General features: G+C 32.0%; 64 protein-coding genes and 1 tRNA gene (2 of these 65 cut by a window edge). 37 read left to right on the top strand and 28 right to left on the bottom strand.

What is annotated here, in order from left to right; translation table 11 throughout:
- The 4 genes from PUD86_05320 to PUD86_05305 form a co-directional block, all read right to left on the bottom strand.
- Positions 1–204 carry the 5' end (the start) of a hypothetical protein gene (locus PUD86_05320; protein MDD6776692.1) on the bottom strand. It extends 366 nt beyond the left edge of the window, so only the first 204 of its 570 coding nucleotides appear in the window; the start codon lies at positions 202–204; its stop codon lies off the left edge, out of view.
- A gap of 102 nt (positions 205–306) precedes the next feature.
- A complete protein-coding gene (locus PUD86_05315) occupies positions 307–975 on the bottom strand; it encodes a hypothetical protein (protein ID MDD6776691.1) in 669 nt (222 codons plus the stop codon).
- Positions 869–1,609 carry a hypothetical protein gene (locus tag PUD86_05310; protein MDD6776690.1) on the bottom strand — a complete coding sequence of 247 codons (741 nt, stop codon included), beginning with the start codon at positions 1,607–1,609 and terminating at the stop codon, positions 869–871. The genes PUD86_05315 and PUD86_05310 overlap by 107 nt, the downstream gene beginning before the upstream one ends.
- A gap of 209 nt (positions 1,610–1,818) precedes the next feature.
- On the bottom strand, positions 1,819–2,268 hold the full coding sequence (locus PUD86_05305) for a hypothetical protein (GenBank protein ID MDD6776689.1): 450 nt from the start codon (positions 2,266–2,268) through the stop codon (positions 1,819–1,821).
- Positions 2,269–2,939: 671 nt separating this feature from the next.
- On the opposite strand from PUD86_05305, the gene PUD86_05300 reads away from it, so the two are divergent.
- Positions 2,940–3,878 (top strand): hypothetical protein, encoded by a 939-nt coding sequence (locus PUD86_05300; protein ID MDD6776688.1) that lies wholly within the window; start codon positions 2,940–2,942, stop codon positions 3,876–3,878.
- Positions 3,879–3,990: 112 nt separating this feature from the next.
- Here PUD86_05300 and PUD86_05295 read toward each other — a convergent pair whose 3' ends face one another.
- The gene (locus tag PUD86_05295) at positions 3,991–4,179 is read right to left on the bottom strand and encodes a tautomerase family protein (GenBank protein ID MDD6776687.1); all 189 of its coding nucleotides are present in this window, start codon (positions 4,177–4,179) and stop codon (positions 3,991–3,993) included.
- A 65-nt stretch (positions 4,180–4,244) separates the two neighbouring features.
- On the opposite strand from PUD86_05295, the gene PUD86_05290 reads away from it, so the two are divergent.
- Together PUD86_05290 and PUD86_05285 are read left to right on the top strand one after the other, a co-directional pair.
- Positions 4,245–4,703, top strand: a complete 459-nt coding sequence (locus tag PUD86_05290) for a deoxyuridine 5'-triphosphate nucleotidohydrolase (protein MDD6776686.1) — start codon at positions 4,245–4,247, stop codon at positions 4,701–4,703.
- Positions 4,700–6,232 carry a thiamine pyrophosphate-binding protein gene (locus PUD86_05285; protein ID MDD6776685.1) on the top strand — a complete coding sequence of 511 codons (1,533 nt, stop codon included), beginning with the start codon at positions 4,700–4,702 and terminating at the stop codon, positions 6,230–6,232. Before PUD86_05290 ends, PUD86_05285 begins: the two co-directional genes overlap by 4 nt.
- Here the strand turns inward: PUD86_05285 and PUD86_05280 are convergent, their stop codons facing one another.
- The 5 genes from PUD86_05280 to PUD86_05260 all read right to left on the bottom strand — a co-directional run bounded on the left by PUD86_05280 (position 6,233) and on the right by PUD86_05260 (position 10,575).
- On the bottom strand, positions 6,233–7,669 hold the full coding sequence (locus PUD86_05280) for an AAA family ATPase (protein MDD6776684.1): 1,437 nt from the start codon (positions 7,667–7,669) through the stop codon (positions 6,233–6,235).
- A gap of 307 nt (positions 7,670–7,976) precedes the next feature.
- Positions 7,977–8,213 carry a hypothetical protein gene (locus tag PUD86_05275; GenBank protein MDD6776683.1) on the bottom strand — a complete coding sequence of 79 codons (237 nt, stop codon included), beginning with the start codon at positions 8,211–8,213 and terminating at the stop codon, positions 7,977–7,979.
- Entirely contained in the window at positions 8,210–8,800 is a 591-nt protein-coding gene (locus tag PUD86_05270; GenBank protein ID MDD6776682.1) for a DUF2953 domain-containing protein, read from the bottom strand. Before PUD86_05270 ends, PUD86_05275 begins: the two co-directional genes overlap by 4 nt.
- Positions 8,801–8,827: 27 nt before the next feature.
- Complete coding sequence (locus PUD86_05265) at positions 8,828–9,241, bottom strand: spore germination protein GerW family protein (protein MDD6776681.1); 414 nt, start codon at positions 9,239–9,241, stop codon at positions 8,828–8,830.
- A 191-nt stretch (positions 9,242–9,432) separates the two neighbouring features.
- Positions 9,433–10,575 (bottom strand): alanine--glyoxylate aminotransferase family protein, encoded by a 1,143-nt coding sequence (locus PUD86_05260; GenBank protein ID MDD6776680.1) that lies wholly within the window; start codon positions 10,573–10,575, stop codon positions 9,433–9,435.
- Positions 10,576–10,683: 108 nt separating this feature from the next.
- On the opposite strand from PUD86_05260, the gene PUD86_05255 reads away from it, so the two are divergent.
- Genes PUD86_05255 through PUD86_05240 form a run of 4 tightly spaced genes read left to right on the top strand, consistent with a single transcriptional unit; the run spans position 10,684 to position 13,927 of the window.
- Complete coding sequence (locus PUD86_05255) at positions 10,684–11,358, top strand: DUF6198 family protein (protein MDD6776679.1); 675 nt, start codon at positions 10,684–10,686, stop codon at positions 11,356–11,358.
- Positions 11,359–11,365: 7 nt separating this feature from the next.
- Positions 11,366–12,016: a DUF6198 family protein gene (locus tag PUD86_05250; protein MDD6776678.1), complete on the top strand. Its 651-nt coding sequence runs from the start codon at positions 11,366–11,368 to the stop codon at positions 12,014–12,016.
- A gap of 48 nt (positions 12,017–12,064) precedes the next feature.
- On the top strand, positions 12,065–12,784 hold the full coding sequence (locus tag PUD86_05245; protein ID MDD6776677.1) for a DUF115 domain-containing protein: 720 nt from the start codon (positions 12,065–12,067) through the stop codon (positions 12,782–12,784).
- Between the two features lie 33 nt (positions 12,785–12,817).
- Positions 12,818–13,927: an ORC1-type DNA replication protein gene (locus PUD86_05240; GenBank protein MDD6776676.1), complete on the top strand. Its 1,110-nt coding sequence runs from the start codon at positions 12,818–12,820 to the stop codon at positions 13,925–13,927.
- Between the two features lie 108 nt (positions 13,928–14,035).
- Here the strand turns inward: PUD86_05240 and PUD86_05235 are convergent, their stop codons facing one another.
- Positions 14,036–14,215 (bottom strand): hypothetical protein, encoded by a 180-nt coding sequence (locus tag PUD86_05235; GenBank protein ID MDD6776675.1) that lies wholly within the window; start codon positions 14,213–14,215, stop codon positions 14,036–14,038.
- Positions 14,216–14,303: 88 nt separating this feature from the next.
- Between PUD86_05235 and PUD86_05230 the strand changes: the two genes are divergently transcribed.
- The 18 genes from PUD86_05230 to PUD86_05145 all read left to right on the top strand — a co-directional run bounded on the left by PUD86_05230 (position 14,304) and on the right by PUD86_05145 (position 30,423).
- Entirely contained in the window at positions 14,304–14,717 is a 414-nt protein-coding gene (locus PUD86_05230; GenBank protein ID MDD6776674.1) for an archease, read from the top strand.
- A gap of 33 nt (positions 14,718–14,750) precedes the next feature.
- The gene (locus tag PUD86_05225; protein MDD6776673.1) at positions 14,751–15,071 is read left to right on the top strand and encodes a hypothetical protein; all 321 of its coding nucleotides are present in this window, start codon (positions 14,751–14,753) and stop codon (positions 15,069–15,071) included.
- Between the two features lie 83 nt (positions 15,072–15,154).
- Complete coding sequence (locus PUD86_05220; protein ID MDD6776672.1) at positions 15,155–16,603, top strand: RtcB family protein; 1,449 nt, start codon at positions 15,155–15,157, stop codon at positions 16,601–16,603.
- Between the two features lie 4 nt (positions 16,604–16,607).
- Positions 16,608–17,366 (top strand): S-methyl-5'-thioadenosine phosphorylase, encoded by a 759-nt coding sequence (mtnP, locus tag PUD86_05215; protein ID MDD6776671.1) that lies wholly within the window; start codon positions 16,608–16,610, stop codon positions 17,364–17,366.
- Positions 17,367–17,376: 10 nt separating this feature from the next.
- Positions 17,377–17,700, top strand: coding sequence for a NifB/NifX family molybdenum-iron cluster-binding protein (locus PUD86_05210; protein MDD6776670.1), 324 nt, complete (start codon positions 17,377–17,379; stop codon positions 17,698–17,700).
- A gap of 127 nt (positions 17,701–17,827) precedes the next feature.
- Positions 17,828–18,571, top strand: coding sequence for a hypothetical protein (locus PUD86_05205; protein ID MDD6776669.1), 744 nt, complete (start codon positions 17,828–17,830; stop codon positions 18,569–18,571).
- A gap of 317 nt (positions 18,572–18,888) precedes the next feature.
- Positions 18,889–19,470: a 30S ribosomal protein S3ae gene (locus PUD86_05200; protein MDD6776668.1), complete on the top strand. Its 582-nt coding sequence runs from the start codon at positions 18,889–18,891 to the stop codon at positions 19,468–19,470.
- A 101-nt stretch (positions 19,471–19,571) separates the two neighbouring features.
- On the top strand, positions 19,572–20,267 hold the full coding sequence (locus tag PUD86_05195) for a TIGR00297 family protein (protein MDD6776667.1): 696 nt from the start codon (positions 19,572–19,574) through the stop codon (positions 20,265–20,267).
- Between the two features lie 70 nt (positions 20,268–20,337).
- Complete coding sequence (locus PUD86_05190) at positions 20,338–21,576, top strand: 2,3-bisphosphoglycerate-independent phosphoglycerate mutase (protein ID MDD6776666.1); 1,239 nt, start codon at positions 20,338–20,340, stop codon at positions 21,574–21,576.
- 8 nt (positions 21,577–21,584) lie between these two features.
- Positions 21,585–22,922 (top strand): phosphoglucosamine mutase, encoded by a 1,338-nt coding sequence (gene glmM, locus PUD86_05185; GenBank protein ID MDD6776665.1) that lies wholly within the window; start codon positions 21,585–21,587, stop codon positions 22,920–22,922.
- Between the two features lie 136 nt (positions 22,923–23,058).
- Positions 23,059–24,342, top strand: a complete 1,284-nt coding sequence (locus tag PUD86_05180) for a sugar phosphate nucleotidyltransferase (protein MDD6776664.1) — start codon at positions 23,059–23,061, stop codon at positions 24,340–24,342.
- A 9-nt stretch (positions 24,343–24,351) separates the two neighbouring features.
- Positions 24,352–24,834, top strand: coding sequence for a gamma carbonic anhydrase family protein (locus PUD86_05175; protein MDD6776663.1), 483 nt, complete (start codon positions 24,352–24,354; stop codon positions 24,832–24,834).
- Positions 24,835–24,837: 3 nt separating this feature from the next.
- Positions 24,838–25,938, top strand: coding sequence for a histidinol-phosphate transaminase (gene hisC, locus PUD86_05170; protein ID MDD6776662.1), 1,101 nt, complete (start codon positions 24,838–24,840; stop codon positions 25,936–25,938).
- Positions 25,938–26,645 carry an anaerobic ribonucleoside-triphosphate reductase activating protein gene (locus PUD86_05165; GenBank protein MDD6776661.1) on the top strand — a complete coding sequence of 236 codons (708 nt, stop codon included), beginning with the start codon at positions 25,938–25,940 and terminating at the stop codon, positions 26,643–26,645. Before hisC ends, PUD86_05165 begins: the two co-directional genes overlap by 1 nt.
- An 8-nt stretch (positions 26,646–26,653) precedes the next feature.
- Positions 26,654–27,790 carry a tetratricopeptide repeat protein gene (locus PUD86_05160; protein MDD6776660.1) on the top strand — a complete coding sequence of 379 codons (1,137 nt, stop codon included), beginning with the start codon at positions 26,654–26,656 and terminating at the stop codon, positions 27,788–27,790.
- Positions 27,791–28,312: 522 nt separating this feature from the next.
- Positions 28,313–28,627: a hypothetical protein gene (locus PUD86_05155; protein ID MDD6776659.1), complete on the top strand. Its 315-nt coding sequence runs from the start codon at positions 28,313–28,315 to the stop codon at positions 28,625–28,627.
- A gap of 147 nt (positions 28,628–28,774) precedes the next feature.
- Positions 28,775–29,389, top strand: a complete 615-nt coding sequence (locus PUD86_05150) for a TetR/AcrR family transcriptional regulator (protein MDD6776658.1) — start codon at positions 28,775–28,777, stop codon at positions 29,387–29,389.
- Entirely contained in the window at positions 29,389–30,423 is a 1,035-nt protein-coding gene (locus PUD86_05145) for a DUF116 domain-containing protein (GenBank protein MDD6776657.1), read from the top strand. Before PUD86_05150 ends, PUD86_05145 begins: the two co-directional genes overlap by 1 nt.
- Here PUD86_05145 and glmM (PUD86_05140) read toward each other — a convergent pair.
- Together glmM (PUD86_05140) and PUD86_05135 are read right to left on the bottom strand one after the other, a co-directional pair.
- Positions 30,420–31,784 (bottom strand): phosphoglucosamine mutase, encoded by a 1,365-nt coding sequence (gene glmM / locus PUD86_05140; protein ID MDD6776656.1) that lies wholly within the window; start codon positions 31,782–31,784, stop codon positions 30,420–30,422. The genes PUD86_05145 and glmM (PUD86_05140) overlap by 4 nt on opposite strands.
- 62 nt (positions 31,785–31,846) lie before the next feature.
- Positions 31,847–32,245 carry an exodeoxyribonuclease VII large subunit gene (locus PUD86_05135; GenBank protein MDD6776655.1) on the bottom strand — a complete coding sequence of 133 codons (399 nt, stop codon included), beginning with the start codon at positions 32,243–32,245 and terminating at the stop codon, positions 31,847–31,849.
- A gap of 87 nt (positions 32,246–32,332) precedes the next feature.
- Between PUD86_05135 and PUD86_05130 the strand changes: the two genes are divergently transcribed.
- Complete coding sequence (locus PUD86_05130) at positions 32,333–32,965, top strand: queuosine precursor transporter (GenBank protein ID MDD6776654.1); 633 nt, start codon at positions 32,333–32,335, stop codon at positions 32,963–32,965.
- On the opposite strand, the gene PUD86_05125 is transcribed toward PUD86_05130, so the two are convergent.
- On the bottom strand, positions 32,962–34,620 hold the full coding sequence (locus PUD86_05125; GenBank protein MDD6776653.1) for an ATP-dependent DNA ligase: 1,659 nt from the start codon (positions 34,618–34,620) through the stop codon (positions 32,962–32,964). The genes PUD86_05130 and PUD86_05125 overlap by 4 nt on opposite strands.
- The gene (thiC, locus tag PUD86_05120; protein MDD6776652.1) at positions 34,620–35,894 is read right to left on the bottom strand and encodes a phosphomethylpyrimidine synthase; all 1,275 of its coding nucleotides are present in this window, start codon (positions 35,892–35,894) and stop codon (positions 34,620–34,622) included. Before thiC ends, PUD86_05125 begins: the two co-directional genes overlap by 1 nt.
- Positions 35,895–35,978: 84 nt before the next feature.
- Between thiC and PUD86_05115 the strand changes: the two genes are divergently transcribed.
- Positions 35,979–36,650 carry a 3'-5' exonuclease gene (locus PUD86_05115; GenBank protein MDD6776651.1) on the top strand — a complete coding sequence of 224 codons (672 nt, stop codon included), beginning with the start codon at positions 35,979–35,981 and terminating at the stop codon, positions 36,648–36,650.
- Here PUD86_05115 and PUD86_05110 read toward each other — a convergent pair.
- The 3 genes from PUD86_05110 to PUD86_05100 all read right to left on the bottom strand — a co-directional run bounded on the left by PUD86_05110 (position 36,647) and on the right by PUD86_05100 (position 41,445).
- On the bottom strand, positions 36,647–37,480 hold the full coding sequence (locus tag PUD86_05110) for a DUF2099 family protein (GenBank protein ID MDD6776650.1): 834 nt from the start codon (positions 37,478–37,480) through the stop codon (positions 36,647–36,649). The genes PUD86_05115 and PUD86_05110 overlap by 4 nt on opposite strands.
- 150 nt (positions 37,481–37,630) lie before the next feature.
- Positions 37,631–39,832, bottom strand: coding sequence for a CDC48 family AAA ATPase (locus PUD86_05105; protein ID MDD6776649.1), 2,202 nt, complete (start codon positions 39,830–39,832; stop codon positions 37,631–37,633).
- 311 nt (positions 39,833–40,143) lie between these two features.
- Complete coding sequence (locus PUD86_05100) at positions 40,144–41,445, bottom strand: prephenate dehydrogenase (protein MDD6776648.1); 1,302 nt, start codon at positions 41,443–41,445, stop codon at positions 40,144–40,146.
- A gap of 67 nt (positions 41,446–41,512) precedes the next feature.
- On the opposite strand from PUD86_05100, the gene PUD86_05095 reads away from it, so the two are divergent.
- The 3 genes from PUD86_05095 to PUD86_05085 all read left to right on the top strand — a co-directional run bounded on the left by PUD86_05095 (position 41,513) and on the right by PUD86_05085 (position 44,640).
- A complete protein-coding gene (locus PUD86_05095) occupies positions 41,513–42,574 on the top strand; it encodes an mRNA surveillance protein pelota (GenBank protein MDD6776647.1) in 1,062 nt (353 codons plus the stop codon).
- Positions 42,575–42,637: 63 nt separating this feature from the next.
- Positions 42,638–43,597, top strand: coding sequence for a cell wall biosynthesis protein (locus PUD86_05090; GenBank protein MDD6776646.1), 960 nt, complete (start codon positions 42,638–42,640; stop codon positions 43,595–43,597).
- Positions 43,594–44,640 (top strand): glycosyltransferase, encoded by a 1,047-nt coding sequence (locus PUD86_05085; protein ID MDD6776645.1) that lies wholly within the window; start codon positions 43,594–43,596, stop codon positions 44,638–44,640. The genes PUD86_05090 and PUD86_05085 overlap by 4 nt, the downstream gene beginning before the upstream one ends.
- Positions 44,641–44,645: 5 nt before the next feature.
- Here the strand turns inward: PUD86_05085 and PUD86_05080 are convergent, their stop codons facing one another.
- Complete coding sequence (locus tag PUD86_05080) at positions 44,646–45,950, bottom strand: FAD-dependent oxidoreductase (GenBank protein MDD6776644.1); 1,305 nt, start codon at positions 45,948–45,950, stop codon at positions 44,646–44,648.
- Between the two features lie 76 nt (positions 45,951–46,026).
- On the opposite strand from PUD86_05080, the gene PUD86_05075 reads away from it, so the two are divergent.
- Positions 46,027–46,302 carry a HypC/HybG/HupF family hydrogenase formation chaperone gene (locus tag PUD86_05075; GenBank protein ID MDD6776643.1) on the top strand — a complete coding sequence of 92 codons (276 nt, stop codon included), beginning with the start codon at positions 46,027–46,029 and terminating at the stop codon, positions 46,300–46,302.
- On the opposite strand, the gene PUD86_05070 is transcribed toward PUD86_05075, so the two are convergent.
- From PUD86_05070 to PUD86_05030, 9 genes are all read right to left on the bottom strand, one after another.
- A complete protein-coding gene (locus PUD86_05070) occupies positions 46,296–46,799 on the bottom strand; it encodes an amino acid-binding protein (GenBank protein ID MDD6776642.1) in 504 nt (167 codons plus the stop codon). The genes PUD86_05075 and PUD86_05070 overlap by 7 nt on opposite strands.
- Before the next feature lie 153 nt (positions 46,800–46,952).
- Positions 46,953–47,027: transfer RNA gene (locus tag PUD86_05065), tRNA-Ile, on the bottom strand.
- Positions 47,028–47,130: 103 nt separating this feature from the next.
- Entirely contained in the window at positions 47,131–47,415 is a 285-nt protein-coding gene (locus PUD86_05060; GenBank protein ID MDD6776641.1) for an iron-sulfur cluster assembly protein, read from the bottom strand.
- A gap of 92 nt (positions 47,416–47,507) precedes the next feature.
- A complete protein-coding gene (locus PUD86_05055; protein ID MDD6776640.1) occupies positions 47,508–48,416 on the bottom strand; it encodes a DUF5591 domain-containing protein in 909 nt (302 codons plus the stop codon).
- A 1-nt stretch (position 48,417) separates the two neighbouring features.
- Positions 48,418–48,909, bottom strand: a complete 492-nt coding sequence (locus tag PUD86_05050; GenBank protein ID MDD6776639.1) for a TIGR00295 family protein — start codon at positions 48,907–48,909, stop codon at positions 48,418–48,420.
- Positions 48,910–48,914: 5 nt separating this feature from the next.
- Positions 48,915–49,472, bottom strand: a complete 558-nt coding sequence (gene tfe / locus PUD86_05045) for a transcription factor E (protein ID MDD6776638.1) — start codon at positions 49,470–49,472, stop codon at positions 48,915–48,917.
- A gap of 254 nt (positions 49,473–49,726) precedes the next feature.
- Positions 49,727–50,926 carry a DegT/DnrJ/EryC1/StrS family aminotransferase gene (locus tag PUD86_05040; protein ID MDD6776637.1) on the bottom strand — a complete coding sequence of 400 codons (1,200 nt, stop codon included), beginning with the start codon at positions 50,924–50,926 and terminating at the stop codon, positions 49,727–49,729.
- Positions 50,927–50,931: 5 nt separating this feature from the next.
- Positions 50,932–52,818 (bottom strand): nucleoside-diphosphate sugar epimerase/dehydratase, encoded by a 1,887-nt coding sequence (locus PUD86_05035; GenBank protein ID MDD6776636.1) that lies wholly within the window; start codon positions 52,816–52,818, stop codon positions 50,932–50,934.
- A 120-nt stretch (positions 52,819–52,938) separates the two neighbouring features.
- Entirely contained in the window at positions 52,939–53,799 is an 861-nt protein-coding gene (locus PUD86_05030) for a coenzyme F420-0:L-glutamate ligase (protein ID MDD6776635.1), read from the bottom strand.
- A gap of 76 nt (positions 53,800–53,875) precedes the next feature.
- Here PUD86_05030 and PUD86_05025 point away from each other — a divergent pair, with 76 nt between their 5' ends.
- The 6 genes from PUD86_05025 to PUD86_05000 all read left to right on the top strand — a co-directional run.
- Positions 53,876–54,445 carry a pyruvate kinase alpha/beta domain-containing protein gene (locus PUD86_05025; GenBank protein ID MDD6776634.1) on the top strand — a complete coding sequence of 190 codons (570 nt, stop codon included), beginning with the start codon at positions 53,876–53,878 and terminating at the stop codon, positions 54,443–54,445.
- A 123-nt stretch (positions 54,446–54,568) separates the two neighbouring features.
- Entirely contained in the window at positions 54,569–55,705 is a 1,137-nt protein-coding gene (gene ftsZ / locus PUD86_05020; protein MDD6776633.1) for a cell division protein FtsZ, read from the top strand.
- A gap of 117 nt (positions 55,706–55,822) precedes the next feature.
- Positions 55,823–56,002, top strand: coding sequence for a protein translocase SEC61 complex subunit gamma (locus tag PUD86_05015; protein ID MDD6776632.1), 180 nt, complete (start codon positions 55,823–55,825; stop codon positions 56,000–56,002).
- A 243-nt stretch (positions 56,003–56,245) separates the two neighbouring features.
- Entirely contained in the window at positions 56,246–56,716 is a 471-nt protein-coding gene (locus tag PUD86_05010) for a transcription elongation factor Spt5 (protein MDD6776631.1), read from the top strand.
- Positions 56,716–57,198, top strand: coding sequence for a 50S ribosomal protein L11 (locus tag PUD86_05005; protein MDD6776630.1), 483 nt, complete (start codon positions 56,716–56,718; stop codon positions 57,196–57,198). Before PUD86_05010 ends, PUD86_05005 begins: the two co-directional genes overlap by 1 nt.
- 177 nt (positions 57,199–57,375) lie before the next feature.
- Positions 57,376–57,671: the beginning of a 50S ribosomal protein L1 gene (locus PUD86_05000; protein MDD6776629.1), read on the top strand. It continues 343 nt past the right edge of the window; the window shows 296 of its 639 coding nt (coding positions 1–296); it begins with the start codon at positions 57,376–57,378; its stop codon lies beyond the right edge, outside the window.

Genomic DNA, 57,671 nt, shown 5'->3' with positions numbered 1-57,671 from the left:
AGCTAAGGCCTCATCTATGGTATTGCCTTTATAGTTGAAGGTTTTGATAAAGAACTTCATTGTGGTATCGTTATAGTCAGGAAGCTTTGACATCCTATATACAATAGCTGGAAGTCTTTTGTTGGCGGTAATGTAGGCTTCAGTTCTTATGGCCATGTCAATGTATTCTGCTTTATCTATCTGAAGGCCGTTTTTTAATGTCACATCATTATGTAATTCTATTAGTATATTTATATAAACCAGCATATAAAGTTTAGGTATTCCTAAATAATAAAAAAAGAAGAAAAAAATAAAGATGAAATATCTTTATTTGTTAATTATTGGTGATGATGCGTTTGGTGATGAAACTGTCATGTTGTTGTATTCATCTATTGTTTTTGCATAGTTTGTGTCTTTGTGATCTTCATTGAATTTGAAATAATGGTGTTCGTATAATAAGTGACTGGACCAGTTTGGGTTTTCAGTTCCGTAGTAGTTTTGACTTATTTTGTCGAATTCACCGTATGTGTAGACGATTAATCCTTCATTTCCTCTTTCTGCAGTATTTTTCTCGAAGATATTGTGGATTAAATCAACATGTGAATTGGTATTATCTAAGTAAATTGCTCCTCCATTTAATTTTGCAGTGTTGTTTATGAATTTTGAGTTTTTGATGGTGGATTTTCCTTCGTTTTTGATGAATATTGCTCCTCCGTAGCTTTCTGCATAATTGTTTTCAAATGTACTATTGTTACAATCAATGTTCAAACAAAATATTGCTCCTCCATTCTCATATGGTTCTAATGCTCCTCCAAAATGATCTGCTTTGTTATTTTTAAATATTGAAGATTCAACAATTAGTTTTCCGTTTGCATTGATTGCTCCTCCATTAAATGGGGATGTGTTGTTTATGAATTTTGAGTTTTTGATGGTGGATACTTCTTTGTCGTTGATATAGATTGCTTCTGCGTACTTTTTTTGCTTTGTTGTTTTCAAATGTGCAGTTATTGCAGGTTATTGTTCCACAGTATATTGCTCCTCCTTGTGAAGTAGATGGGGACCATGAGTTATTTGCTTGATTGTTTTTAAATAGGGAGTTGTATACTTCAATGTTCTTTTTACTATATATTGCTCCTCCGTTGTAGTCATCTGCTTTGTTGTTTGTGAATTTTGAGTTTTTGATGGTGGATTTTCCTTTGTTATTGATGTAGATTGCTCCTCCATAGTCATAAGCATGGTTGTTATCAAAAATACATTTGTCACAGTCTATGTTTGTACAGTAGATTGCTCCTGCGTAACATTGGCTAATAGCGCCTGCAGCTTCATTAATTATGAATATGGATGAGGTTGCTGTGACTTTTGCATCAGCATATATTGCTCCTCCATCAGTTTTTGCTTTGTTTTTTGTGAAGTTACAGTTACTTACTCTTAAGTCTCCATTTGAGTAGATTGCACCACCATTGTTGTCTTTTGCCTGGTTATTTGTAAACTGTGTGTTTTTGATTGTGGATTCTGATTTAGTTTTGATGTAGATTGCTCCTCCGTAATCATCAGCATAGTTATTTTCAAAAATACATTTGTTACCTTCCATAGTTAAACAGAAGACTGCTCCTCCCCAGCATGAGTTAATCTTTGCTCCTGTTGCACCATTGTTAAGGAATAAATCTGAATCTGCGATGATTTTTCCCCAATATGCTGCTCCTCCATCAATTTCTGCTGTATTTTTAATAAATTTACAATGGCTAGCGTGGATTACATATAAGTCTCCATCAACTTTCTGGTAGAGTGCTCCTCCATTGTCATTTGCATGGTTGTTTTCAAAATAACATCTTAAACAATCTATATTGGGCTGTAAATTGCTCCACCATTTTTTGCTTGGTTATTTGTGAAGTGTGAATCTGAGATTTCGCCTTGTCCTCCGTCAATGTAGACTGCTCCTCCATCATCTCCTGCTTTGTTGTTTTTGAATCTTGAGTTTTGGACATGTGCTCCATATCCTCCATTAATTGCTCCTCCTAGGTTTGAAGCATAGTTGTTTTCAAATGTACAATTATTACAATATACGTCTACACATGATATTGCTCCTCCACTTAGTTCTGCATTGTTTCTTATGAATTTTGAATTTCTGATTTCTGTTTTGTCTCCGTCGTGGATGTAGATTGCTCCTGCGTCGTCATTTGAATAGTTGTCTTCAAAAGTACAGTTGTTACATTTTAAGTTAGTACAGTATATTGCACCACCATATTGGTCTCTTCCCCATGTTCCTGATGCACGATTGTTTTTAAACATTGAGTCAGATATGTCGAGGTTACCATTATAATTAAATATTGCTCCTCCTCTATCAGATGCTTTATTGTTGGTGAACTCACATTTTTTGACGGTTAAATATTTATCAGCGTAGATTGCTGCTCCTTCGTCACAGTCCCCATTTATTAGTTTTAAATTTTGGATAGTAACATAATTTGCAGGTATGTAAAATATTCTATAGTCTTCGTCCCAGTCAATTGTGTGTCCCTGTCCGTCGATGGTAATTTTGTTGGTTTTGATATTTAGTGTGTCTTTGAGTTTAATATTAGATCCAAGTTTGATTGTGTCTCCTTCTTTACTTGTCTCTATTGCTTTTTTAAACTCTTCGTATGTTTTGTAGCCATCGTTATTTTCACTTTGACTTGTTTTTTCAAGATTTATGGTGATGTCATCAGTTTTTATATTGTCTGTGTGGTCGTTTGTCTTTATTGTAGTATTGTCTGCTGGAGATACTGCAGATAATGATATAATAAAAATAGAATTAGTCCTATAAAAATTATTTTCTTCATATGCTACCCATTATTTTTTTAAAATTTAGTTATACCTAAATTAAATCTATTTATTAATTATGTTTTTCATACATATAAAGTTTATGTATGCCTAAATTTTTATTCTTACAAAGCATTTATTAGTTTTCAAAACAAACTCTTTTTATGAGTCGAAAGTATCTAAGGGAAAACAAAAATTCTTTTAACATTGTCAAAAGTTCCAAGATTTATGCTAAAATAACTGCTTTTGAGGATGCTACTTTTATTCGTGATTTGCTTGTTGATAATGATTGGGATTTAGATAAAATACCTTCTGTTGTTATAAAAGATGAAGATTACTTGGTTTTAGCTGTAATTGATGAAAAACTCCATCTTCTTGAGAAATTTGATACAAAACCTGATGATTCAACAATTGATAACTTAATCAAACAGTTTAGGAGAAATCCAAACAATTCAAAGTATGGTCTTAACATTACAAGAGTTTTTGACACATTTATAATCAAAAAACAGATTTTTGGAGATGAATATATCTTCGGATACTATGATAATCTTGAGGATGCTCAGTTTGTTCGAAACTTCCTTTTAGATAATGACTGGAATGTTAATTCATTTGAAGAAATTGAATTTGACGATGAAATGAACACCTACAGAGTTATTAGTGTAATTGATGACAGAGTTTATGTTTTAGATAATTTCAACAACAAAAGTGAAATAAATCTTGAAAATGTCTATGAAGAATTCTTGGCTAAAATATCCAAGCACAAATATGGTCTTGCATCTCATGACTATCTTGAGGAGCTTAAAGACAAAATTCCTGATTTGGAAGAAAAATTCCAGGTTAAAACAAAAGATGAAAACTGGAGTTTTGATAACGTACGTGAAAATGAAAATGTCTTAAATCAAATAATTTTTAATCTAACACCGTTCCAGCAGGCAGTATTTGATGCAATTGGCGAAAATACTTCATATGAAGAGATTAAAAAGTCATTAATAAGATACAACTCCAAAAACTTCGATAAAAAGATTTCAAAAAACATTGAAGAGCTAATAAACCTTGATCTTATTAAAAAAACAGACGACACTTATTCAAAAACAAATTTATAAATATGATACAAAATTAATATTAAATTGTATTTAAGAAATTAAATACGTAGTTCTTTTTTGGTTTGAACTATAAAAGGGGAGTTTTGTTCATTCTCCCCTTTTTTTATGATTCTTATTTTTTATCGCTTAACAATTCTCCTGCAACACCAATGTCTTCAAATTCAAAACCTTGAACCAAAACAGTTATTGCATCAATTGGTAAGTCATATGCTTCAGCTACAACTTCAGATACTTTTTTAACCATTTCTCTTTTCTTTTCAGTACTAATTGAATTATTTCCTGCAATATTAATTACTGGCATTTTATCACCTGTTTAAACTATATTAAGTATCGAATATAAATAAATTATTAAATGGATTTGATATGATGCTTGGTGAAAAAGAACTTGTAAAACTGTTTCCGGACTTTGCTGACTTGGTACAGCCATCTGGAATTGATTTGGAACTCGATAAAATTTATACTCAGGAAAGTGAAGGCTCTTTAATTGATAATGAAAAAAATCTGCCTGAAATTAAGCCGATGGAAGGTGATGTTTACACCCTAAAACCACATACTGCATATCTTGCAAGTATTAAAAGGAAAATCAAAATTCCAAAAGGATACACAATGCTTTATCTTCCAAGATCAACACTTTTAAGGTCTTTTGTTTCAGTTCAAACTGCTGTGGGGGACCCTGGATTTTACGGAACACTTATGTTTATGATTTATAACCATGGGGATTTTGAATACAAAATAAAATCTGGAGACAGAATAGCTCAGGCAGTTGTATTTCCGGTTGAAGGCTCAGGAGAGTATAATGGTTCATATCAGGAGCTGGAAGAGTGAATGTAGCTGATAAAATCGTTGAAATTCTTGAAAGTGAGGGAATTAATCATGTTTTTGGAATTCCTGGCGAACAGATAATGCCTTTATACAAATCACTTTCCACTTCAAATATTGAACATATCCTAACAAGACATGAACAGTCAGCAGCACACGCAGCAGACGGATATTGCAGATCAAGTGGTAAAATTGGTGTTTGTATTGCAACAGCTTCTCCCGGAGCCTTAAACTTTACAATGGCACTAGCTACCGCATTTAAAGATAATGTTCCAATACTTGTTTTAACAGGAGATAATGATTTAAAATATCGTGGATCTGACCATTTTCAATCAACTCCGCAGGTTGAAATATTTAAAAATATCACAAGAGCATCATACAATCCGCTAAATGGAACAGAAGCAATGTATGTTTTAAGAGCAGCTATTTATGAGCTTAAAACAATGCCTAAAGGACCAATTCACATTAACTTATCAAAAGATGTTCTCATGCAGGAGGATTTCGATGACTTTGAGCTTTGCTATTTATGTGAAGATGACTTATCAAACATCTCAAAGGCTCAGGAATTAATTAACAAGGCACAAAAACCATTATTTATCGTAGGTGCAGGTGCAATTTCTCAAAAGGAAAACCTTGAAAAAATAGCTAAAACATACAAAATCCCTGTTACAACCACATATCATGCAAAAGGAATTATTTCAGAGGCTGATGATATTAATCTGGGGCTTGTGGGAATTCGCTCAACACCTCGTGCAAAATACGCATATGAAAATGCAGACTGTGTAATTGCACTTGGAATAAAAGCATCAGAAAGAACATTACCTCAAGTTTGTGATAATTTAATCCATGTAAACATAAATAAAGATGTTTTAATTGGTGATTATCCAATTCATGGTAAAGTTGAAGATTTCTTAGGTGAAATAAACTTTAAACAAGCGGACTGGTTAGATGAAATTTTAGAAATTAACAATAAAATTGAAATTGAAGGGTTAAACAAAGATTTAAAACCTCAGGCAGCTATTAAAAGAATTTTGGATAAATTTGAAAACAATATTATTGCTTCTGATGCAGGTTCACATACTACATGGACAACTCTTCTTAAAAAATCCCTAAAACCTTCTCAGCTATTGTTTTCAGGAGCAATGGCACCAATGGGATATGGTATTCCTGCAGCTATTGGAGCAAGCATTGCAACAGATGAAAAAGTCATTGTTATAAATGGAGATGGGGATTTCCAGATGAATCTCCAGGAATTGGCAACTATTCGTCAAAACAACTTGGATATTATCATTTTCATACTAAATAACTCAGAATATGGAATTATAAGACAATGGGAAGAATCAATGTATGATATGGATGCTTATCAGGTCAAATTGCAAAATCCTGACTTTACAAAACTAGCTTCAAGTTATAATATTGATTCTATAAGAGTAGATAACTTAAAAGACTTGGAATTTGTCTTAGAAAAAGAATTAAAAGGACCTCTTGTAGTTGAAGTTGTAGTTGAAAGTGAAGATATTCCACTTCCAAAATAGTTACATAAATGAAAATATTTCTATAGGTAGATAAATGACATTATCTTCCTTTACTATTTTTCTTGTAGTATTTGAGATAATTACACCATAAGGAGCTTTGTATTTTTTCATTGTAGTTTTTACCTGACTTTTATTCTTTTTTCCCCAGCTAACTTCAATTGGAACTGGAGTTTCTAATCCTTTCTGAACTAAAAAATCAACATTCTTTTTATTTGCATCATAATAAGTATTATACATTGTCTCGCTTCTGTTTTTAAGATTAAAAAAGCTTGATGCAACGTAATTTTCAAATAATTTTCCCATATATGCTTCTTTTGCTTCAAGATTTGCATTACCAAGGTTTGTTGACAGGATATGTTTTAGACTTGATGTTGCAAAATAATATTTAAATGGTTTTGTTGTTCTTTTAGCAGAGGATGTAAACGGTTCAATATGGAAAATTAGCTGTGTTTTTTCAAGCAGTTCCAAAATTTTGTTTATTGTCATTTTATTTGAGTCAAGATGATTTGCCATTGATCCTTTTGAGATTTCTCCAGGGTTTTGAAGAGCAAAGAAGTATAATAACTGGGATGCAAGATATGTGGTTTGTCCGTTTATCCCTTTAAGATTGTCAATATCTGTTGTTATTACCTTATTTATCATATCAATGACTGTTTTTATTGTTTCATTTGTATTTTGATTAAAGGATGATGGAAATCCTCCATATTGCATAAAACATTCCAATTCTTTTGGATTGTAATTTTTAAAAGAAGAATAAATGTTTAGAATTTCAATATCCAAATTTCTTTCAGGAAGTTTACCTGTAAAAATCAAATCAATAATTTCTTTTGAAATAGTATTTTTAAAGTAATCATATTTTAATTTAAGGTGTTGTGAGTAAGTCAATGGACAAACAGGCATTTTTAACATTCTTCTTGCTGAATCTGCATTGTATTCTAATTCCAGTGCTGATGAACCACTAAAAATCATAAATATGTTTTTTGATGTGTCATAAAGGATTTTACCAACAATTGACCAGTCCTTGTCATGTTGTGCTTCATCAATTAGAAGAAATATTTTTTTATCTATGCTTTCTACTGTAGCATTATGGAAAATGTCCAGATAGCTATTTATTCCATCCATGATTGAGCTATTGGACATTCTTTTTAGATTATCTCCGGTTATGTATAAAATATCAGTTGGACTAACCTGTTTTTCTTTTGTTAAATATTCATAAAGTTGAATTAGGATTGTGGTTTTTCCAACCCCTCTTATTCCCGGCAGGAGAAAATATCTGTTGTTGGTGTCCTCATCTAGAAAGGTGTTTATGTATTTAATCATTTCATAATAGTCTGCTCTGTGCTGGAATGTTTTGTTGTTGTGTTTTAAATCATCACTGAATTTGGTGGGTCTTATTAGAACTTGGTTTTGTATGTGTGTTTCTAAAGGGGAGTTCATTTTTTTCACCTGTTATTTATTCATATATAAGGAATAGTAAATTTATTTTTATTAGTTATTTATAAAGACTAGTAAATTTATGTTTATTAGTTATTTATAAAGACTAGTAAATTTATGTTTATTAGTTATTTATAAAGACTAGTAAATATAGTTTTAATAGTTATTTATAAAGACTAGTAAATTTATTTTTATTAGTTAAAAATATATTACAAAATTATTCTATCGATATCGAAGTTTAATTTGGTAATATCAAGAAAAAGTAGTGTTTTATAATATTTAAAAGTTTAGATGGTTTTTAATTCAATTTTTAAAGCTCAACATAACTTTTTACAATGCCTTCAACATTTACATCGTCGTCTAATGGTGCGAAATAGTATTCGTCATTTTCAGTGTAGATAATTCCTTTTGGTGTAATTGATGCAGAACCTATCTGATCGTTAATTTCAAGAATTTCTGTTTTAAATACGAATGTAAATCCGCAAACTTCACGAAATTCATATTCGTTAATTTCGTTTATTTTAAACTCTGAAATTAATTTTTTCATTTTATCGCACCCTTAATCAATGTTCTTACTTCTTTTTTAAGGACTAGTCTTATGACTGGGGGAATTAATTTTAGGATATTTATCTCAAGTTCATTGTCCCCATTTCCATCAAGAATGCTTCCATTAAATGATGGTTGTGCACTTAATTTTGCATTTTTATGTGATGAATTTACAATAATCATTAATGACCAAATGTATCCAATATATTTTGCAGTATCTACGTAGGAGTACATACCAAAAATTAGATGGTTTTCAAGTTTCTCGACTCTGATACATTTCATAGCTGATATTAAAAATGTCTTAAAATGACCAAAACAAGGTTTAGCTAATTTAAATAGCTCTTTTTTATCATCTTTTTTATCTTCTCCGGATTCTTCCTCTTCTTTTGGTTCTTCTTCGTCTTTTTTATCTTCTTTTTTAGCAGGTTGTGAGGATAGGAAATCTTTTGAGAAGACTTTGATTTTTCTTAAAATAGATATTTGTAAACATCCTTCAAGCTCAGGGCCTTTTTTATCATAAATAAGTGATATTTTAACACCAAAATAAAGTAAAATAATAATAAAAAGGATGATTATTGAGATAATCATCAGGAGGATGTTTAACATGTTCTATTCCTATTCTACTTTGACTTCAGTGGTTTCAAATTCAGGTTCAATGTATTCTGATTCGTCAATTTCGTCGTCATCTTTTTTTATGTGATTTTTGACTAAGTCGCTGATTAATAAACTTAAATCGGAAATTGCTTTGTTGGTTTGATTTCCTTTGCTTAAGTTAAGTACACGAACACCTTCGGAGTCGCTTCCTTTTTTAGGAACTACTACCATGGAAATAGGTTCTACTCCAGCACCAGCACCTGCTGCGCCGCCTTTGTCTTCTCCTAAGATGTTTTCTCCAACACCAAATCCAACACCCATTCTCATTACAGGAATTAAGAGTTTGTCTTCGGTTTCGATAGCTTTTCCAATAACGTTGTCTACACTGATAAGTTTACGTAATTCTTCGACAGTTACTTTGATATTTTCAGACATATTTTTCACATCCTTTATTATAGTTTCATTTGTTGTTTTTATTTAAAATATTTTTACTAATTTCAAGACATGTGTTTCAAGTGTAACTTTTCACTTATAACTTATTCTCCAAGAGGTGTATTTCAAGTGTAAAGTTAATGTAAAAAATATTTTACTATGATTTAAGTTCAAAAAAAAATAGGAAAACAGAATCATAAGTATGATTCTGCGATGGATGCTACACCAGCACCAGCATCTTCAATTACACCTAAACCTTTTAAGGTCATACCAATAGCAGCAAATGCTTGGGTTAATTCTTTGTAGGAAATGTTTCCCATGTGTCCAATTCTGAAGATGTTTCCTTTTAAGTGGTCTTGTCCACCAGCTAATTCTACACCATATTTGTCACGGGTAGTTCCTCTGAATTGATCATCAGTAATTCCTTCAGGCATTTTTACTGCGGTTACGGTTGCAGATGAAACAGCTTCATCAGCGAATAATTCTAAACCTAATGCTTTAACAGCTGCTACACTAGCTTCAGCAGCTTTGTGGTGACGTGCAACTCTTTCTTTGAGTCCTTCTTCTTTAATCATGTTTAAAGCTTCATTCATAGCATAAGTTAATGATACTGCAGGAGTGTACGGAGTTTGTGGTGGTACTTTGTCACCACTTTTTCTTGCAGCTTTCATATCTAAATAGAATGTAGGGGAGTCGATTTTGTCTGCAGCTGCCCATGCGTCATCACTTAATGTAATAGCTGCCATTCCAGGTGGTGCAGCGATACATTTTTGGGAACCGGTCACACAAACATCAATTCCGAATTTTTCAACATCTACGTAGTCTCCTCCAAGGGAAGATACGGTATCTACGATGTATAATGCATCGTAATTTTTCATTACTTTACCAATTTCCTCAATAGGTGCAGCTACTCCAGTAGAAGTTTCGTTGTGGATAACAGATACTGCTTTAATATCTTCATCTGCTTCTAAAGCTTCTTTGATTGCTTCAGGAGTTACAGCGGTACCCCATTCTACTGCTAATTCTTGGGTATCAATTCCATGAGTATTTGCGATTTTCATGAAACGTTCACCGAACTTTCCACCCACGACGTTGAGCATTTTTTCTCCAGGAGCAACGGTATTACTAATACCTGCTTCCATAGCTGCAGTTCCAGATCCTGTTAATAAGTAAGCATCATTAGAGGTTTGGAAAACATCGGCCATTAATTGGTTGGTTTCTGCTAAAATTTCTCCATATTTAGCTCCTCTATGGTTAACAACAGCTTTAGACATTGCAGCAAGCACTCTAGGATGTACTGTTGTTGGACCTGGAAGCATTAATAAAGTTTCATTCATTAAGTTTTCCTCCATCATAAAATATAATTTTTATATAGCTTATTGAAAGCTAATTAAATTTTTAATTTTCATTGTTTTTAAATATTTGGTAGTACATATAGTATTATAATGAATTTTTTTAACCAAAATGAAATTGAATACAAACTAATAATTAAATATGTAGTTGGACTATTTATTATGAACATTGGTATAGCTTTTTCAATTAAATCTAATTTAGGTTCAACACCTGTTGTTAGTGTACCTTATGCGATAAGTCTTATAACTGGTATTGACATTGGAATTTGTAATACTTTATTTCAATGCTTTTTGGTTTTAATTGAATTTATGCTTTTAAGAAGTGCTTTTCATCCAAAACATTTCCTTCAGGTGTTTGTCGGAATGCTATTTGGAGCATTTACTTCTATTTCAATGATTATATTAAGTATCATACCTCAAGCTAGTGTTTTGTGGGTTCAGATACTCTTTTTGATTTTAGGTATCCTATTTTTGGCATTCGGATTATTTTTGTATGTTCCAACAAATGTGGTTCCTGTTGCAGTTGACGGTTTAACACAGGCAGTGTCAATTACCACCAATCAGTCATTTACAAAAATAAAGGTAATTATGGATATTTCCTGGATTGTTATTTCATGGATTTTATCATTTGTTTTCCTTGGACACTTTGATGGAAGTGCAGGTATTGGAACAATAATTGCTGCTATGTCAATTGGAACAACCGTAAAACTAATGAATATGATTTATGCAAGATTTAGTGGTCAGGAAGCAGATTTAAAGAAAATGTAGTGATGATATGATAAAAAGAATATTGGCCTTTGTTTGTGGTTTGTTTTTAATGGCAATGGGAGTTGCTTTTTCAATTGTATCTCTTCTTGGAACAACTCCTATTAGTTCCATTTCATATTCCCTTGCCTTAATTACAAACATTGACATCGGAATTACTACATTTCTTTTTAACGCATCACTGATTGTAATTCAGTTTATTATTTTAAAATCAAAATTTCACAAAAAAAGACTGCTTCAGTTTATAAACTGTGTATTATTCGGGTATTTTACAGATGTAGCTCTTCACATTGTCTCATTTATACCATTTGACGCATCACTGTGGATGTGTGGGTTATTTTTAGTTATCAATATCTTTTTAACAGCATTTGGAATATTTGTCTACATGCCTGCAAATATTGCACCGCTTCCTGGAGAAGGATGTGTTGAAGCAATTGCAATTACTACCGGATGGAGATTTTCATCAATTAAAATAGCATTTGATGCTACAATGGTAGTTTTATCATTAATATTGTGTGGATTGTTTTATACAAATATTCTTGGAGCAGTTAATATTGGAACATTCATATCAGCATTTTTCGTCGGATTTACTTTAAGACAAATAAATAATTTATACGAATACTTGACTGGAAACAAGGTTAATGTTGTAAATAATCAATAAATTATATTAAAATTAAAAGCTAATAAATTATGTTAGTGAGGTTTAAATATGGAATTTGGGCTTTGGGAAAAATATTATGAAGAAATACTCGATGATTTTGGATTTTCAAGAAGTGGGGACGAAGAATCAGCAAAACTTCTCGATGAAATTTTATCAACACATGGATGTCTTACATTAGATGAGTTATCACAAATTGTAGGTTTTTCAGATAAATTCATCGTATTTGGAGCAGGACCATCTCTAAAAGAACATATTTTAATTCTAAAAGAAAACTATGACTTAAAAGATTACGTTTTAGTCTCAGCAGACGGAGCAACAACTGCTATGATCGAAGAAAAATTAGTTCCAGATATAGTTTGCACTGATTTAGATGGAAACCTTGATGATATTCTTCTTGCAAACATCAGAGGAGCAAATATTGCAATCCATGCTCACGGAGATAATATGGACAAAATAGCTACTCTTCCTTCATATTTCGACAGTGTAATTGGAACAACACAGTCTCAGCCTGTTGGAAACTTATACAACTTCGGAGGATTTACCGATGGTGACAGAGCACTATTTTTATGTGTAGCTCTTGGAGCATCCCAAATTACTCTTGCAGGAATGGACTTTGGAGATATGGTTACCAAATACTCAAGACCTAATCTTGAAGAAGATGTCGAAGAGGCTGATGAGTTTAAACGTAAAAAATTAATGTATGCTGAGAAATTCACAAATTGGATAGCTGAAAACGAATCTGTTGATGTAGTCAACTTGTTAGAATAATAATAAATAATACTTAAAATAAAATTAGATAATATGGGAATTGAAGATATTTTAATGTATGATGAAAGTTTATTTCAAAATATAAACGCTTTTGATCCGGATTATATGCCTCAAAACTATAATTTCAGAGATACACAAATGGAGGCAATGGCAATTTCAATAAGACCTGCAATGATTGGAGGTCAGCCATCAAATGCTATAGTTCTAGGATCACCTGCAACAGGAAAAACAACAGCAATAAGAAAAGTATTTGAACTTGTTGAAAAGAACACAGAAAAAGTTGTTTGTGTTTATATTAACTGTCAACTCCACACAACTCGTTTTGGAATATTTTCACAAATCTATAAGAAAATGTTTGGACATGTTCCACCTGAAACCGGAGTTCCATTTTCAAGAATATATGATCAAATCATGCAAAATCTTCAAAAAAACAATAAATCTCTTGTTATAGCATTAGATGATGTTAATTATTTATTCCAGTCAAAAACAGCAAACAAAGTATTCTATGATATGCTCAGAGCTTATGAAGAATATCCTGGAGTTAAAACAGCTATTTTTGCAATATTGTCTGATTTGGAATTTAAATATGCATTTGATAAAAATGTAAATTCTGTATTTATTCCACAAGAAATTCACTTCCCACTTTATTCATACTCAGAAATTGAAGATATTTTAAGAGACAGAGCAAAAGCAGGTTTCTTCCCAGGAGTACTTCCTGATGATATTTTAGAACAAATCGCAATGTATACTCATGAAAATGGTGATTTGAGAGTTGGAATTAACCTTTTAAAATCCTGCGGTAACTTTGCAGAAGCAAATGCAAGCCGTGAAATAACCCAGGAACATTTTGACCAAGCTATTGAATCATTAGTTTCAATTAATGTTGCTGAAACTTTGCATGCTCTAAACGATTCTGAAAAAGAATTATTAAAAATAATTGTTGAGTGGGATGGTGTTTGCAGGGCTGGTGAATTGGCTGAAATGTATAAGCAAAAAACAAATTCCAGTTATGCATCTTTCAATCGTCTTTTGGACAAATTAGAATTTGTCAGATTGGTTGATACCAAATTTACAGGAAAAGGGGTTAGAGGAAATTCTAGAGAAATTATATTGCGTTTTAACCCCGAGGAATATACTATCTAAATTTTTCCTGTATGAAATTAGTTTCTGTTAACATTAGATTATTGCATGGTAGGCCAGTATAATCTAATGTGCAGCTAGGGTTTGGTATTAAAATTAGGGAAAATCCATTTATAACAAGTATGGATTTTGAGCTGCAACAACAGAAATAACAGATAAAAGTAATGCTGCTATTACTACAAGCACTACCATGCAAGATTGAACGTCAATGTTTTTATAGTTGATTTCTTCTTTCAAACTACTTTTTTTCCTTAAATCTACTTGAATTGTGGTGTCATTATTTTCGAACATGTTAATCACTATATTTAAGATTGTTAAATAACTAATATAAAAAAAGAGTAAGAGAGCATTTGAAAAGTAATATTTTTGAGGTAAAATCATGGAAAAATTCGAATATTTTGAAGTAACTGCTGACATTGGCTTTAAAGCATATGGAAAAGATTTAAACGAAGCTTTTGAAAATGCAGGATTAGCTATTTTTAATATAATATCTGATACTAATGATATTGAACCAACAAAAGAAATATCATTTGAAATAGCCTCAGAAGATAATGTATCTATGTTATATGATTATCTTGAAGAACTTCTATTTTATCATGAAATTGAATTTATGTTATTTAGTGAATTTAGTGTTGAAATTGGTGATAACTTCTCTTTAAAAGCTACAATAAAAGGAGAAGAAATTAACTGGGATAAACACACAAGAAACTCAGAAATAAAAGCAATAACCTTCCATAAGATGGAAGTTTCAGATTCAACACCAGCAAAACTCCGGGCTATTGTTGACTTATAATACTATAAATAATATGAAAATATATTATCTATTATGAAAAGGACTAGGATTGTATCAAGAAATTTTGAAATGGTGCTTGGTATTGTAGGATCGGTTATAGGATTATTTTCCGGTTCCATGTTATTATTTTTAGGAGCACTTGGCAATATTCCAACTCCGTTTTTAGGATTTGTAGCTATTGCTGCTTCATTTTTAGGAATTATATCCAGTTTCTATGTTAAAAAGAATAATGAAACTGCAGGTATTGGATTTATAATTGCAACAATGTTTGTAATTGTAGGTTCAGAATACATTAATGTAATAAGTGCAATCTTTTTACTTGTTGCAGGAATTTCTTCATTATTTAGAAAATAATTAATTTACTTTTTTTAAATTTAAGCAAACTTTATTTATAATATTGTAAACAAACATTAAAACATAATAATTTTGTGATTTTTATGAGTATTAAAGATGAAATTAAAAAAGTTAGAGACAATGTTTATGAGATTCCAGGATCTTTTAATAAAAAAATGAGAGCTTCTGGAAGATTTTATATTGCTGATGAATACTTCGATGAACTTGAAGATGGAGCTATTGAACAAATCGTTAATGTAGCTTGTCTTCCTGGAGTTCAAAGATATTCTATTGGGCTTCCTGATATCCACTTTGGTTACGGATTTCCAATTGGTGGTGTAGCAGCATTTTCCTTAAGAAATGGTATTGTATCACCTGGTGGAGTAGGATTTGACATTAACTGTGGAGTTAGATTAATCAAATCCAATTTAAAAGTTGAAGATATCGAGGACAGCTTAGATGAGCTTACAGAAAAATTATTCAAAAACATTCCTTCTGGTGTTGGAAGTAAAGGTAAAATAAGACTAGAAGAAGACGAAATCAACGATGTACTTGACTATGGTGCACAATGGGCTGTTGATAATGGATATGGGTGGCCTGAAGATTTGGATGTTTTAGAAGAAAACGGAAGAATGGTTGATGCAAACTCAAGCATTGTATCTGAAAAAGCTAAAAAAAGAGGAATTCCACAATTAGGTTCTCTTGGTTCAGGTAACCACTTCTTAGAAGTCCAAGTTGTTGATGAAATCTACAATGAAGAAGTAGCAAAAGTCTTTGGCCTTGAAAAAGGAATGATTGTAGTTATGATTCACTCAGGTTCCAGAGGATGCGGTCACCAAGTATGTTCTGACTACTTAAGAGTGATGGATAAAGCTTATAAAAAATACAAAGTTAATATTGATGACAGACAATTAGCATGCGCACCACTTGACTCAAAAGAAGCACAAGATTATATCCAAGCTATGGCTGCGGCAGCTAATTATGCATGGGCAAACAGACAAATGATGACTCACTGGGTTCGTGAAACCTTTGAAGAAGTCTTAGGAAAATCCGCAAAAGATATGGAAATGGATATTGTCTACGATGTTGCTCATAACATTGCAAAAATGGAAACTCATAAAGTCTACAACCGTGAAGAAGAAGTATTAGTCCACAGAAAAGGTGCAACCCGTGCATTCGGACCTGGAAGAGAAGAAGTTCCTGAAAAATATAGAGCTGTCGGTCAGCCAGTATTAATCCCTGGAACAATGGGAACTGCATCATACGTTTTATGCGGAACAGATGTAGCAATGGAAGAAACATTCGGTTCAACCGCTCACGGTGCTGGAAGAGTTCTCTCAAGATCCAAAGCTAAAAAAGACTATGATCCTGATGAAATTACTGACGATTTAGCAGCAAAAGGTATCAAAATCAAAGCTACCAGTAAAACTGTAATTGCAGAAGAAGCTCCTGGTGCTTATAAAGATGTTGACAGCGTAGTTAGAGTATCTGACGAAACTGGTATTGCTAAACTCGTAGCTAAAGTTAAACCACTTTCAGTCTGCAAAGGATGATTATATGATTGGAATTATCGGTGGTAGTGGAGTATACGAAATTACCCAAAAAGCAGATTCATGTGTTGAAAAAATAGTTGAAACTGATTATGGGCAAGTAACAGTCTCTATTTTGGAAATATTTTCCAAAACTGTTGCTTTTATTCCTCGCCATGCAGCAGGTCACTCAATCCCACCACACAAAATCAATTACAGAGCAAACATTGATGCTTTAAAAAATGTGGGTGTTACTCAAATAATAGCTACTAACTCTGTTGGATCAATGAATACTGATATGGGTCCTGGAACCTTTGTAATTCCTGATGACTTTTTAGATTTCTCACAAAACAGAGCAAAAACCTTCTATGAAGACAAAGTAGTTCACATTGATGTTACCGAACCATATTGTCCAACATTAAGAGATATTTTGGCAAAATCCGGTGATGTAATTTTAGGTGGAACCTACGTATGTACAGAAGGACCACGTTTTGAAACTCCGGCTGAAATTAAAATGTTTAAAATGCTTGGAGGAGATTTAGTGGGAATGACTGGAGTTCCTGAAGTTAGCCTTGCTCGTGAAAGAGGAATCTGCTATAACTCAATTTGTATAGTATCCAATTATGCTGCAGGTATTTCTGATGACATATTAACCATCGATGAAGTATTTGAAATGGTTAGTCAAAAAGAATCAGAATTACTTGAATTGATTTATAACTTTATTAAAAATGCTGAAGACGCACCTGAGTGTGCATGTCGCCACGCATTAGATGGTGCTGAAGTATAGAGGTTAAATTATGCGATTAGCAGTTGTATCTTCTGATGGTGTAAATGTTGATTTACATCTTGGAAAAGCAAAATCTGTCTGCATATATGATTATGTGGACGATAATGTTAAATTCGTTGAAAAAAGAGATATTGAAATCGATGATAACTCAAAACATCAGGGAAATATAGTTATTAAAGCTTGCAGTGACTGTGATGTTTTGATTTCTGTTCAATATGGATTTAAAACCAAGGTTTTAGCTAACGAAGTTGGTATAAAACTTGTAATGGATGAAGGTACAATTGATGAAGTATTGCAAAGATACATTGATCATTATAACTTCATGCATAACTAATTTTCTCTTTTTTTATTTTAAAACAATTTTTTTAATTGATTACAATTCTTTTATTTTAAAAACTAAGTATTTTAAGTACTTTAATTAATAAAATAACTTCATAATATTTACTTAACTAGTGATGGGTATGTATAGGGAGTTAAAAGATGATGTTGATATTTTAAGAGAGGTTGCTCGAAAAAATATTAAAGGATTTTCTCAATTAATTGGTATGGGTAGTGAAGTTAAGGGATTGTATTCTAAACAATTTCAAGATGATGTGATTTATCTTTTAGATGATGGTACTCTATTGAATATTGAATTTCAAACATCAGTTCCTGAAAAAAGTACTATGAATATGATTAAATATTATTCGGCTGCACTACAGTATAATACAAACAAAACTGTGAAATCTTTGATTGTATACTCTGGAATGGATTTGTCTAGAGAACATATTGACAATTTAATGCAATCAACTGACTTTTTTCCAAAATGGTTTTTGTTTAAACAACATGATGCAGATAAAATTTTAAGTAATATTTATAATAAAATAGAAAATAATATTGGGATTAATTCATTGGATTGTTGTAATCTATCTTTAATTTTGTTGTTTGGAAGTAATCGTCGTCATTTTGATGTTATTAGTGATGCTTTTGATATTGTATTTGGTATAAACTCAATTTCGTTCGAACAAAAAGAAAATATTACAAATATTCAATATATGTTTGCAGATAAATTTTTACCCAAAAATGAAAGAGAAAAAATAGGAATTAAACATGGTAAGGCTAAAGCTACTCGTAAAATAGCTAAAAATCTTTTGGATGGTGGGTATTCAATTGAGGAGATTAGCAAAGTAACTGGCTTGTCTATCGATGAAATAAATAATTTATAATATTATTTATTTTTAATTTTTATAAAAAATTTAACTTATTTTTACAATTTCAAAAATCTTTATATATTATGAAAAAAATAACTAATAACAACCTTTATGGGCGGATTTTATAAATTAAAACTTAATTAACTGTATTCTCTTAAATTAAGCAGAGAATATATCATAATAGTCGAATTAATGATTGTAAATGTATAATTATTGGAAACCTATTTTACAATTTAGTTTAAGTGTTAAACTTAATTTAAAGACTATTCATAAAATTTTAATGGCGTAACGCTAAATTACTATATAATATATAATTAAAAACGGTCGATATAATGGCAAAAGCAAAAGCAAGACGTAGAGTACGTGATACATGGAAAGAAAAATCCTGGTATACTATTAAAACCCCAGTGAACTTTGAAGATAAAGAAATCGGAGAAACTCCAGCAAAAGATCCAGAACTTCTCATTGGTAGAGGAGTAGAAGTTACTATGAGAGAATTAACCGGAGACTTCTCAAAACAATACATCAAACTCAGATTTGAAATTGATAACGTTGCAGGTGAAGTTGCAAACACTAAATTCACCGGACACAAAACCACTACTGATTACGTAAGAAGTATGATTAGAAGAGGAACTTCCAGAATCGATGCTTCTACCATCGCAACTACTAAAGATGGACGTAAAGTAAAACTTCAAGTTCTCGCTGTAACTGTAAGAAGAGCTAAATCTTCCCAACAAAGATACATGAGAAAAGTTATCGAAGATTTACTCGTTGAAGCAGCAGCTGAAAAATCTTTCGATGATTTAATAAAAAGTGTTGTAACCGGTAAATTAGCTTCTGAAATTTATCACAACGCTAAAAAAATCTACCCACTTAAAAGAGTGGAAATTATCAAAAGTAAAGTAATCAAATAGGATTACTTTTCATTTCTCTTTTTTTATTTTAACTAATTTTTTTCATTAAATTTAAGTAACCTATTTATAGAATTTTAAACAATACATATTATTGTGATAAAATGGATGGGTTAATGATTAACTGGGCATATGTAATACTTCTATTTGTTTTAGGTTTCATTACATACAATAGACAATCATTGGATTTATTTGGTTCTCTTGTAATGGTCCTTATGGGCATTGTGATTATTTTTTCAGCAGGAGCCAACTGGTTGTTGTTAATTGTTATATTTCTCGTCATGTCTTTGGTTGCTACTAAATTCTCTAGAAAATATAAATTATCTTTAGGAGAATTTGAAGGAAGAAGGACTTCTAAAAATGTTATTTCCAATGGTGTTGTGGCTTGTTTTATGGCAGCATTTGGAGGCTTTTACTCTCCTTTGGTAGGGGGATTTATTGGAGCTATTTCAACAGCAACTACAGATACCTTAGCTTCTGAAATAGGTGTTTTAGATGCTCATCCTCGCTTAATTACTACCTTACAAAAAGTAGATCCTGGAACAAATGGTGCAGTTTCAGTTTTAGGTACCGTATCAGGTATGGCTGGTGCAGTTGTTATTGGTATTGCAGCTTATTTCTTAGGTATAGTTCCAAATCCGGTTTCATCAATCGTTGTTGCTTTAGTTTCCGGAACTATTGGTTGTTTTGGTGACAGTATTTTAGGTGCTCTTTTTGAAAATAGGGGCTGGATTACAAATGAGCATGTTAACTTACTTGCAACAATCTTTGGAGCTATTGTTGGAATTTTATTAATTTAACTTTTTTTTAAATAATTATTTAACTTATTAAAAATAAAAATTACTATAGTATGAATTATAGGTGATATTTATGAAAGGACTTATTTTAATCATGGATGGTATGGGTGACCGTCCTATTAAAGAATTAGGTAATAAAACTCCTTTAGAAGCAGCTAACACTCCTAATATGGATAAAATGGCTGAAGAAGGAATTACTGGTATTATGGATTCAATTGCTCCTGGAATTATTCCTGGAAGTGACACAGCACACCTTTCAATCTTAGGTTACAATCCATATGAAGTATATACTGGAAGAGGTCCATTTGAAGCAAATGGTGTAGGCGTAGATGTTCTTCCTGGCGATATTGCATTTAGATGTAATTTCTCAACCACAGATGATGATTTAATTGTAACTGACAGACGTGCTGGAAGAATCAAAGAAGGTACCAAAGAAATCGTTGAAGAATTAAACAAAATGGTTTTAGAAGACTATCCTGAAATCAAAGTAATATTCAAAGAATCAACTGGTCACAGAGCAGTATTGGTTTTAAGAGGAGAAGGACTTTCAGGAAAAGTAAGTGACGCTGATCCTAAAGTAGAAGGAAACAAACCTAAACAAGTAAAACCTTTAGACGACACTCCTGAAGCTAAAAAAACTGCAGATATCTTAAATAAATTAGTAGTTAAAACCTACGAAATGGTTAAAGACCATCCAGTTAACTTAAAAAGAATTGAAGAAGGCGAACCTCCAGCAAACATCGTAATTCCTCGTGGTGCAGGAGAAGTTCCTGTTGTTGAATCAATCAACGAAAAATACGGCGTAAACGCAGCATGTATTGCAGAAACCGGACTCATTATGGGTATTGGAAGATTTGCAGGAATGGACATCATCGAAATGGAAGATGTAACTGGTGGAATCGATACCAACCTTGAAAACATTCGTGATACTATTGTAGATCAAGTTAAAAACTCTGAACATGACTTCTTTTTAGTAAACATCGACGGAGCAGATGAAGCAGGCCACGACGGTCAAACTAAAGAGAAAAAAGAATTCATAGAAAAAGTCGACAGAGTTATTATGAGTGAATTAATGAAACTTGAAGATGTATATATTTACTTAACTGCTGATCACTCAACTCCTATTTCAGTAATGAACCACTCAGGAGACCCTGTACCTGTTCTTATCAGAGGTCCTGAAGTAAGAGTAGATGACGTTAAAGAATTCTCAGAAGTAGCTTGTGCTAAAGGAGGACTTAACAGAATCAGAGGCGCAGATGTAATGAATATTATGATGGATTTAATGAATTATGCTCATAAATTCGGTGCATAGGTGATATCATGGTGGCTAAAAAACTATTTGGAACCTCTGGAATTAGAGGAAAAGTTGGCTTGGAAGTAACCTGTGAACTTGCATTAAATGTTGGAAAATCCTTAGCTTACTATTTAGGCAATTCTGGAAGCGTTGTTTTAGGTTATGATACAAGAACAACCAACCACATGCTTGATCAGGCAATTTGTGCAGGTTTACTTGAAAGTGGTATTAACGTTATAAAAATTGGTATGGTTCCAACTCCATTAGTTGGTTATGCTACTGAAAAACTCAATGCAGATGCAGGTATAATGTTAACTGCATCCCACAATCCGTCCCCATATAACGGAATCAAATTATGGAATAAAAACGGAATGGCATATACTTCTAAACAGGAAGCAGCTATTGAAGAAATATATGCAAATAAAGATTATATCTCAGTAACATGGGACAAAGTAGGTAAATTAAGTGTTAACAACGAAATCAAAGGTGAATACGTCGATGATTTAGTTGACATGGTTGATATTAAAAAAGGTTTAAAAGTTGTAATTGACTGTGCATCCGGTGCTGGAAGCGAAATATCACCTTTAGTATTTAGAAAAGCAGGATGTGAAGTTACAACCCTTAACTCTCAACCGGACGGATTTTTCCCTGGAAGAAACCCAGAACCTAATGAAGAAAACCTACAAACCTTAATGAAAACTGTAGTGGCTATTGGAGCAGATTTGGGAATTGCTCACGACGGTGATGCAGACAGAATGATTACTGTTGATGAAAAAGGTAATGTTTCACCATTCGACTCACTTTTAGCATTAATTTCAAAAGAATTTGACGGAGATATTGTAACAACCGTTGATGCAGGTTTATGTATGGACGAATCTGTAAAAGGAGATGTCATTAGAACTCCTGTAGGTGATGTAAACGTTGCTGAAGCAATCATTGAAAAAGATGCAAGCTTTGGTGGAGAACCTTCTGGAACATGGTTACACCCAGACTTTTGTATGTGTCCAGACGGAATCCTTTCAGGTTTAAGAATGGCTGAAATCGTCTCAAGAGACGGTAAATTATCTGAATTATTAGATTCAATTCCATCCTATCCGAATATCCGTGAGAAAATAACCTGTTCTAGTGAAGCTAAAATTAAAGTAATGGAAAACATGGAAGAATTACTTACCTCTGCATTTGACGATATTGTTGAAGTAAACCCTCTTGACGGAGTTAGATTAACCTTTGCAGATGACAGTTGGGTACTTGTAAGACCTTCCGGAACTGAAGACTACATTAGAATAACTTTAGAATCTCGTGATGCAAAAAGAGCAGAAGAAATTAAAGATATTTGTGCAAAAATCATTACTGAAAACTTATGAAGAAATCTTTTCTTCAAACTCTTTTTCTTTTTTTCTTTATTTTTCCCTATAATTAGCTTATTTTAGCAAAACTTAATTAATAAGGAACAAGTTAAATATAAATCATAATATTGAAAAAATTTTAGGGGGTAATAATTTGAAAGCAATTATTTTATGTGCTGGTGAAGGGTCCAGAATGAGACCATTAACACTTACCAAGCCCAAAACTATGTTGCCGGTTGCTGGAAAACCGATTATGCAATATAACATAGAATCATTAAGAGAAAACGGCATTACAGATATTTTGCTTATTGTTCGCTACAAAGAAGAAATGGTTAGAAACTATTTCGGTGACGGTAGTGAATTTGGTGTTAATATCACTTATAAAAGGCAAAAAGATTTCTTAGGTACTGCTGATGCAATCTCCTACGGAAAAGATTTCATCGAAGATAGTTTAATTGTTTTAAACGGAGATATTATCTTAGATGATGAAATTATCAGTGATTTTATCAATAAATACGATGATTTAAAACCAGATACATTGATGCTTTTAACTGAAGTTGAAGATCCATCTGCATTTGGTGTTGTAGAAATTGATGAAGGTCATATTAAAAGTATTGTAGAAAAGCCTAAAAAAGAAGAAGCACCAAGTAATTTGGTAAATGCAGGAATCTACATCTTTAATGAAGACATATTTGATAAAATTGAGAAAACTGAAGTTTCCCAAAGAGGCGAATATGAAATTACTGATTCATTAACCATGCAAATTGAAGATGGTAAAAATGTAATGGGTCACAAGACTGATAAAGACTGGATTGATGTTGGTCGCCCATGGGAATTAATTGAAGTTAATGAAGAGCTAATTAAAAACCTTAAAACTGAAATTAAAGGTGAAATTGAAGAAGGAGCTCATATTCACGGAGAAATCTTCTTGGACGAAGGCAGTGTAATTAGAGCTGGTGTATACATCGTAGGTAATGTTTACATTGGTAAAAACTGTGATATAGGTCCTAATTCTTATATCCGTGGTAATTCTTACTTTGGTGACAATGTGCATGTTGGAAATGCTGTTGAAATCAAAAACTCAATAATTATGGAAAATACCAATGTCAGCCACTTAAGCTATGTTGGAGATTCTGTAATTGGTTCTAACTGTAATATTGCAGCAGGAACCAACATTGCAAACTTACGTTTTGACAATAAATCCGTCAAAACAAAAATTAAAGACAAAATGATTGACAGTGGAAGACGTAAATTCGGTTCAATCATTGGAGACTCTGTTAAAACCGGAATCAACTCCAGTTTCTCACCTGGTGTGAAAGTAGGTCATAATGCTACTATTGGTTCTGGAGTTTTATTATATGATGACGTACCTTCTGATACAAGAGTATTAATAAAACAAGATCATATTATTCAAGATAAAAATGAGAAAAAAGAATGAGGCGATATTATGGAACATATTGAAGACTCTATTGTAATATGCCCTGGTGCACAAGTATTTGGTGATGTTGAATTAAGTGAAAACGTATCTATATGGCATGGAGCTATATTAAGAGGAGATACTGACTCTATTACCATTGGAAAAAACTCCAATGTTCAAGACAACTGTGTAGTCCACTGTACTAAAGACTTCCCAGTTGAAATCGGAGAAAACGTATCTATCGGTCACGGAGCAGTTGTACACGGATGTAAAATTGATGATAATGTATTAGTTGGAATGAATGCTACTGTACTTGATGGAGCACACATCTCTAAAAACTCTATTGTTGGAGCAGGTGCTGTTGTAAGTGAAGGTAAGGAATTCCCAGAAAACAGTTTAATTATTGGTGTTCCTGCTAAAGCTATTAAACAATTATCCGACGAACAAGTACAATTGATTCAAAATAATGCAGATAATTACGTAAAACTTTCCAAACAGTATAAGGAAGACTAATTTATGAAAGCAAGAAAAATTGTAGAGGAAATGGATTCATATGTCCCAGGTAAATCCCAAGATGAAATCGCACAGGATTTCGGATTGAAAAAAGAGGACATTATTAAATTAGGATCTAATGAAAATCCATGGGGTCCATCTCCAAAAGCTATGGAAGCGGTTGCTAAAGAAATTGCAGCTATTAACAGATACCCAGAATCACAATTAGGTGAATTAGTATCAGAAATAGCTAAATATTCTGGAGTAGATGATTCTCAGGTGATTATTGGTGGGGATGGTGCTGATGAAATCATTGATGTTTTAGCAAAAACATTTATTGACGAAGGGGATGAATTTATTGTTCCCCTCCCTTCCTATATGTATTATGAATACTTACTCAAACAATACGGCGCAAATCCGGTTTATGCAAGATGGGACGTTGAGAAAAACGAACTCGCCGTTGATTCTATTTATGATGCAATAACTGAAAAAACCAAAATGATTTTCTTGTGCAGTCCAAACAATCCTAACGGTACTTTAATTGACAGAGAAGTATTTATTGACATTGCTTCTAAAAACCCAGATATATTAATCGTTATTGATGAAGCTTACTTTGAATACGCTGAAGTTACCAACAAGGACTTAATCAACGAATTTGATAATATTTTCATTATTCGTACCTTCTCAAAAGTTTTAGGACTTGCAGGAATGAGAATTGGTTACGGTCTTGCATGCTCTCAAATTATTGAGTATATGCACAGAATAAAACCAGTATTTTCTTTAACTAAATTATCATTTGTAGCTGCTCTAAATACTTTAAGAGACACTGAATACATTGAAAATTCAATTAAAAAAGGTATTGAATCAAGACAATTCTTATATGATGAGATTTCAAAAATCGATGGACTTTTCGTATATCCGTCTAAATCAAATTACATGTTAATTAACATAAAAGAAACAGGTTTTACTGCAGCCGAACTTGCATTAGAACTTATGAAAAAAGGTATTATTGTAAGGGATTGTACTTCATTTAAAGGATTAGATGAATTTTGGATTAGGATTAGTATATGTACTCTTGAAGAAGACAAGAAGTTCATTGAAATCCTAAAAGAGGTTTTAGAGTAATGTATATAGGTGGAACAGTTATTTCTTCTGTTGAATTTCATGGAAATATGTCATTAGTTATTTTCATGTCCAAATGCCCATTAGCTTGTAGGTATTGTCATAATGTAGAACTTCTAGAAGACAATACCGAATGGTCTTTTGATAAAATAAAAGAGGAAATTGATTTTTCAGCTGACTTTTTGGATGCTGTTGTTATTTCTGGCGGAGAGCCATTACTACAAGTTGACGCAGTAATAGAAATATTAACATATGTTCGCCAAATTGGATTAAAAACAAAACTAGACACTAGCGGAATTTATCCAGACAATCTTAAAAAGATATTAGATTTAGATTTACTTGATTATGTTTCATTAGACGTTAAAACAACATTTCCAAAGTATAAAAAAATTACTGGTGCAAATGTGGGTTTTAACGTTAAAAAATCAATGAATTTAATAAACGAGTCTGGAGTGCACTTAGAAATAAGAACAACTTACGTTCCAACACTACACACAAAAAAAGACATTTATCATTTAGTAGATGAAATCCAAGCAGATGTTTATACTATTCAGCAATTTAGAAATAAAAACGTATTAGACCCTAATTTGGAAAAAGTTAGAGTTCCAAATCCACATGATTTGGAAAATTTAGCCCGTGAAATAAAACCATATTTTGACGGTATTGTGAAAATTAAATCAGCAGAATTCGGAGAACAAGTAATTAATTGAGGTGTATCATGCCTATTTTATCATTTTCAAGTAACGATATTGATGTTATCACTGGTAAAAAAACTAGAACTATACGTAAAGCATGGAAAACACCTCTTAAAGTCGGAGACAGGCTTTATTGTTACTGGAATTTAGTATCAAAAGAAAAAATGAAAATTTTTGAAGCTTTTGTTACTCAAATCGAAGATATCTCCTTTAGTGAACTTGATGGTAATGATGAAATAGCTCGCCAGGAAGGCTTTAAAGATTCTAAAGAAATGTTAAAAGAATTTAAAAAGATGTATGGTGGGCGTATCGATCCTTTGGAAAAATTTCAAATAATATATTTTGAAAAAATCCCTATCGATGACTGGAAAGGAGATAAAATCGATGAAAAAGCAATGATTTCCAAAAGAGCAGATATTCTCTTTGACAGCGGTAAATTTGACAAATCCACAATGTGTTATGATGCTGCTTTGAGATTGGATCCTCATGATGTTTATTTGTTAAATAAGCAGGGAGATAACCTATCAAGGCTAGGCAGGTTTATGGATGCTATTGAGTGTTATGATAAGGCATTGATGATTGAACCTGACAACATTTACATCCTAAACAACAAGGCAATTGCTCTTTTAAACTCAGGAAACATTAACGAAGCTTTAAAGGTAAGTAATATTGCTTATAACTACCGTCCAAGCAGTCCAATTGTTCTTTATTGGAGAGGATTTATCTTTGAAATGCTTGGAAGATATGAAGACTCTCTAAAGGTTTATGATAAGTTAATAGTAATTGACAGTGAAAATCCTGAAGTGTGGAATTCCCGTGGAAACCTTTTAACTGATATGGGAATGCTTGAAGAAGCTATTGAATCTTTCAATAAAGCTGTTGAAGTTTGTTTGGATGATTCAGAAATGGATGCTGCAGCTATTAACAGAATGGGTAATGCTTATATTGATATTGGAAAACTTGACGATGCTTTAGATTGTTTTAATAAAGCAATTTCTTTGGAAAAAAATAATATTGATTTTTTACTAAACAAAGGTGTTGTTTTAATGGAACTTGGAAAATTCGAAGAAGCAGTTGACAGTTTTAATAGGGTATTACTTAGAAGTCCTGATAATGAGGATGCATTTTTCTTAAAAGAGGAATGTTTAGAATATCTCTAAACTTACTTTTTTTAAAATTTGTAAAAACTACCATATGTTAACTATTTTGTATACATGCAGTGTGTGTTTTTTGATGTTTTCTTTATTTTTTTTATTTTTGAAAAATCAATTATTTTTTCTTAATTTAATATTTTTTAGTGTTATTGCAAATTATTATAATATTTTTTTATCATATTTTATTACAATTAAGTATTATCCAGATATTTTTAAAAAACACTGAATATTGTTTTTTTAGCCTATAGAATAATCCTTAGGCGATAATATGTATGTTTATATAGTATAGTATAAAGATATGATAATGTACATTTTTTAATAATGCTATTTGCATCATCTTATTAAATTTTTAATAATTTTTTGTTTAAATGGTTTTTTGAAAATGTATTGGTGATTTATTATGTTGTCTAAAAGAAAAATAATGATATTTACGCTAGTGCTATCTCTAGTACTTGGGATGTCTTTCGTCTCTGCTAGTGATAACTCTGCCGATTTTTCTTTAAATTCAACTGATATATCTCAGAATAGATGGACGAATTATCTGTAAGCTCTGATAGTCTTGGAGCTTCAGCTATTGAAAACGATAACGCTAACTTTAATCTACAAGCCGCAGCAAATCCTGAATTATTAGGTGCTACTATTACTCCTGCAGGCCAGACCTTTGCTGATATTCAAAATGCTATTGATTCAGCTAGTGATGGTGATACTATCTATTTGTCTTGTTTATATACTGGTTCTTCCACAATTAGTAATTCTAAAAAATTAACTTTTATTGGTAATCCTTTAGTTGCTGTTTTATTAGCTCTTTTACTTATCCCTGTATCTATTAGAAGAAGAAAATAAAATTTAAACTTAAATAGGGTTTGGATTAATCTCCACAACCTAGTATTTATTTTTTTTAATAATCCTTAACTTATTCTAATTATATTTTTTTAATAGATTTAACTAACTAACGTTAGTTTTATATATTTTGAATACTAACTATTAGTTATGACACAGAGAAATACTAAGGAAAAAATTTTTGATGTATCACTCGAATTATTTTCACAAAAAGGATTTAACAACACCTCTGTAAGACAAATAGCCCGTGAAGTAGGTATTAAGGAAAGTTCAATTTATAATCACTATCCTTCAAAACAAGCTATTTTAGATGAAATCCTAAAAACTTTTCAAAATCAACTTATAATTTATGATGCTGATGAAGCACTTATGGATGAATTATTAGAAAAAGATCCTTTATTATTCTATAAAACCGGCTCAGGTATGTTTAGACAGCAGCTTAAAAATGAAAAGGCAATGAAAATTCTCAGACTTTTATTTATTCAAATGTATCATGATGATAGTATTGCTGAGTATTTCTATGATTTTCTTTTTCAAAAACCTTTGGAGTTTTGGACTTCAATTTTTGACAAGTTAATTGAAAATGGAATTGTTAAAGATGAATTTGATCCGGCAATGTTGGCAAGAGAATACTATGCATATCCTATGTTTTTGTTAATGGAGATTTTCATTCAAAATAACTCTTTCCCAGATGAAGATTTGGATGAATTATTCAAGCAATCAGAAGAACATGTTAACTTTATTCTTAAGGCTGTGATGATTTAATGGATTGTCCACTTCCATACCAAATAAAAGATGACTACTATATAGATGTCAATGATTTTGCAGAGGATTTTATTAAATTTTCAAATACTTTAGGTATTGATGATTTATCACAAATGCTTGAGTTGCTACTTATTGGTGTTTATTGGGAAGTCTACAAAAAAGATGCATTGATTTTATCTAAAAGATCTCATGATGTACTTGCAACATTGTCAAGTTTGAGAAATAAGTCTAAAATGAGCAAAGATTTGATTGATGATGTAAGAGGAATGTTACTTACAAAAGAATTTTCAAAAGATAATGGTGAAAATGACTTTGATTTGAATAAATATAATTTAACATTGTTGTTTGACTATTTAGAAGCTACTGGAGATTTTGTTTATCAATTGCCACATTTAAGAAAGTATGAAAACAATATTTCACCAGATTTCTTTGAAAAATGTGGGCAGTTATCCGAGTGGTTTTTTAAAAATTCACATAAATATCTTGCTTCATATACACTAGGATTTGAAGACTATTTCACAATGAATGATGGTACTCATAAAATGAAAGAAGATATAATATTTTTTAACAGTCCTGTGGAACTATATTATTTAAACATGCTTGGAGCTAATTTAATGAATAGAATCTTTCGTTCAGATTTTCAGTTGAGAAAAAGAAAGGCATTACTTCTACCTTCATGTATGACAATATTAAAAGATAAGTGCAGGGCAAAAGATACTCCTCTTGGTCCAACATGTGTGGGGTGTAATAAAAATTGTAATGTGTATAAAATAGCTAAAGATTTCCCACATGAATTATATCTTATTGGACATAATTCCGACTCACTAAAAGGAGCAACAAAAAAAGATTTAGAAGAACTTGGTATCATTGGTGTTACCTGTGTTTTAAACCTCATATCTGGAGGTTATCAGTCAGCAGGTATGGGAATTCCTCCTCAATGTGTATTGTTAAACCATGTTTCATGTTCCAAACACTGGTTAAGTGAGGATTGTCCATCAACAATTGACGTCCAAGAACTTTCAAATAAAATTTAATTTACATATTTTTTTATTAAGCTAATTCCCCAAGCGGCCATTTCATCAGCTTGCTTTTGGGAATTTCCTTCAGAATAGCTTCTAAATATAGGTTCTGTTCCTGAAGGTCTAATAATTACCCAACCACCATCTTTGAATATTTTAACACCGTCTGTAGTGTCAAGTTCATAATCAGTGGTCTTTTTAACTTCATCAGCAATGCTGTTCATTACTTCTTCTTTTAAATCATCAGCACATTCAGTTTTCATTTTAGCTGAGTAGTATACTGGTAATTCAGATACTAACTGTGATAATGTTTTCTTTTCTTTTGCAATTATTTCTAAAAGTTTAGCTACTGTTAGGGCAGCATCTCTTCCGTAAACAAATTCTGGGAAAATTAAACCACCGTTTTCTTCTCCTCCGAAAAGACCGTCAGTATCTTTTAATTTACGTGCTACAAGTAAATCTCCAACAGCAGTAGCAATAACTTCTCCGTTGTACTCTTCAGCAATGTCGTAAATAGCCTGTGAGGTTGCAACGGTTGTTACGATTGTTCCACCATTGTTTTCTTTAAGCATTTGCTTTTCAACTAAAGTAAATGTCTTGTCTCCTAAAACAAAAGCACCATTTTCATCAATACAAATGGTTCTGTCAGCATCACCGTCATGAGCAAGACCAATGTCTGCATTTAATTCTTTTACAACAGAAATGAGTTCCTGTAAGTTTTCTTCAATTGGTTCTGGGTCACGACCTGGGAAAAATCCGTCAGCCTGGCAGTTAAGAGTAGTTACGTCACATCTAAGTTCTCTTGCCAAGTATGGTGCTGTAAATGAACCTGCACCTGATCCAGTATCAATAACTACTTTTAAGTTAGCTTCTTTGATTGCATCAACATCAACATGAGACATTGCAGTGTGAATGTATTCTTCAATAATATTTTCATTAGTGTATTTCTCACCAATCTCGCTCCAGTGTGCTCTTATTGGTTCGCTGTCAAAATAAAGACTTTCAATTTCAAGTTCAATATCGTCTGGAAGTCCAATACCAAACTCGTCTAAGAATTTAAGTCCGTTAAATTTAGGTGGATTGTGGCTAGCAGTAATCATGATTCCACCATCATAATACTGTCTTACTGCATATTGAACAGCAGGGGTTGGTAATGTTCCTAAATCTACAGCATCACAACCTGCTGAGAGTAAACCTGCTATAACTGCATCTTTTAACATTTGGCTAGTGGTTCTTGTATCTGCACCAACTGCGATTTTACCTTTAACAACACTTCCATAACATGCTGCTAATCTTGTTGCAAACTCGGGAGTTAAAACATCATTTGCAGTTCTTCTAACTCCAAAAGTTCCAAATAATCTTTTTTTAGTAGCCATAATTTAATTCCTTTTTTAATTAATTAGATACTATATCTGAATTTTTTTAAATAAATATCTTGTTAATTAATAATTCTAAGACTGTCACCACTTGATAATATCAATTCCAAATCGTTTTTATATTCGGTTATTGTCCCTACAACTTCCACTTTGTTGTTTTCAAAATCTTCAATATCCAAATTTCTTGATGTAATTTCAGATACCTGTTTTTCAAAGATGATTAACGTGATTTTGGCTTTTCCATCACTTATTGTTAAAAAGTAGTTTGTTTTTGAACTTGACTGTGCAATATCAGTTATTACTCCCTGGATTGATACTTTTTCATCAATCATTGACCTTGTAATGTCTTTAATGTCCACTTTTTTAACTTCAATTGATGGTGTAAACAGAATTAATCCGATTATTCCGATTAATGCAGTTATTAGTGCAATTCTCAATAATTTTTCATCAGTAATTTCCATGCTTTTTTAATTATATTTTTAAAATTAAATACCTGATAGGATTTTAATTTGTAAAATTTATCTAATATGGGAAATATAATAGTTTTTATGTTTGAAGATTTAACAAAAACAGAATTGTATGCAATTTTGACAGGTATTTTTACTGCATGTTTGATTGTATCAAATATTACTGCAGGTAAAACATTTGATTTCTTCTCATTTACTCTACCTTGTGCAGTAATCATTTTTCCAGTAATCTACATTGTCAATGATGTGCTTGCAGAAGTTTACGGCTATAATAAGGCACGTAAAGTTATTTTACTTGGATTTTTCATGAATCTTGTTGCTGTTATTTGTTATAATATAACTATCTGGCTTCCAGCACCAGTATTTTTTGAAAATTCACAGGCTTTTAGCATAGTTTTAAGTTCAACTTTAAGACTTTTAATAGCTAGTTTTGCAGCATATCTTGTCGGATCTTTGGTTAATGCAAAAGTAATGGTTTATCTTAAAAAATGGGATGAAAAAAAACTCTTTTTTAGATGTGTTGTTTCAACATTGTTTGGTGAAGGTCTTGATGCATTAATATTTATTACAATTGGTTTTTTAGGTACTATGCCTTTAGAAGCATTAATTGTGATGATTGTGGTTCAGGCAATCTTTAAAACAGGTTATGAAATCATCATATATCCTGTTACAAGATTAGTAATAACTAAGGTTAAAAAATTACCGGAGATTTAATTTCCAGTATTATACATGGAAATTAATCTCTCAACAGTGTCCACATCCATTGGACCTTTATCTTTTCTTATATTTTTAACAACAGGGAATCTTAAGGAATATCCTGTTTCGTATTCTGGTGATTCAACGATTTCAGAAAATGCGATTTCTAAAACAATTTTCGGTTCAACAATAATCTCACGTCCTTTTGTTGAAATCTCAAGTTCTTTCATCTTGTTGGTTAAATATTCCAATGTTGCATCGTCAAGACCAGTTGCAGCATATGCTACACTTTTAAACTCGTTGTTTTCATCTCTAAGTGCAACTAAATAAGACCCAACGAAATCTCCTCTTTTTCCAATTCCATAGGTTCCACCAATAATGATCATATCAAGTGTTTCAGGTTCTGCTTTGTATTTAAGCATTTTTTTACCTCTAAGACCTGGAATATATGGTTCATAAGCGTCTTTAATCATAATTCCTTCGTGACCATCTCTAATTGAGGTTTCAAATAGCTGTTGAATCTCGTCAATATTGTCAGGAGTTCCTATTTTCATTGTACTTAAATTCATCTCATCAACAGAAGTATCCACAATAGACTCAAGAATGTTTCTTCTGTTTTTAAGAGGCTCATCAATCATTGGAACTTGATAATACATTACGTCAAACAGGTATACTTTTAAAGGAACATTTTCAATAGCTTCTTCAACATTATGTTTTCTTCTAACTCTGTGAAGGATGTTTTGGAAAGGTAGAGGTTTTCCATTTCTTGTTGCAATAACTTCACCTTCCACAATATAATCATCATGAGGTAAGTGTTCATCAAATAACTCAACAATCTCTGGAAGAGCGTGTGTGATGTTTTCAAGCCTTCTTGTAAAGATTTTAATCTCATCATTTGATCTGTGAACCTGGAGTCTGATACCGTCATATTTGGTATCACAAATTGCCATCCCCATCTCCGGAATAATCTCTTCTAGAGGTGGTGCAAGCTGAGCAAGCATAGGTTTTACCGGATTTCCTGGAGTAAGGTTAAGTTTTTCTAAACCGGCACTTCCCTGTTCTTTTGCAGTTCTTGCAACAACGGAAAAGTCATTTGTAAGCATCTGTGCTCTTTCAACAACTTTTTTATCAATGTTGAATGCCTGTGCAATTGCATCTCTAACTACTCCATCTCCTACACCAATTCTTAACTCCTCTGTTATTGTACGGGTTAAGTATTTAGCTTCTGTTGGGCTTGCTTGGCTTAACAATTCTAAAATAACTGCAATTTTACGATTAGTAGAACGTGAACCTTTAATTTGTGATAATTTACGTAAGCTGTTGAATACAAAATCAATTGTCAATGGCTGTGAGAAGAATGTCATCTGGGTTTTTTTAGCATATAATTTAATACATGCAAGACCAATATCTCCTTCGTCACGAACAGCATCTTCTACTGCAGCCTGTGTTGTTCCAACAGCTTCAGCTACTGCTCTTTCAACTAATTTTCCACCAATACCAATCTCTTCTGAACTCCAAGCCGGAAATACAACTCCTAAAATCAAAAGTCCAACTTTTTCAATGGTTTCTTCATCTAATTTTTTTAGAAAATCTGAAATGATTTGTGTTTTTTCAAGCCTTTTGGTTGTTGCCTCAAGACTTGAGTAAACATCTACTAATTCTTGATATTTCATTAGAAATCGCCTTTAGCTATTTTAACTGCACAGTATTCTCCGCACATTGCACACATTTCATTGTCATCAAGTCCACATTTTTCACGGTATGTTCTTGGTTTGGATTTGTCAAGTGCGAGACTAAATTGTTTTTCCCAGTCAAATTCTTTTCTTGCTTTTGCCATTGCACGTTCCTGAGTCCATGCAGATTCAAGACCTTTAGCAACATCTGCAGCTTCTGCAGCTATTTTTGATGCAATTACTCCTTCTTTAACATCTTCCAAGCTTGGAAGTGATAAGTGTTCTGCAGGGGTTACATAACAAAGGAAGTTAGCTCCTGCAGATGCAGCTATTGCTCCTCCGATTGCTCCTGTGATATGATCATAACCTGGTGCAAGATCAGTTACAAGAGGTCCTAATACGTAAAATGGAGCTCCGTGACAAATGGTTTTTTGGATTTCCATATTTGCCTTGATTTGATTTAGTGGCATGTGTCCTGGTCCTTCAACCATTACCTGAACATTTGCATCCTGTGCTCTTTTAACAAGACCTCCTAAGTTTACAAGCTCTTGAATTTGAGGGATATCACTTGCATCAGCTAAACAACCTGGTCTTAAACCGTCACCTAATGATAATGTAATGTCATATTCATAAGATAATTCTAAAAGGTAATCGTAATTTTCATATAATGGGTTTTCCATGTCATTATGATTGATCCAGGAAGCCATGAATGTTCCTCCACGACTTACAATACCCATCATCCTGTTTGCTGCTTTTAATTTCTCAACTAAGTCTTTAGTGATTCCGCAGTGGAGTGTCATAAAGTCAACTCCTTCTTTTGCCTGATTTTCGATTGCTTTGAAGATATCGTCAGGATCCATGTCAATGATTTCCTTATTCTTGTTAAGGGTTACAACACCTGCTTCATAAATAGGAACGGTTCCAATACAGATATCTACTGCATCCATGATTTTTTTTCTAAATAATTTCAAATCAGAACCTGTTGATAAATCCATCAATGCATCTGCACCGTATTCTTGTGCTAATTTCGCTTTATTGATTTCTAATTCAATATCATCAATTTTTGAAGATGAACCAATATTTGCATTGATTTTAGTTTTAAGACCTTCCCCAATACCACATGGTTTTGAGTGTCCATTAATGTTTTTTGGAATTACGACTTTTCCTAAGTCTATTAATCTAGCTAATTTATTTACATCAATATTTTCTTGTTTTGCAACAATCTCCATTTCTGGAGTGATATTGCCTTTTTGTGCTTCACTTTTTTGAGTCAAGTTTATCCCTCGTTTTTTGACTAATCAATATTAATTATATAGGTTCAAATATATAGAATTAATTAAATTGTATTTATTTAGGATGTGTTTAATATAAAGGTTATATTTTTTGATACTGAAACAAGCGGGCTTGACTGTTCCAGGTGCAATATTATTGAACTTGCTCTTCTTACAGTTGAAGATGGGGTTATTACAGAAACCTATGATGAATTTATTGATGTTGGAGTGCCAATTTCTAGAAAAATATCTGATTTAACTGGAATTACTAATGAAATGATAAAAAATGAAGGTATTGATGAAAAATCTGCTGCTTTGGACTTAAAACAAAGACTTACTCCAGATACTTTGATGATTGCTCACAACTGTCAGTTTGACTTGCAGTTCCTCTATTCTTTGTTAAAACGTCATTTTCCACAAGAAGCAGATGAAATTGTTTCTAGTCTAAACTGGATAGATACAGTATCAATATTAAAAGACAGAAAGGAGTTTCCTCATAAGTTAATTGATGCAGTTAACTATTATGAAGTTCCTGAAGTTAATTTCCACAGAGCTATTGATGATACAAAAGCATTATATGAAGTAACTAAAAAAATGAAAGAAGAACGTGATGATTTATTGGATTATGTTAATGTTTTCGGATATAATCCTAAATATGGTGTAAGTGGAAAGAGATTTGAGTTTATTGAATATAAATCCCAAAAGTTCCACCAAAGAATTGTAGCTCCTGAATTTACTCTTCCTAATAAAAAATTCTAAATTAAAGGATGAGGTAAATCAGGATTGTCTTTTTTAGGTTTTTCCCCACCAATCTTTTTTAAACGCATCTCAAGGAATTTTTTACCATTTTCGGTTCTTGCATATATTGGTATGGACTGACCTACTGTTTTTATACTTTCTTTTTGTCCAATTTTGCGAATATTTTTAGAAGCACAAGCTGTTGTGACGTCACATGCGTCAAATAGTTTTCTTGCATCTTCAGGATTCTTTTTAGAAGTGTGCACTACAAAAACATAAATGTTAACATCAGGATGTTCATCTCTTATTTTTTCAATTTCATCAATATCGCTTGCTAATGTTACTGTAACTGCAATATTTTTATATCCTTTAGCTATTGCAAGTTTTATTCCACTTGGCTGGTCGATTTTAGCAGTTTTGGAATCTACAATGTTTTCGCTACCTATTTTTTCAATTAATTCTGGTATTGGGCTGGTTTTAACAAGTCCGGATACTCTTCCACCAATTCCTTGAACAAGTTCTGCTTCATCAACAATTAATGTTCCACATCCTTCTAAAACCATTACAACACAGTCAATTTCATTTTCATCAATTAATGTGCACATGATTTCAGAAATTCCAAAATTAAGATAGTCTTTCATTCTTAACTGGCGTTTAGAAGTACACATTCCAAAATCGTCAATTCTAAACTGCATATTTTTAGCTATTACTTCTGGTGTTAGTTTTTTAATTCCTCTGTGGTGATCAAAAAGAGGACAATATTCAACTTCAGGTTCAGTTACATCAATAACATTGCCGTCTTTTATTGTTACTTTACTTAATCCTAATGCTTCGATAATATGTTCGCTCATGATTAAGAATATTGTTAAATTTGTTATTTAAAAGTGTGTTAAAAATAGTAATTGGAGGTTAGGGAGAGATTGTTTTTATCTCTCCCAATTATATGGTCAGATATTATTTATAGAGGTTAATATGAAATATAGGAAGAAATGTTATTCTTCCTACATGTATTGAACTAATTGTTCTTCATTGGAGTTATGTCCAGGTTTTACTTTATCGATGGCTTCTTTGAAGTATTTATATGGGATTTCTTCTGCATCAAGGTTTTTTCTTAGAGTAAGCATTGCTGCTTCTCTACATACGGCTTCAATATCAGCTCCGACATATCCATCGGTGTTTTTGGCAAGTTTTTTAAGGTCGACGTCCTTTGCAAGAGGCATGTTTTTAGTGTGTACATTAAAGATTGCAAGTCTTGCTTCTTCATCTGGTTCTTTAACGTGTATGTGTCTGTCAAATCTTCCAGGTCTCATAAGTCCAGCATCTAAAATGTCCGGTCTGTTGGTTGCGGCAATGATTGCAACATCTTCGAGTTCTTCTAAACCATCCATTTCAGTTAATAGCTGATTTACAACTCTTTTGGTTACACCGCTATCAGTATCATTTCCGCTACGTGCACCAGCTATTGCATCAATCTCATCGAAGAAGATTACAGTTGGTGCTGCTTGTTTTGCTTTTCTAAATACTTCTCTTACACCTTTTTCAGATTCTCCAACCCATTTTGATAGAAGTTCTGGTCCTTTAATTGAAATGAAGTTTGCTTCACTTTCGCTTGCTACTGCTTTAGCTAGTAAGGTTTTACCAGTTCCAGGAATTCCGTAAAGTAATGTTCCTTTTGGAGGTCTTATTCCTAAGCGTTGGAAAGTTTCTGGATGTTTTAATGGCCATTCTACAGCTTCTTTTAATTCTTGTTTAATGTTTTCAAGACCACCAATGTCGCTCCATTTGATGTCTGGGATTTGAACAAGAACTTCTCTTAGTGCGGAAGGCTGTATTTCTTTTTGCGCATTTTTAAAATCGTCACCTGTAACAACAATTTTTTCCATTACTTCTTTTGGAATCTCTTCATCGTTTTGGATTTCAGGTAGTATTCTTCTAACTACTCTCATCGCTGCTTCTTTACATAGAGATTCAAGATCTGCCCCTACAAATCCATGGGTGGTATTGGATATTTTATCGAGGTCAACATCGTCTGCTAGAGGCATGTTTCTTGTGTGAATCTCAAGTACTTCTTTTCTTTCTTCAGAGTCAGGTACTCCAATTTCAATTTCACGATCGAATCTTCCAGGTCTTCTTAAAGCAGGGTCAAGAGAATCTGGTCTGTTTGTTGCACCAATTACTACTACTTGGCCACGGGATTTAAGACCATCCATCAATGTAAGAAGTTGTGCAACGGTTCTTCTTTCAACTTCTCCATTGGTTTCTTCTCTTTTTGGTGCAATCGCATCAAGTTCATCGATAAATATGATTGAAGGAGAATTTTCTTCTGCTTCTTCAAAGTATTCTCTTAGGTTTTCTTCAGATCCACCCACATATTTACTCATAATCTCCGGCCCATTTATTGCAATGAAATGAGCATCACTTTCACTAGCTACTGCTTTAGCTAGTAATGTTTTACCTGTTCCAGGTGGACCGTGCATTAATACTCCTTTTGGTGGTGCAATACCTAATTTTTCAAATAATTCTGGTCTTTTAAGAGGGATTTCAATCATTTCTCTTACTTTTTTAACTTCTTCTTTAAGACCGCCAATGTCTTCATAACTTACATCAACAAGGTTTCCTACACCTTCGATTGTACTTACATCAACAGGACTTTCGTGGAGTTGAACTTCAGTATTTGGACCTACAACTACGATGTCTTTTGGACTGGTTGATACAACAGCAAACTTAAGTTCTTTCATTGCTGGAGTGAAGTCCATTAATTCATCAAATAAGCTACCAAAGCCCATATTCATACTTGGTTTTGGTGATCTTATCTGGGATCCAATAATGTCTCCTTGCACCATTACTTTTCCTGCAAATAATCCACGAACATCTCCTTGTACACGGATATTATTGTCAATTGGAGCTAAAACAACTTTTTTAGCTTCTACGGCTTTGATTTTTCTAATTTGAACTTCTCCACCAATGGTTGCACCGGAGTTTTTACGTACTAATCCGTCTATTCTAATAACTCCAAGTCCAATATCAGTTTGTGAAGGAAGTGCAATAGCTGCAGTTCTTTTTTCACCAGTAATCTCAACTAATTCTCTTTCATGGATGTTTAAGCTATCCATGACTTTTGGATCAAGTCTTGCAATGCCTTGTCCTACATCTTTTTGTGAAATTGCTTCTGCAACTTTTAGAGTAATCTTATTTTCGGCCATGTTATCATCTCCTTTTATGGCAGTAATTCGATAATAATAATTTCATGTCAATCTTTTTGTTACTTTTTGTAACTTTATTGACAGATATAGTGTATATGTTTTACTATATAAAGGTTTCGGTTGGTGTGATTTTACAAATAGCCTTTAAAATGAGTATTATTTTATTTTTATTGGTGTGGTGTTTTATTTTAATCAATATTTAAATTTATATTTTATTTTTAAAAAAATAGGAATAATTAAAGTGTTATAATCAAATTAGAACTTTAATTACTTTATGACACTTTAATATTTGTTCGTATTGGTTAAAACAATCATCTGATTATTCCACCAAAACCTGTAAATAATTCTTTAACTTTATCAATATCTTCTTTGGTTAATGCACTAACCTCAAAAGTTAAGCTTATTGAGTTTTCATCGATTTGAGGCCCATCATATTTGTCAGTTAACTTAACCTCAATTATATTGTCCATATTTCTTATAGTATTTTCTATGATGTTTGCATCAACATTTTTGAAAAATACGCAACTAATGGATTCCATTTTATTTTTAAGATTATTGATTTTCCAGTTGTATAATTCCTTTTCACTTAAAACTTCAATATTTGAAACACGCAAGTTTTTAACTTTACTGCCCTGTTTTAAAAATGCAGTTTTGTTATCTAATTTCTCAAGAATTCCAACATGGATTTTTCCAGAATAAATATGTCTTAAACCGACTTCACATCCAATGGATTTGTTTAATAATGTAAATTCATGGTTAAGACCATTAATTGCTTTATCACTTCTTCCTAATGCATTTGTAATGTCACCCATATGTTTTGTTGCTTTGATTGCAATATCAACAAATTTCTCATCATCTTCATTATTGATAACATCTCTTAATTCTATAACTGCATCAGCAAAGGTATTTCTAATCTTTGGGCCGTTATTGTTCATTGACTGAATGTAATATGTTAAGTAAGGATTTTGTGCAACAATACGTGCAATCATATCAATCATAAGATTATAAATTGGACTTTCATAATCTTCAGTTTCTGAAATGTCTACTTGTAACTTCTCAATTGCAGAAGCTGTTGAAATGAATGAAAAGTGAGTTAAAACCTGCACGATACTCATCATATAATCGTGTTTTTCGGCAGTAGTTTCAATAATTCTCATGTGTTTGCCATCAAGGTAATTATAAACCTTATCATACCATTTGCCCTTTTTAGTAGGAGTTAAAACAATTACCTGGTTATCAAGGCTTGTTGTTCTTGGACCAAAAATCGGGTGAGTCGGAATATATTCTACAGTCTCAGGTAATGCTTCCTCCATTGTTTTGGAAGGCTCTTCCTTAACTGATGTAACATCAACCATCAATGCACCTTCTTTCATAGACTGTGCCACTTCACGTATCACGCCTGAAGTATGGTGGATTGGTACAGAAACAATTAATACGTCGCTTATCTGTGCTAATTCAGTGTTGGACTCAATATAGTTGATATTTAACATATCAGCAACATTTCTTCCTTTTTGATGGTCTCTTCCACTTATGTATACATTAAATTCATCTCTTAAGTAGTAACAGAGAGTTTTACCTAAACCGTCACTACCTCCAATTATTCCAATATTCATTTCAATCATTAATAACTTTTAATTAGTAAGTATATAAATTATTAACTAGAAAAATTATCGTGAAAACATGAGAATTATAAAACAAGATACAAAAGAAGGTTTTATTGAAGTAGTTCCGGAAACCTTGGATGATTTATGGCACTTGTCACATATTATTGAAGAAGGAGATAATGCTTCTTCCAAAACAACAAGACGTATTCAGGATAATACAGGAGATAAATTAAGAAGTGACAGGGGAGTTAAAAAAACATTCTATTTAGGTTTGGATATTGAAAATATTGCTTTTCATTTATTCACTGGAAAATTAAGATTAACTGGAGTAATTACAAAAGGTCCTGAAGACTTAATTCCTCTTGGATCACACCACACTTTGGAAGTAAAACTTAATACTCCAATAACAATTAGAAAAGGTCGCTGGCCAAAATGGGCAATTAAAAGACTCAATCAGGCTATTGATGCTTCTAAAAAACTATCTGCAATAATCATTGTTCTTGAAGATGATACTGCTACTATCGGTTTGATGAGACAGTTTGGAATAGAATACTACGGCCCAATCAAAGGCCATGTCTCAGGTAAAAGAATAATTGATAAAAACAGACAAAAAAACATAACTCAATTTTATGAAAAAGTAATAGAATCAATTGAAAAATTTGACTCAATTCAAAACATCGTTATTGCAGGACCTGGTTTTGTTAAAAACGATTTTTATGATTATCTTAAAGACAAGTATAAAGATTTAGCTAAAATATCTGTTATAGAAGCTACTGGCTGTGGTGGACGTAATGGTATTAGTGAAGTTTTAAAGAAAGGAACTGTTGAAAAATTAACTTCAGAAAACAGGGTTGCTCTGGAAATGGGAGCTATTAACAATTTACTTGGTGAAATCGGCAAAAATTCATCTAAAATCGTATATGGTGTTAAACAAACAAAAGATGCAATTAATTTAGGAGCTGTTAGTCAACTTTTAATTTTGGACACAAAAGTTGCCAGTGAGAATATGGGCGATTTGATGGACATGGTTGAAAATATGAAAGGTGAAGTAATGGTTGTTAGCAGTGAGCATGAAGGAGGACAACAATTAGAAAGCCTTGGCGGTATGGCAGCTATTTTAAGATATGGAATTAGCTAATTTAATGTACAAAATATATATAATATGATTGATAAATATTAACATTTGTAGAAGTGATTAATCATGTTTTATTCATCAATTATTATTGCATTTATTATGGTTTTTATTTTTACTGCAATAAGTACAGCTATTTTAAATATTATTTTTCGATTTTTTGGAAAAAGAGGATATTTGGGCAATTTATACCCTAATGTAAGGGGAGGTACTCCACGTGCAATTGGTATAATTCCATTTATGGTATTGTCTTTTTTCATGTTACCGAGTTGTAATTCTCTAATTTTGATAATTGGTATTTTTGCATTAATTGATGATATTTTAGGAAGAAAGAAAAGCCCATTAGGCATTGAATGGGGCCAACTTTCCAGAGGAATTGGAATGCTTCTGGTAGTGGTTGCAGGATTTGCTAGTGGATTTGGTGTTTCATCAATTTTAATTGCATTGATGATTCAACCGTTAAATATTTCTGATATGCAACCTGGTAGTACATGTATTGTTACTATGATCATGTCAGTTATTACAATTTTATTGATGTTAACTGTAGGTTCTCCTATGGTAGATGAGTTGCCTGCTGCTTATACTCCTTTATTATTGTTTGTTGTATGTGCAGCATATTCTCCTCTTGATTTTTCTGGAAAAATCATGTTGGGAGAAGTTGGAAATCACACATTTGCTATAGCACTTGGAGTCTCTTTCTATTTTGTTGGAGGTCTCTGGTCAGTTATTTTACTTGGATTTATAACAGTCTGCTTAATTGCATTTGTTAGAAGAAATACCTTAAGAGCATTCTTTAGACAAAACTTGGGAATTAATAATCCTACATTCGGTGATTACTTTATGGATGTATTGACTGGTGGAGGATTAGGAGATTTATGCAGAAAATTAATTCTCAAAGATGCTCAGCATAAGGTTAGAAACTCTACATTAATTGCATTAGGATTTAGAAGGTTATTATATAATCCATATGGAACTCGTATTAAAGAACATCTTCCTAAAACACCAAACTTGGGAAGGGATGAATTATGAAAGCATTTTTGACTGTTACTGGTAGAGGTTTAGGTGGTGATGCAGTCATCGCACTTAATATGGCTAATGCGCTTAAAAAAAGAGGCATTGAGTGCGAAATTGGATTAACTGAAACTGCTTCTGGGCAACTTTTTGAAAAAAACGGTTTTAACGTACGTAAAATTTTAATCCCACAGGCAGGAGGACACTCTGCAACTAAATTATCTGCCCTTAAAGGAGCTTTAAAGTTATTTACTGCAACTTTTAAAGCAAGAAGTGCAATTAAAAAATCTGATGCAGAGTTCGTATTGGCGATTTTAGGTGGGGGAGCAATTGTAGGATCTTTAGGTTCTAAATTTGCACGTAAACCTTGTTTTTCTTTAATTTCAACACCATTGGACTCAAAAGTATGTCCTAAATTTAATCAGTGTTATGTTCTTCCAGAATTGGATAAATTCAGATGGGAAAAACTTCCAAAGAATATGGACAAGTCTTTCTATCCGTTAAGTGACGATGCTGGAGATGGTGATGAAAAAATAGCTCTTGAAAAGTTAAAAGAGTATGATAATTTCGATGAAAACAAAAAAACCATATTGTTTTCTTCAGGTTCTTCAATATTTAAAGGAATGATTGATGCTATTAACATGGTTGCTGAAGCTAGTGATGAATATAACTTAGTTTTGGTCGGAAGTCCTTTACATGAAGAATATTATGATTTAATGGATGAAAGAATAATCTATGTTGGTTTTATCGATTGGATTAATCATTTATTCAAATTCTCTGATTTAACTGTACTAACTGATGATGGTGTTTCACTTGAAGAAGCATTAGTTTGTCAAAAACCGATTATTGCACTTACTCGTGTAAAATGGGGAAGATATCAGAATATGGCTGGTGTATTTAAGGGAGCTATTATTGAATCAGAAGTAGAAGATGTTTGCAAAAGTATAGATGAAGCATTTGAAAACTATGATTCTTTAAAACAGGCTGCTGAAAAATACGGTATTCAATGTTATGAAGCAGCTGATGTTCTTGTTGATAATATCTTAAAAAAATTAGAATAGTGGTATTATAACCACATGTTTTTTATTATTTTATAATTTGTATCACTGGATGGGTGAATTTCTAAAAATTCATCGTAATCATCCAAATCATACTCCATTCTCATCAAATAAGATAAGTATGCAACATCACTTACTGAGGATGGGGAAATGGAATTAATTTTATTTATTTTGTTATTTTTAGAATCAAATTCAATTTCACAATATCCTGTGTCTCCAGATAAGATATTCCAAAATGATCCAGGACCTGCAATTGATGGTATTGCTATTGTCTGTTTGTCTTCATCACTGCAGGTTGATTTTTCATTTTCAACAAAACTAACTTCCATGTTAAGGCTTAAGGTTTGAGGAACGCAATTGTAGCTTACTTTATTTGCATACTTTGCCATGTTTCTTGCAGCAATTATACCCTCTTTTCTTGCTACTGGTGTCAACTGATATCTTCCAGTAACATCACCTGCAGCATATATATTATCCACAGAAGTTTTCATCATTTCATTAACTTTGATTGTTTTATCATCATTTAACTCAACAATGTCACTTACAATTTCACTGTTTGGAACTCTGCCTGTTGCAAAAAATGGAACTCCTTCAAGTTCTTCGCCATTTTCAAGTAAAACCTTATTTTTGAATACTTCACTAACATTAACATTCTCATAAACGTTAATATCACTCATAATATTTTTTAAAACATATTTTTTAGCATTTGGTGTTATTTCTTTTAAAAATGAACTTCTTGCAAGGATATTAACTTCACTTCCTAAAGTTGAGTAGATATTAGCTATTTCTCCAGCTATTATTCCTCCACCAATAATATTTAATTTATCAGGAACATCATCAATCTTTAAAATATCCTTATTTGTTAATCCGTATTCCTTACCTTTAATTTGAGGAATGAATGGACGAGCACCTGTTGCAACAAGTAAATTATCATATTCAAGACTTTCACCGTTTACTTCAACAGTTTCATCTTTATTAATGCTAGCCTCGCCGTAAATAATATTGTTTCCAACACTTTCGTTTTCAAGCTGGTTTATATGTCTTAGTTTTTCTTGTGTTTCACTAATCTTTTCAACTATTTTTTCATAGGATATCTCAAGCTGACTTTTTAAAAATCCATGTGCATTAAATCTTTTATTTGCATCAATAAATTTGGTGATGTCTGTAAGTGCACAGATAACCATACATCCTTCATTTAAACAGGTACCTGCAATATGATTTTTTTCAATTAAAGTAACGTCCTCGCCTAATTTTCCAAGCTGTAGAGAAGCTAATCTTCCTGCAGGACCGGAACCAATAACAATATTTCTCATTATAACACCATTTAGATAATTTTATATAATAATAACTTTTAATATTATTTATATATTAAATTTTGGAGGATATATTATGTGTATTGCAGCACCTGCTCAAGTTGTTGAGATTAATAGAGAAGAAAACTGGTTATTTGCTGACTTTGGTGGAGCAAGACAACAAGCAAAGATGGATTTATTACCTGAAGTAGAAATAGGTGATTATGTTCTTATTCATGCTGGTTATGCAATAGAAAAGTTAACTGAAGAAGCAGCTAAAGAATCCTTAGAAGCTTGGGAAGAACTTTTAGAAATTCTTGAAGAAGAAGATAAAGAAATGGAAAAAGCAAGAATGGCTGATTTAGATCAGTAAATAGACACTCTTGTTACTCCTTTTATTTTTAAAAACTCGTTTATAACATCACCACTAACAATTTCTTCAGTAATGATTGTTAACTTAGGGTTTTCCTGAAGTTCTGTATCTTCAGCGTAAGCCTGTCTTATTCCAATTCCTTTTTTTGCAATTAATTTTGTAGTTTCTGCAAGTACTCCGTCACCTTCTGATCCACATTCTATTTCAATTACTCCTAATTTTAAGTTCTTAGCAATGTTTTTTAGAAGGGTTCCAGCAGGAATGATGTTACTAAAAAGATTGTTTAAATCTTCATCTTCTTGAATTACTTCAATTGTAGATTTAATAGCTCTTCTGTCTACATCAGCAGATTCTGCCAATGCTTTGTCGCTTATTTTTAAATTTCCACAATAAATTCTTCCATCTTCACTAATGGACAATCCAAGTTCAATCATTTTTTCTGCAACTCTAATTCTTGCAGGGTATTTTTTGAATTTAGTATTAATTTTTTCCCACATATTAATCAACGTTCCAACTTTTTGTACATTCTAGATTAATTTTGTGAAAAAGAGTATATATTTATTATTATATTGATTTGGTAAAAACTCTAGAAAAAAAGACGATAAAATTGTTATGTAATTGAAATTGTTTAGAAAAATAGTTTAGTAAAGTAGGCTAGATGGGATTCGAACCCATGACCTCCCGGTTATCAGCCGAGCGCGCTAACCAAGCTGTGCCACTAGCCTATACAAATGTTTGTTACAGTATAACTGTCAACACTTATACTTATATTAGTTCCTATATATAAACCTTTCGGTTATACATAGGAATTAATCATAAATTTGAAAATTATCTGTTAATCATTTCATTAATGGAATCTGCCATAGCATGTCCTTCAACAATAATTTTTGCTTTTTCGATTCCTTCAATGGATTCTGCTTTTACTTTAGCATCAGCAGCAATACGAGTGATACTCATACATCCAGGGTTAGTTGGTTTAAGGGTAACTTCTGCTTGATCTCCATCTACAGCGATATTTTGTACGATACCCATATCTACAATACTAATTCCCATGTGAGGGTCATTAATTACAGAAATAGCATCTCTAATGTTGTTTACTAATTCTTCAGACATATATTTTGCCTCCTATTTTTTAATATATTAATACTATTGATAAACGCATTTATAAACGTTTTTATTTTATTTTGAGTAATACTTTGCTTAGATTATTTTAATCTGTGTTTTAATTTAACACCTATGCCGTTTCTACATTCTTCCATTTCATATCCAGTCATTATTGCTTTACCAACACCAACGACAGTATCTTCTTTAACAACTACTACTTCGTCATTTGGAATAATTTTATGATCTGCCTTAACAATTCCTGGAGCAAAAACAGTATTTGTAGTTAAATCAAAATCAATCTCAACAATGTGGATTCCTAATTCTTTTAAGATTTCTCCACCAGGTAAGTTTAATCTATATAATCCATGATCTTTATTTAATAAAGCTAACTGTTTTCCATTAGATAATATTCTTTTATGGTACATTCCTTTTGTTTTAACATTATCTGGAATGAATTTATCACCATTTTCACCAAACTGGAATTTAGCAATTGATCTTAATTCATGTAATGTTTTTTCTCTTCTGTTTACTTTCTGATGATTTTTAAGTTCCATTCTTAAGTTATAAAGAGAATCGGGAGAAGTTGGTCTTCCATCTTCACATACATTTACAAAATCATCAACATAGGCTTCACAGGATTCCAAATATCCACCAGCAAGGTTTGCAACAATCTTTTTACCTTCACAGTACTTTGCAATTAACTCACCGGTTTTTTCAATTTCGTCTTGTGACCATGAACCTGTTGTACTTACATCATAAGATTGAATCGGAAATGTATTTTCAAGTTCCCTTGGACAAATTCCAAATGGAGAAGTTACAATAAGTTCCTGGTATGAACGGGTAAGCTTTCTGAATTTTTGATGTGATTTGGAATTGGAATATGGTTTTTTCATACTGCAAGGTAATAAAACAACAGTATCTCCAAGAGGTTCCATCATTTCCATTCTTTGTCTCCATCTAACTGCGTGCGGACGATAAAGAGACTCTTCACTTGAACATATTACTTTCATGTTATTCCTCAAAAGGTTTAATTAATTCATTATCTAACTCAATTAGTTTTTTAATATTTTCATCACTGTTAGCTATTCTTCTTTGCCATTTTTTTATAACAAAATCAAGATCTACTTCCTCGCTGCCACTTACTAAATTGTCTGCGTGTGCAACAATCTTTTCTTCAAGTGTTTGAGGTACATAGGATTTTTTGGGAAGTCCAAGTTCAATAGCTTCATCTTCGGTTATTCCAGCACCGATGTGTCTTTCAATAATGTTTAAAACATCATCACTATAACTGTATTTTTTAGCTATTTCAACTCCTTCGATGGCGTGAGTGATGTCATGAGTTTTTGATCTTCCAATATCATGTAGAAGAGCGCCTTTTTTAATCAAGTCGCCATCTACATTATCAAAATTAGATGCTATTTTCATAGCTTTTTTATAAACTGCTTCGCAGTGGTCTATTACATTTTCAGGAGTATTTTCCTTTCTAAGTAATTCGATTTCCATTATAATCAGGATTCTACTTTTTTAATAAATGAATCGTAATCATTTTCAACCATTGCAATATTAGCTTTAAGGTTTTCAATGATTTCTGCATTGTCCTGGAATTCTAATTCTTCATCACATGCAGGACATAAGAATTGGTAGTCATAATCTGATGCTACATCAAAATTAACTCTCACATGTCCATATGGGCAGACGAAAAACATATTTTGTTCTTCTTCTTCAAGTTGAGCATTAAGTTTTGATAACTCAATTTCAGTGTCCTTTTTGATTTTACTAATCAATTCGTCTTTTTCGAATTTCCAGGAGTAAGTAAACCATTGAGTTTCAGGATCTTTACTTCTTTTATAATTAGCAATCTTTAAATCATAAAGTTTGTATAGCATTTTTCTAACAATATTTAGTTTAATGCCTGTTTTTTCAGCTATTTCTTCATCAGTTTCAATACCGTCAATTAATGATTTAATAATTGGGGTGATTGTATTATCGACACTGTCTTGAATATTGTTGTCGATTAGTTGTAATTCTTCAGGTGGAAGTTCTAATGCACCAATAAGATTGTCCATTCCTTCAGGAATTGGTTCATCAAGGTATACTTCTCTAAATCTTTTTTTAAGATTTTCTTCGTAATCTTTTTTAACAATTTGTGATAATAATTTTTTTACTAATATATCATCTATCATTTAATTTCCCCTAATAATCGGCATTGTATCCTCAAACATTTAGGTCTTTTAAAAAAAATAAACTAAAAATCATGATACTTCATTAATAGTAAATCATAGTTATATTTTTTATAGTATAAAAATATAACTAATTTACCTTAGTATTCATTTAAAACGTCTAAAAAGTTTTCAATAATATACTCAACTTCTTCATCACTTAAAGTGGAGTAAATTGGTAAACTTATTTCATTTTCAAATAAATTATATGCATTAGGATAATCTTTAATATCGAATCCTAAATCTTTGTATGCAGTAAGCATAGGTAATGGTTTGTAGTGTACGTTAGTACTTATTCCTCGCTCATCCATTTTAACTATAATTTCATTTCTTTGTTCTAAAGTAATGTCTTTAATTCTAGTTAAGTACAAATGACCTGAGGATGTTGAATTTTCACTGAAATGTTTTGGACATATAACTTTACTGTCTTTAAATCCTTCATCATATTTTTTAATGATTTCATGTCTTCTTTTAAGCATTGAATCATATCTTTCAAGCTGTCCAAGACCAATTCCTGCCTGAACGTCAGTCATATTACATTTGTATGCTGGAATTAAAATATCATATTCCCATGATCCTTTTTGGGTTTTTTCCAATGCATCTTTGGTTTGACCGTGAAGTGAGAGAATTTGCAATTGTTTGTATAATTTTTCACTGTCTACTCCGTCGTGTTTTTTCCAGGTTACTGCTCCACCTTCAGCACTAGTTAGGTTTTTAACAGCATGGAATGAGAAACATGAAAAGTCAGCTATACTTCCAGCAGTTTTGTTATCTTTAACTGCTCCAAATCCATGTGCACAATCTGCTAAAACAATGATTCTTCCAAATGCTTCTTGTAATTCATTGTTAGGAGTAAATAAGTCTTTTTTACTTTCAATTACTTCATATAATTTATCATAATCACATAAAATACCTGCTATATCAACTGGCATTATGACTTTTGTTTTTTCAGTAATTGCATCACTTACTTTTGAGTAATCCATTTCCTGTTTGTCTTCTTGACTGTCAATAATTACTGGTGTTGCTCCAACATGGCAAACAACACTGCAGGTTGCAGTATAAGTATATGCAGGTACAATTACTTCATCACCTTTGCCAACACCTAATAATCTTAAAGTCATCTCGAGTGCTGCAGTTGCAGAACCTAAACAGACAGTTTTGTCACTACCACAGTATTCGGTAATTTTTCTTTCGAATTCTTTTGTTTTAGGTCCTGTTGTAATCCATCCTGATTTTAATGCTGAGACTACTTCTTCAATTTCTTTTTCGCTTATGTCTGGTGGTGAAAATGGAATATTCATATTATTTACTCTCCGTTAACTTCTTGAGGTTCCCTGTATGTAGGAACACATTTTTTCATAGTATCTTTAATTACTTCTGCGTCTGTAATTTCATTTGTTAGAATTTGTCTAAATGCATCTAATTTTGCTTCAATATCATCCATTGTAAAGTCCATTGGCTCTGTAATGAAGATTTTTTCATGCCCAGTACTTTCAAGGTTTTCTTCATCCATTAAAAGCTCTTCATATAATTTTTCTCCAGGTCTTAATCCTGTAAATGTGATATCAATGTCTTTTCCAGGAGTTAAACCGGATAATTCAATTAAACTTTTAGCCAAATCATAAATTTTAACTGGTTCGCCCATATTCAATACAAAGATTTCTCCACCTTTTGCATAGGTGATTGACTGCAATACTAACGCTACTGCTTCAGGAATTGTCATAAAGAATCTTGTTATGTCTTTATGAGTTACAGTTACTGGACCGCCTTCTGCGATTTGTTTTTTAAACAATGGTACAACAGATCCGTTACTTCCTAAAACATTTCCAAAACGAACTGCTACAAAGTCAGTTTCACTTTCTTTATTTTTTGCCTGAATAATCATTTCACATAATCTTTTGGTAGCACCCATTATGTTTGTCGGATTAACAGCTTTATCTGTTGAAATTAATATAAAACGACTTGTATTGTACTTATCAGCTGCATTTACTAAATTGTAAGTTCCAAAGATATTATTTTTAATAGCTTCAGTTGGGTTATTTTCCATTAAAGGAACATGTTTGTGTGCTGCTGCGTGGAATACAACTTCTGGTTGATGTTCTTCGAATAATTCCAACATTCTTCTTCTGTCTCTGATGTTTGCAACAACTGCTTTAATATTTTCACTTGGATATTTGTCTTTAAGTTCCAATTCAATATCGTATAAGCTATTTTCATAGATATCTATCATCAATAATTTCTTTGGATGGTGAAGCATTACCTGTCTGCAGAGTTCAGATCCGATAGATCCTCCTCCACCAGTTACTAAAACAACTTTATCTCCGATAATACTTTGAATATTGTTGTTGTCAAGCTCTACTGGTTCTCTTCCAAGTAAATCTTCAATCTCAATGTCTTTTAATTTTCCATATAAGTTTTCAGAAGAGATGATTTCTCTTAAATCCGGTAATGTTTTTACTTTTGCAGAAGTTTTACTACAGATTTCCAAAATCTCTTTTTTGTTCTTGTTATCGATATTTACGATTGTAAAGAATATTGTGTCAATATCTTCGTTTTCACATATTTTTTGGATATGGTTTCTGTTACCGATAATTTTTACTCCTGCAACGGAATAACCTAAACGTTTCTTGTTATCGTCAATAATACCAATAATTTCGTATTTTCCTTTAAGGGAAGTTTGAAGTGTTTTGATAATATTGTTTGCAGAATACCCTCCACCAATTATGAGTAATCTTTTCTGATTTTTAGGCGCATAATTGATTCCTCTGTGAGCAAGGTCGGATAATAATGCATATTTTATTCCTAAACGGTAAACTACAGTTATTGCACCTATTACAATACCTGTTGCTAAGTTGAACTTAATTGAAGGATTGTTTATACCCATTATATCTTCAATAATTGCAACTATGAGAAGAGACACTACTGAAAGAATGATATACATAATGTAGTCTTGATTAGTTTCGTAACGGATGATATTTGTGTGTCTTTTTGTTAGTCTAAAAACAATTTGCAAAATAATTATAGCAAGAATAATGCTTGTTATAAAATTGTCAATCGATATTATGTTTGTTTGATGTATTATGAAAGAATCTGTAGTTAAAGCAAACATAAAGTAATATCCTAGGACTACAGAAACACAATCCATCAATGGTAGTAATAAATTTCTATATCTTCCGAAACTATCTACATTCATTTAAATCATCCTGTACTTATAACTTATAATGAAAAAAATTCATCATATAATATATGTTACTTGATTAATATAAAATTTTCTTAATGTGTATTATATAATAATAAAATTAATTGGTAATGGTTAGATTTTTCGTATAATCACTGCGGGAGTATGAGTAATAGAATCAAGTGCTTCTATTGTTACTTCGTCAAATTCAGTTCCAAGAACTTCTTTAACGCTGTGAATGGTTTTCATTTCAGTGGAAAGTGATTTTTGATAATCTTCTGCAATGTTGGCTATTTTTAAAGCACTTTCAACATCCATCTTTTCACTGCATCCCAATGGTGTTGATCCCATATTTTCACATAACTGTCCTTTCACATATCCGAAAAATCCATTGTCTGCATCAATTCCATCAATTGCAATAGGAAGTCCTGTAAAGTAATTTCCATTTTTCATATATGTTGCATCAGTATCAATAATCATAACACATACATCTTTACCAATCCTGTTTTTCAATTGCTTAGCTACTTTTTCAGGATTTTCGGGAAGAAGTGAAACACAGGTTCCAGGCGCATTACTTAAATCAATTCCTGCTTCTGATGCTGGTTTAAGAGCATGTTTAAGACCATATAATTGTAAAACTACTTCTTTGTGAGCATAAGTTTCTTTAGGTAGTTTTCTTAGGTTTTTAATGGTTCTTTTTTTAATTCCTAAAAGTGGTCCTAAGACATATCCCCATAAATATTTACTCCATACTGTTGTTAGCAATTTAGCAGTAAGTGATGGAGAATATTCTGATTCGTCGATTAATCTGCCCTGTGAAACTGAAATAGGTGTTTCTGCAATTACTAAGTAATCACCGTCTTGCATCAATTCTTTTGCAGGTTCGATAATCACATCTAAATCGTCATTTGGTTTAATATAACCTGTTTCAATTGGGATTACTATGTAATCTCCGTTAATGACATGTTTTATATTTTCTAATTTTTTATCGCTCATAAAAATCTTTAATTATATTGATATGAATAATATATATCATAGACTATTTTATATTATCTATTTGGGATGTATTGTTATGGCAAGAAAATTTATTACATATTTTGAAAAAGAAGGTAATGATTATACAGATGAATTAATTTCAGCAATTAAAGATAAATTAGACATGACTGACATTAAAAGAATTTTAATAGCTTCCGCTACAGGCGAATCTGCATTAAAATTGCATGAGGCTGTTGGTGATAAAGTAGAAATTATTAATGTAACTCACCACATGGGATTTAGTGGGGATAATGAATCAGATATTTCTGAAGAAATGCTTAAAAAACTTGAAGCTGTTGGAATTAAAACATACTTTGGATGCCATGCATTCAGTGGTGCTGCAAGAGGAGTCACCAATAAGTACGGCGGAATTTCTCCATTGGATGTTGTAGCTGATACCTTTAGAATGTTCTCACATGGTATTAAAGTAGGTGCAGAAATTTCAATTATGGCTGCTGATGCAGGTTTAATTCCTGTTGGTGAAGAGATAATTGCTGTTGGTGGTAGGGCTCATGGTATTGACAGTGCAGTTATTTTAACTCCGGTTAATGCTAAAAATCTATTTGATTTGAAAATTCATGAGATTATTGCTATGCCAAGGGATTAATTAATTATTATCCATGTTTTTAAAAAATTTGTAATATTTATATATGATTAGTTGCATTTAAATATTAGTAAAAATAGAAATACTTAACAATTTATTTTAAAAGCGAGACTGTGGGGTTAATTCGTGAAAATTATAGATGATGCAATCAAAGAATCTGAACAAAGAATGGAAGAAAAAGCTCCTGAAAAGCTCTCTTCTGATATTGATGATGAGCTTATTGAGATGATTAAAGGCGCTAAAACTAATATTTATGTTGTTGGTGCTGGTGGAGCTGGAAACAACACTATTTCAAGATTAAATGAGATGGGTATTGAAGGAGCAACTACAATTGCAGTAAATACTGATGCTCAAGATTTATTTTACAGCCAATCTACTAAAAAAATCCTCTTAGGTAGAAAAACTTCTAAAGGATTAGGTGCTGGTGGAGAACCTGCTGTTGGAGAAGAATGTGCTGAAGAAAGTGAAGATGAAATTAGAGATGAATTAGAAGGCGCAGACATGGTATTTGTTACCTGTGGTCTTGGTGGAGGAACTGGAACTGGTTCTGCACCAATCATATCTAAACTTTCTAAAAAATTAGGTGCATTAACTGTTGCTGTGGCTACCATGCCATTTTCAGCAGAAGGTATTAAGAGAAGAGAAAATGCTGAACAAGGTTTAGAAAAACTTCAAGATTCTGCTGACACTGTTATTGTAATCCCAAATGATAAATTATTAGAAGTTGCACCTAACTTACCTTTAAACAAAGCATTTATGGTATCTGATGAAATTTTAGGAAGAGCTGTTAAAGGAATTACAGAATTAATTACTAAAAAAGGTCTTGTAAGTTTAGACTTTGCTGATATTAGAAGTATCATGGGTGGTTCTGGAATGGCTATGATTGGTATGGGTGAATCCGATACCGGCGACAGAGCTTTAGAATCTGTACATGAAGCATTAAGCAGCCCATTATTAGATATCGATATTTCAAATGCTACTGGTGCATTAGTTAACATATCTGGTAGTTCTGATTTAACATTACATGAAGCTGAAAAAATCGTTCAAGTTGTTGCTGATAAATTAGATCCTGAAGCTAACATTATTTGGGGTACTCAAATTGATGAAAGTCTTCAAAATACTGTTAGAACCACTGTGGTTGTTTCAGGTATTAAAACAGGCAATAGCTCTGATAAAGAGTATGAGCTTGAATATGCTGAAGAAAAATCAGAAAGCAAATCTGCTGATGACCAATTAGATGATTTCATTGATGGAGTCTTCTAATTTTAATTTTTTATTTTTTTTGAAAAATGCAAACATTTATTAATGTTTAAACTAAAAATTAACTTATTACTATTATTTTATTATATTTTATAAAAATTTTTAATTTTGGTTATTTAAATGAATGTTCAAGAAAGTTTTAATAAATTTATCAAAGATGCTAAAAGAGTATTGAAAGTAGCTAAAAAACCTGATGGAAGAGAATACACTGAATTAGCTAAAATTTCCTTATTAGGAGTTGCAGTTATTGGTGTAATCGGGTTTGTTATTGTTTTATTAGGATCCTTAATCGGATTATAAAACCCAACTTTTTTATTTTTTTGATATTTTTTAATTATAATAAAATTTTTGTAATGCTTGATTTTTGTTAAAAATATCATTTTTTTAAAAACTTTTAAATACTATTATTTATATAGATATTCATATTATAGAATTCCATTTTCAAGATATTTTTCTTCTTGAAAATTATGGCTTTTATAATATTTTTAACTTAATGTATGATTTTATTAACAAGAAAAAATTTTAAAAATAGGTGAATTTTTTATGGAAGATACTAATAGTTCCATATATGCTCTTAAAACATCCGCAGGACAGGAAAGGAATGTTGCTAGGCTCTTAGCTCGTAAGGCTAGGACCGTTGAAGGCGTAGGCATTTCATCAATTCTTGTTCCGGAATCTTTAAAAGGATATATTTTAGTTGAATCCTCAACAAAAATAGATCTTAGAAACCCTGATTTGAAGGTACAACATTTAAGAGGTGTTGTTGGTGGTAATGCTACCATTAGCTTCGAAGAGGTTAAAAGATTCTTAAAACCAGAGCCTATTATTTCCTCTATTCAAAAAGGAAGTATTGTTGAGCTTATTTCTGGTCCATTTAAAGGAGAAAGAGCAAAAGTGGTTCGTATTGACGAATCACGTGAAGAAGTCGTTCTTGAGTTAATAGAAGCTGCAGTACCTATACCAGTTACTGTTAAAGCTGATCAAATTAGAATAATTCAAAAGGAGGCTGACTGATGGCTAAAGATACAGTCGAAGTTCTTATCGAGGGTGGAACTGCTACTCCTGGTCCACCATTAGGTCCAGCTTTAGGACCTTTCGGTATTAACATGATGCAAGTAGTTGAAGAAATTAATAAGAAAAGTGCTGATTTCGCAGGTATGAAAGTGCCTGTTAAAGTTATTATCGACAGAGATACTAAAGATTTCGAAATTGAAATTGGTACTCCGCCTACAACTGCTCTTATCATGGAAGAGTTAGGCATCGAAAAAGCTTCTCATGAACCAGGTTTAGATATTGTTAATGACTTGCCAATTGAAACTGCATTTAAAATCGCTAGAATGAAATTCGATTCATTACTCGCTAACGATTACAAATCAGGTATCAAAGAAGTCATGGGAACCTGTGTTAGTATGGGATTATCTGTTGATGGTAAAGACCCAAGAGAAGCACAAAAAGATGTTGATGCTGGAAAATATGATGATATCTTAGTAGAATAGATATTATATTGTTAAATTTAAATTAAGTTAATAAATACAGTGTATATGACGTTATAATTACGATTATAATTGATATACTGTTTTTAATTCATGCAATCGTTTAAGAATTTTTTTCTTGTAATCGATACTCATGAAACCAAATTTATCCAATGAACATTATGTTCATGGGGGATTAATATGACACAAGATGTAATTAACGCGGTGAAGGAGGCAAAAGAACAATCTAAGCCGAGAAACTTCACTGAGTCCGTAGATATTATTATTAATATCCGTGACTTAGATGTCAAAAAACCAGAAAATAGGTTTAATGAGGAAGTTACTCTTCCTAACGGCCGTGGCAAAGATGTTAAAATTGGAGTCATTGCTGATGGGGAACTCATTGTTCAAGCTAAAGAAGCTGGTCTTGACACTGTAATTAATAAAGGAGATTTAGAAGCTTTCGGAAAAGACAGAAAATCCGCTAAAAAAATGGC

The organism is Methanobacteriaceae archaeon, from assembly GCA_029219465.1.
Taxonomy (GTDB): domain Archaea; phylum Methanobacteriota; class Methanobacteria; order Methanobacteriales; family Methanobacteriaceae; genus Methanocatella.
This window is presented reverse-complemented; position numbering and strand designations above follow the sequence as displayed.

Coding starts and splice junctions, on each gene's coding strand:
- PUD86_05305 (MDD6776689.1), bottom strand. CDS start 2,268: ATGTTTAAAAACAATCGTGCATCAGGAACATGGGGAAGAGACCAATAT.
- PUD86_05300 (MDD6776688.1), top strand. CDS start 2,940: ATGAGTCGAAAGTATCTAAGGGAAAACAAAAATTCTTTTAACATTGTC.
- PUD86_05295 (MDD6776687.1), bottom strand. CDS start 4,179: ATGCCAGTAATTAATATTGCAGGAAATAATTCAATTAGTACTGAAAAG.
- PUD86_05290 (MDD6776686.1), top strand. CDS start 4,245: ATGCTTGGTGAAAAAGAACTTGTAAAACTGTTTCCGGACTTTGCTGAC.
- PUD86_05280 (MDD6776684.1), bottom strand. CDS start 7,669: ATGAACTCCCCTTTAGAAACACACATACAAAACCAAGTTCTAATAAGA.
- PUD86_05275 (MDD6776683.1), bottom strand. CDS start 8,213: ATGAAAAAATTAATTTCAGAGTTTAAAATAAACGAAATTAACGAATAT.
- PUD86_05270 (MDD6776682.1), bottom strand. CDS start 8,800: ATGATTATCTCAATAATCATCCTTTTTATTATTATTTTACTTTATTTT.
- PUD86_05265 (MDD6776681.1), bottom strand. CDS start 9,241: ATGTCTGAAAATATCAAAGTAACTGTCGAAGAATTACGTAAACTTATC.
- PUD86_05260 (MDD6776680.1), bottom strand. CDS start 10,575: ATGAATGAAACTTTATTAATGCTTCCAGGTCCAACAACAGTACATCCT.
- PUD86_05255 (MDD6776679.1), top strand. CDS start 10,684: ATGAATTTTTTTAACCAAAATGAAATTGAATACAAACTAATAATTAAA.
- PUD86_05250 (MDD6776678.1), top strand. CDS start 11,366: ATGATAAAAAGAATATTGGCCTTTGTTTGTGGTTTGTTTTTAATGGCA.
- PUD86_05245 (MDD6776677.1), top strand. CDS start 12,065: ATGGAATTTGGGCTTTGGGAAAAATATTATGAAGAAATACTCGATGAT.
- PUD86_05240 (MDD6776676.1), top strand. CDS start 12,818: ATGGGAATTGAAGATATTTTAATGTATGATGAAAGTTTATTTCAAAAT.
- PUD86_05235 (MDD6776675.1), bottom strand. CDS start 14,215: ATGTTCGAAAATAATGACACCACAATTCAAGTAGATTTAAGGAAAAAA.
- PUD86_05230 (MDD6776674.1), top strand. CDS start 14,304: ATGGAAAAATTCGAATATTTTGAAGTAACTGCTGACATTGGCTTTAAA.
- PUD86_05225 (MDD6776673.1), top strand. CDS start 14,751: ATGAAAAGGACTAGGATTGTATCAAGAAATTTTGAAATGGTGCTTGGT.
- PUD86_05220 (MDD6776672.1), top strand. CDS start 15,155: ATGAGTATTAAAGATGAAATTAAAAAAGTTAGAGACAATGTTTATGAG.
- mtnP (MDD6776671.1), top strand. CDS start 16,608: ATGATTGGAATTATCGGTGGTAGTGGAGTATACGAAATTACCCAAAAA.
- PUD86_05210 (MDD6776670.1), top strand. CDS start 17,377: ATGCGATTAGCAGTTGTATCTTCTGATGGTGTAAATGTTGATTTACAT.
- PUD86_05205 (MDD6776669.1), top strand. CDS start 17,828: ATGTATAGGGAGTTAAAAGATGATGTTGATATTTTAAGAGAGGTTGCT.
- PUD86_05200 (MDD6776668.1), top strand. CDS start 18,889: ATGGCAAAAGCAAAAGCAAGACGTAGAGTACGTGATACATGGAAAGAA.
- PUD86_05195 (MDD6776667.1), top strand. CDS start 19,572: ATGGATGGGTTAATGATTAACTGGGCATATGTAATACTTCTATTTGTT.
- PUD86_05190 (MDD6776666.1), top strand. CDS start 20,338: ATGAAAGGACTTATTTTAATCATGGATGGTATGGGTGACCGTCCTATT.
- glmM (MDD6776665.1), top strand. CDS start 21,585: ATGGTGGCTAAAAAACTATTTGGAACCTCTGGAATTAGAGGAAAAGTT.
- PUD86_05175 (MDD6776663.1), top strand. CDS start 24,352: ATGGAACATATTGAAGACTCTATTGTAATATGCCCTGGTGCACAAGTA.
- hisC (MDD6776662.1), top strand. CDS start 24,838: ATGAAAGCAAGAAAAATTGTAGAGGAAATGGATTCATATGTCCCAGGT.
- PUD86_05165 (MDD6776661.1), top strand. CDS start 25,938: ATGTATATAGGTGGAACAGTTATTTCTTCTGTTGAATTTCATGGAAAT.
- PUD86_05160 (MDD6776660.1), top strand. CDS start 26,654: ATGCCTATTTTATCATTTTCAAGTAACGATATTGATGTTATCACTGGT.
- PUD86_05155 (MDD6776659.1), top strand. CDS start 28,313: ATGGACGAATTATCTGTAAGCTCTGATAGTCTTGGAGCTTCAGCTATT.
- PUD86_05150 (MDD6776658.1), top strand. CDS start 28,775: ATGACACAGAGAAATACTAAGGAAAAAATTTTTGATGTATCACTCGAA.
- PUD86_05145 (MDD6776657.1), top strand. CDS start 29,389: ATGGATTGTCCACTTCCATACCAAATAAAAGATGACTACTATATAGAT.
- glmM (MDD6776656.1), bottom strand. CDS start 31,784: ATGGCTACTAAAAAAAGATTATTTGGAACTTTTGGAGTTAGAAGAACT.
- PUD86_05135 (MDD6776655.1), bottom strand. CDS start 32,245: ATGGAAATTACTGATGAAAAATTATTGAGAATTGCACTAATAACTGCA.
- PUD86_05130 (MDD6776654.1), top strand. CDS start 32,333: ATGTTTGAAGATTTAACAAAAACAGAATTGTATGCAATTTTGACAGGT.
- PUD86_05125 (MDD6776653.1), bottom strand. CDS start 34,620: ATGAAATATCAAGAATTAGTAGATGTTTACTCAAGTCTTGAGGCAACA.
- PUD86_05110 (MDD6776650.1), bottom strand. CDS start 37,480: ATGAGCGAACATATTATCGAAGCATTAGGATTAAGTAAAGTAACAATA.
- PUD86_05105 (MDD6776649.1), bottom strand. CDS start 39,832: ATGGCCGAAAATAAGATTACTCTAAAAGTTGCAGAAGCAATTTCACAA.
- PUD86_05100 (MDD6776648.1), bottom strand. CDS start 41,445: ATGAATATTGGAATAATTGGAGGTAGTGACGGTTTAGGTAAAACTCTC.
- PUD86_05095 (MDD6776647.1), top strand. CDS start 41,513: ATGAGAATTATAAAACAAGATACAAAAGAAGGTTTTATTGAAGTAGTT.
- PUD86_05090 (MDD6776646.1), top strand. CDS start 42,638: ATGTTTTATTCATCAATTATTATTGCATTTATTATGGTTTTTATTTTT.
- PUD86_05085 (MDD6776645.1), top strand. CDS start 43,594: ATGAAAGCATTTTTGACTGTTACTGGTAGAGGTTTAGGTGGTGATGCA.
- PUD86_05080 (MDD6776644.1), bottom strand. CDS start 45,950: ATGAGAAATATTGTTATTGGTTCCGGTCCTGCAGGAAGATTAGCTTCT.
- PUD86_05075 (MDD6776643.1), top strand. CDS start 46,027: ATGTGTATTGCAGCACCTGCTCAAGTTGTTGAGATTAATAGAGAAGAA.
- PUD86_05070 (MDD6776642.1), bottom strand. CDS start 46,799: ATGTGGGAAAAAATTAATACTAAATTCAAAAAATACCCTGCAAGAATT.
- PUD86_05060 (MDD6776641.1), bottom strand. CDS start 47,415: ATGTCTGAAGAATTAGTAAACAACATTAGAGATGCTATTTCTGTAATT.
- PUD86_05055 (MDD6776640.1), bottom strand. CDS start 48,416: ATGAAAGTAATATGTTCAAGTGAAGAGTCTCTTTATCGTCCGCACGCA.
- PUD86_05050 (MDD6776639.1), bottom strand. CDS start 48,909: ATGGAAATCGAATTACTTAGAAAGGAAAATACTCCTGAAAATGTAATA.
- tfe (MDD6776638.1), bottom strand. CDS start 49,472: ATGGACAATCTTATTGGTGCATTAGAACTTCCACCTGAAGAATTACAA.
- PUD86_05040 (MDD6776637.1), bottom strand. CDS start 50,926: ATGAATATTCCATTTTCACCACCAGACATAAGCGAAAAAGAAATTGAA.
- PUD86_05035 (MDD6776636.1), bottom strand. CDS start 52,818: ATGAATGTAGATAGTTTCGGAAGATATAGAAATTTATTACTACCATTG.
- PUD86_05030 (MDD6776635.1), bottom strand. CDS start 53,799: ATGAGCGATAAAAAATTAGAAAATATAAAACATGTCATTAACGGAGAT.
- PUD86_05025 (MDD6776634.1), top strand. CDS start 53,876: ATGGCAAGAAAATTTATTACATATTTTGAAAAAGAAGGTAATGATTAT.
- PUD86_05015 (MDD6776632.1), top strand. CDS start 55,823: ATGAATGTTCAAGAAAGTTTTAATAAATTTATCAAAGATGCTAAAAGA.
- PUD86_05010 (MDD6776631.1), top strand. CDS start 56,246: ATGGAAGATACTAATAGTTCCATATATGCTCTTAAAACATCCGCAGGA.
- PUD86_05005 (MDD6776630.1), top strand. CDS start 56,716: ATGGCTAAAGATACAGTCGAAGTTCTTATCGAGGGTGGAACTGCTACT.